This window comes from Sphingopyxis sp. (genome assembly GCF_035565275.1).
Lineage (GTDB): Bacteria > Pseudomonadota > Alphaproteobacteria > Sphingomonadales > Sphingomonadaceae > Sphingopyxis.
On record NZ_DATMST010000308.1, the window covers coordinates 1 to 51,741 of the forward strand.

Here is a 51,741-nt window from a genome sequence, read left to right on the forward strand (position 1 = left end):
TGACATAAGCAACAGTGTTTGAGATGAACTTGTAAAGTCGCTCCCTCTGCTCTCACGGCGCGCGGCCCATGCGCGGGCGGCGACTTCGGGGCCGACGCCGGCCGGGTCACCCATGGTAACCGCGATCGGACGTCGTTGGTCGTCAAAAGGCATCAGCTATATTCGATCACCGCGTCGCGGCGCAGGTCGCGCAGATAGCGCTGGGCGCGCTTGTTGACCTTTTCTTCGAGCAACCGCTGCTCGATCTGCTCGGGGTTCGGCGCGTTCGCCGCCGCCGGCATGTCGCGGCCGCACAGGACCAGGACGCTGACGCCTTCGTTGGGCGAGCCGAACGGCTGTGTCGTCTGGCCGACCTGCAGACTGGCCAGTGTGCTCTGCAAGGGGGCGGGCAGCGCGCGCATCTCGATATTGTCGCGCGAGACGACCGCGGCGCCCAGCCGGGCCGCAACCTCGTCGGCGGCGCCGCAGCCGGCGATGGTCCGCGTCGCTTCGGCGAACTGTCCCGCAAGTTCGGATGCCCGGGCCTGCGTAGTGCCGGCCGGGAACTCGAGCGAAAGCTGCTTCAGGCTGAGGATGGCGTCGCGCGGATCTGCGGTGAGCACCTGGCGGCGATCGATCATCAGCATGATCGACATGCCGCCGGGCACCTCGACCGGGCCGACGAGTTGTCCGGGCTGCATCTGCGTTGCCGCATCGGCCATCGACTGCGGCAGCAATCCGGGCCTCACCCAGCCCAGGTCACCACCGACGCTGGCGGTCGACGCCTCGGAAAACTGCCGCGCATAGGCGGCAAAGCTGCCGCCGGCCTGCAGCGCATCGATGATCTTCTTGGCGTTTTCCATAACCGCGGCGGCATTTTCGGGGGTCGCCGACAGGTAGATTTCGCCCAGATGGAACTCATCTTGCCCCTTGGCGTCGTTCATGCGCTTTTCGACCGCCTGAACTTCGTCCGACGAGACATTGGTCGTCGACTGGATGTTGCGCGAGAGCAGGCGATCCCAGGCGAATTCGCCGCGAATCTGCTGTTTCACTGCGGCCGCCGACGAGCCCTTGGACACGAGATAGGACGAAAACTGATCGGGCGACTGCTTGAAACGTGTTGCGAGCCGGGCAAACTGGTCGTTGACGAGATTCTCGTCGATCGTAATGTCAGCCGCCTTGGCTTCCTGAATCTGCAGTTTTTCGTCGATCAGGTTGCTGAACACTTGGCTGCGCAGCCGCTGGATTTCCTCAGGGGGCAGTTCGACATTGTTGTTGGCAATACGGATCAGCGCCATGCGCTGTTCGATATCGGTCGCCGTGATGATCTCGCCGTTCACCGTCGCGGAGGGACGATAGACATTGGGTTTCGCATCGCCGAAAATCTGGACGTTGCCAGGGATGTTGAGGCTGGTCGTCGGGACATCATTGTCGGTGACGGTCTGCGCCACCACCGGCGACACGCCCACGGCCGCCACGGCAATCAATCCGGTCATGGTCGAAAATCTGGTCATTGCTACCCTATTCGAGAAAGTCCGGACGCTCCGTATCAGCGGATGCGCCCGATGGTCCAGCGCAATCCGCTTTTGGAGCCATTTGATGCCCGCTCGTAGGTTGTCGACGCTGAACCTAGGCTGAGCGGAAGAGGTGCCTTGGGCTGTGATTTGCCGCTCCCCATTTTTCGTCATCCCCGCGAAAGCGGGGACCCGGAGCGACCGTCGGCCCGTCCTTCGCCGGGTTCCAGCTTTCGCGGGCATGACGAAGGGAGGAAAGTGCGCGGCTGCAACCGGTCGAAAACCGTCGCTCAGAACCCGAGGTTCCGGAACGCGACACGGAACGAGAAGCTGTTGCCGCGCCGCGCGTCGCCGGTGTCGGCGTAATCGCGTCGCCAGGTCAGCGCGATCGACAGGCAATCGTCGTCATAGGCGACGCCCAAACGGTGGCGAATCGGTTGAAATCCGTCGGCATCGTTCAGCGGATCGTCGCTGCGCTGGGTCAGATCGACGATCGCCGATCCGAAAACCGACCAGTGTTTTGCCACCGCGACGCGCCCGCCGACGCGGGCTTCCTCGCGATCCTGCAGGTCTTCGCCGAGGAGCAGGATGTCGCGGTTGAGCCGCGAATAGCCTAGCACGGCGTAGGTTGACCGGCTGCCGATCGTCGCGTCGAATTCGTTGCGGCGGACCGCCAGATTATCCTTGTCGAGCCGGAAGCGGTGCGTCAGGCGCAGAAAATCCCGATAGGCGATCGTCGTCCGTCCGACGATGTCCGACGTGCGGTCGGTCAGGCCGGTGCCGTCGGGAAACAGGCTGGGCTTGTCTGACAGGCGATAGCTCTGCCCGACGACGCTGCTGATGTTGAACCCCGGCCGGCTGTAATTCCATTCGACCCCATAGGTGATGCGCGCGCCGTCCTCGAACCGGTCGTGGCCGTTGAAGCGGTTGATCGCGAACAAATTGCTGTCTTCGAGATCGAAGGCGCGCGAATCCTCGTTCGGGATATCAAGGTTCCTGATCGGCGGCGTCGCGACGATCTGGACGCGCGGGGTCAGCGTCTGCGTTCCACCCATGAATTCGCCGATGAACGGCCAGCGCATGTCGGCCGCGATAGCCGCGATCCCGCGCGCCTGCCAGCCCGACTTGCCGCGGTAACCGGGGATCGCGGTCAGCAGATTTTCGTCGCTGTGATAGACGTCGCCGCGCACGAGTGCGGTAAGGGTGACTTCCTGTCCCAGCCCGGTCAGTCCGCGCAAATCCCAACGCGCGCCGGCGAACGCGCGCTGCGTGTCCTGTCCGGCAGTGCGCCCGATCGCCAGCGTGTTGAGTTGCAGCTCGAACTGGCCGCCAAGCAGCGGATCGTCGAGCCGCTGACGATAATCGATGATCGGCAGCGCGATCGGCTGCTGACCCTGGACGTCGTTGCGGCGCAGTGTCTGCGTCGCCCAGCCGGCAATCGAGAGGTACGATCTGCCGCCGATCCGCTCGAGTTCGAAGGTCGAGCGCAGCCGGTCGTCGCGGCTGATGTCGTAGCGCCGCATGAAGGTGCGGTCGGTCGCGACGCGGCCCGAATAGGTGAGGCTCCAATGCGGATCGAACTGGAACTTGCCCGCGCTCTCGAGATAGCCGCGAAAGCGCTTGCGGCTATCGGGGTCATCCCCCGTCAGCGGAACGAGCGATCCATAGGTTGCATAACCGTTGATGCGGAATGACCCGATATCGGTGAGCGCGCGAAACTCGCCCTCCATCATCGGCGCCGCGCTGGTGTAGAAGTGCGGTGTGATCGTGATGTCGCGATCGGGTGCGATGCGCAGATAATAGGGAACGGCGATTTCGAACCCGTTGCTGCGGTCGAGGCGGATTTCGGGCACCAGGATGCCGCTTCCTGCCTCGCTGTTCGCCGGGTGGCTGAGCCCGGGCAGCGGGATCAGCGGCAGGCCGAAAATCTCCACGCGCGCGCCCTTGTAACGGATCTTGTTTTTGGCGCGGTCGTACATGACCTTTACGGCGCGGATCTGCCAGCTCGGGTTCTTGGGGCACCCTTCGTCATCCTCGACCGGGCAGGGGGTGTAGGCGGCATTCTCCAGTTCGATATTGCCGTTGTCGAACCGCGTGCCCCTGATCGCCGCGAGCCGCGAGCCATTGTCGAGCACGACGAGCAGATTTTCGACGACCCCGTCGCGGAGCGTATCGGTCAGCTCGATCTTGTCGCCATAGGCGGTGTCGCCCTCGGGGTTCTTGATCTTGACATTGCCCTCGGCGAACACTTGCCCCGTCTTGCGGTTCCAGGTCACCTTGTCCGCGCGCATCTCGATCGCTTCGCGGTTCATCTGGACATTGCCCTCGGCAATCACGACCTCGCTGTCGCTGTCGTAATTGAGGTTGTCGGCAGCGAAGCCGATCTGCTCCTCCCCCTCGACATCAGGGGCGTCGGAGGTGGTTGGAACGATGTCAGGCGTTTGCAGGTCGGGCTCGCCCGCGACCTCCTCCGCCGGCCGGGCCGGATTAGCCTCGGTCTGGGCCAGCACCGGGCTGGCTGCCAATGCCAAGCCGCTGGCTGTCGCCAGCCAGAACGGCCGCGCACGCGCCGCTTGTTGGAACAAAGCCCAGCTCATTTAATCCCTTTGTCCCGAACCCACTATCGACATTCGCCGGCTTGGACCGGCCGCTTTGTTTTTGCAACTCGCAAGCGAAACCCCTATCGGTCCGCCACGTTCCAATCAATCATCGCATAAGAAAGTTAAGGCATGGACATTCAGTTTGTCGCGCAAATCGATGCGTCTGCCGACGTTGTCGCGTTTCCGGTCCGCAAGGGCGAAGCCGGGTCGCTCGGCGCTCTGCTTGGCGCTGCTGCGGCGCAGGCGCGCTTTGACGGCGCTGCGGGCGCGATCGCCGAGACTGCGGCAGTTGACGGCGGGCAGGCCAAGCGCCTGCTGCTCGTCGGTATCGGTGAAGGGTCGGAGCACGACCTCGAGCGCGGCGGTGCGGCGCTGACGGCGAAGCTGCAGACGAGCGGCGTCACCCATGTCCATGTCGACTTCGCCAGCGCAGGGCAGAGCGACGCCGACGACGTCCTTGCCTTCGCGATGGGTGCATTGCTTCGCAACTGGCGCCTCGACACCTATCGCACGCGCCTCGCCGACAAGGCGAAGCCAAGTCTCAAGACCGTGACGATCGCGTCGCCGCACGGCGATCTGTCGGCGCGCTGGTCCGAAAATGAAGCGATCGCCGACGGCGTCGCGCTGACCCAGACGCTCGTCGCCGAGCCGCCGAACATCCTCTATCCCGAAAGCTTCGTCGAACGCTGCCGGCATCTCGCGGACCTCGGCGTCGAGCTCGAAGTGCTCGACGAGCGCCAGATGAAGGCGCTCGGCATGGGCGCGCTGCTCGGCGTCGCGCAGGGTTCGACGCGTCCGCCGCGGCTGCTCGCGATGCGCTGGAACGGCGGCAATCCGGGCGAGGCGCCCGTCGTGTTCATCGGCAAGGGGGTGACCTTCGATACCGGTGGTATCAGCCTGAAGCCCGGGCCGGGCATGGACATGATGAAATGGGACATGGGCGGCGCGGGCGCGGTCGCGGGCGCGATCAAGGCGATCGCGGGGCGCAAGGCGAAGGCGAACGTCGTCGGCGTCGTCGGCCTCGTGGAGAATATGCCCGACGGCAATGCGATGCGCCCGGGCGACATCGTCACCACCATGTCGGGGCAGACGGTCGAGGTGCTCAACACCGACGCCGAAGGTCGCCTCGTCCTCTGCGACGCGATCAGCTGGGCGCAGAAGGTCTATGATCCCAAGGTGATCGTCGACCTCGCGACGTTGACCGGCGCGATGGTGATCTCGCTCGGCCACGAATATGCGGGCATGTTTGCCAACGACGACGGCCTCGCCGCCGACCTGCTTGCCGCGGGCGATGCGAGCAACAACAAGCTGTGGCGTTTTCCGCTGTCGCCCGCATACGACAAGCTGATCGACAGCCCCATTGCCGACATGAAGAATATCGGCCCGCGCGAAGGCGGTTCGATCACCGCGGCGCAGTTCCTGAAACGCTATGTGGAAGATGGCGTCGCCTGGGCGCATCTCGACATTGCGGGCACGGCGTGGGGCGACAAGGATGGCCCGGTCTATGCCAAGGGCGCAACCGGATACGGCGTGCGCCTGCTCGACCGCTATATCGCTGCCAACCACGAGCGCTGAACGGACGGGGACCGGTGGCGCGCGTCGATTTCTACCGGCTGACTCGCGATCCCGTCGAGCGGGTCTTGCCGGCGATCGCGACGCGAATCCTGGCAAACGGCGATCGTCTGCTGGTGGTCGCTGCACCGGCGATGCAGCGGCAGGCGATCGACGAAGCGCTCTGGACGCTTCAGCCCGCGAGCTTCCTGCCGCACGGCGCCGCGGGGTCGCCCGACGAGGAGATCGAACCGATCCTGATCTCCGGCGCGTTCGAAGCCTCGCCCCCAAATCGGGCGCGTCTCGTCGCGCTCGCCGATGGCGAATGGCGTGACGAGGCGCTTGGCTTCGAACGAACCTTCCTGCTGTTCGACAACAGTCGCATCGACGATGCGCGCGCGACCTGGCGTGCGCTTGCGGCGCGCGACGATGTCGACAACCGCTTCTGGAAACAGGATGATCGCGGCCGCTGGTCCGAGGGGCCATAGCGAGCAGGCTCTGTGACGCGCATCACCGACAGGCGCGGGGATTTCGCGCAAAGCGGCCGGGCTTTCATCCCAGCAGGAGCCTTCGATATGCCGATCCGATCTTCCCTCTGCGCCGCATTCGCCGCCGCGACATTGCTTCTCGCCGGCTGCGGCTCGAAATCGGAGACCGAGGTTGCGAGCGGCACTTATACCGATACCGAAACCGGCAAGACCGCCGACTACAGGATCAGCAGCAGCGACGACGGCGACAATGGCAAGGTGACGATCAAGACCGACGATGGCGAAGTCCAGTTCGGCGGCGAAGCGAAGCTGCCGGCCGGGCTCACGCCCTTTCCGGGATCGAAGATGACCGGCGGGTTCGCGGGGGCGTCGGAGGGCAAGCAGGGTGGCCTCGCAAGCTTCGAGGTGAAGGGCAAGGCGGCCGATGTGATCGGACATTACCGCCGCCAGATCGAAGCTGCCGGTCTCAAGGTGAAATCCGAAATGAATGCGGAGGACACGATGATCATCAGCGCCGAAAAGCCGGACGATGCCAACACCTCGATCCAGGTTACGACGACCCAGAACGGCGACATGGTGGAAGGTGCGGTGACCTATGGCTCGGGCCGCTGACCGCCCCGCTGCGCTCTGTCCTTGCGGTGCGGTGAAAGCGCGGCTAGAGGCGCGCGCATCACAGAACACACCAACGCAGGAGCTTTCCCATGGCGGTCACCCGCACCTTTTCGATCATCAAGCCTGACGCGACGCGTCGCAACATCACCGGCGCCGTCACCAAGATGCTCGAGGACGCCGGCCTCCGCGTCGTCGCGTCGAAGCGCATCCACATGACCCGCGAGCAGGCCGAAGGCTTCTATGCGGTTCACAAGGAGCGCCCCTTCTTCGGCGAACTCGTCGATTTCATGATCAGCGGCCCCGTCGTCGTCCAGGTTCTCGAAGGCGAGAATGCGATGCAGGCGAACCGCGACATCATGGGTGCGACCAACCCCAAGGACGCGGCACCCGGCACGATCCGCAAGGAACTGGCCGAGAGCATCGAGGCGAACACGGTTCACGGTTCGGACAGCGACGAAAATGCGGCGATCGAAATCGCCTATTTCTTCAAGCCCGAAGAAATTGTCGGCTAAGCCAGAAGGCATATCCGGATAGAAGAGGCCGCCGGAGCGATCCGGCGGCCTTTTTCTTTTTAGTCGAGCGTCTCGCGTACCCAGTGGAAACGGGGCAGGTCGAGGGTTTGCGGCGTGTGGCTGGCGGCGGCGGCATCGCGCAGTACGCGGATCGACGCCGGGCGGCACTTTTTGTCAAAACCGGGAAAGCGCACCAGTATTTTGCCCCCTTCATTGTCGGTGCCGCCCTCTTCATATTTTCCGCACATCACGATCCAGAAGCCAATCGACCGCAGCTTTGCGGTTGCCGCCGGCTTGTTGTGGAATGCGACAAAGGAGTAAGGCATCGAATCGATGACGCCGTCCTTCGCGGGGGATGTCTCCGATTCGATCTGGACGATCGCGATATCGCCGTTCGACACCACCAACGCGGCGCGTGGTACAGCCTTGGTCGCGATCCCGCTATTGCCCTCGCGCGCGAACCATTGCCCGTCCCGATGTACCGCCCAAGTCGCGCAATCGGGCCATCTGGAGACTGGCAGCGCGGTATTGACCACGCAATGGCTGGCGTCGTCGAAATCGGGCATCAGCCAGACGCCGTCCGCAAATTGCGGTGCCCCGGCGATATCGGCCGGTTCGAGCATGGGCTTGTCTGAAACGGCCATGCCACAACCGCCGAGGGCAAGAATCCACAGGCCGGTCATCCACCGCATGGTCAAAATTCCTCCGCAACTCCCATCAGCCCTGCCAGCTTCTTCGGTGCCACTGCCAGCCAGCTCTTGCGCAGCCATTCGCCGACGGCATCCCAGTCGGTATCGCCGAGGTCGAGCCGGATGCCGATCCAGCCGTCGCCGAAATAGGCCGGGCGATAATAGCGCTCGTCGTCGAGTTCGATCAGCGCGGCCTGCTCGTCGCCGCCGCTGATCTTGACGAGCAGTGCGACCTTGCCGTCGCCGTGATGATCCTCGGTGAAATAGGCGAATTTCTTGCCCTTCACGATCCCGAAGCAGGGCATGCCGTGCGAGGTCACCTCGTCGGCCTCGGGCAAGGCCATCGCCAGATCGCGCACGCGGCCGCGCAGATAGTCAGGCGACCGTTCGCGCACTACGAACGCGGCGAGCGTCGCGGGATAAAGCTGATGCTCGGCGTATTGCACCCGCCGCGCCAGGGTTTCAACCGTATCGCCGGGCAGGATCGCGACCGGCGTTTGGGCTAGCACCGGGCCCTCGTCGACGCCGGGCGTCACGATATGGACGCTGCATCCGCCGAACCTGTCGCCTGCCTCGATGGCTTGCTGGTGCGTATTCAGCCCCTTGTAAAGCGGCAGCAGGCTCGGGTGGATGTTGATCATCTTGCCCGCCCATCGTGTGACGAAATCGTCCGAGAGGATACGCATATAGCCCGCGAGTACGACGAATTCGGCGCCCGCGCCGCGCAATTGCGCGTCGACCAGCGCGTCGAACGCATCGCGGTTCATGCCCTTATGCGAGAGACCCCACGTCGCGATGCCTTCGGCCTCGGCAATTTCAAGTCCCGGCGCGTCGGGGTCGTTGCTGCCGACGAACACCAGTTCATAGGGGCAGTCGGCGGCCTTCGCCGCATAGAGCAGCGCCGCCATATTGGTGCCGGCGCCGGAGATCAGGACGGCGACGCGCGCCTTAGCCATTATGCGTTGCCGACCACGCGCCCATCGCGCTCCAGGTTTCGGCGCTACCGGTCACGGTGCAGCCCTTTTCACCCTCGGCGATATGGCCGATGCGGTGCACCGTCTCGCCCGCGGCGTCGAGTGCCGCCGTCACTTCGGCGACATCGCTCTCGGCGACCACCACCGCCATGCCAATGCCGCAGTTGAAGGTCCGCGCCATTTCCTCGGGCTCGATATTGCCCTGCGCCTGCAGGAACGCCATCAGTCGCGGCTGGGCCCAGGTATCGGCATCGACATGCGCGTGCAAGGTCTTCGGCAGGATGCGCGGGATATTCTCGAGCAGTCCGCCGCCCGTAATATGCGCGAGCGCATGGATCTTGCCCGTCTTCACGAGCGGGAGCAGGCTCTTCACATAGATGCGGGTCGGCGCCATCAGCGCGTCGATCAGCAGGATATTCTGGTCGAACAGGGCAGGGCGGTCGAGCTTCCAGCCCTTGTCCGCCGCAAGCCGGCGTACGAGCGAGAAACCGTTCGAGTGGACACCCGACGAAGCGAGGCCAAGGATTACGTCGCCTGCCGCGAGCTTGTCGGCGGTCAGAACCTGGTCGCGCTCGACCGCGCCGACGCAGAAACCCGCGAGGTCATAGTCGCCGTCCGAATACATACCCGGCATCTCGGCGGTCTCGCCGCCGATCAGCGCGCATCCGGCCTGCCTGCAACCCTCGGCGATGCTCGCGACGACTTCGGTCGCGACGTCATTGTCGAGCTTGCCCGTCGCGTAATAATCGAGGAAAAACAGCGGTTCGGCGCCCTGCACGATCAGATCGTTCGCGCACATCGCAACGAGGTCGATCCCGACCCCGTCATGCTTGCCCGATTCGATCGCGAGCTTGAGTTTGGTGCCCACCCCGTCGTTCGCGGCGACGAGCAGGGGATCGTCGAACCCCGCCGCCTTCAGGTCGAAGAATCCGCCAAAGCCGCCGAGGTCGGCATCGGCGCCGGGGCGGCGCGTCGCACGGGCGAGCGGGGCAATGGCACGGACCAGCGCGTTGCCGGTCTCGATCGATACGCCGGCCTGCGCGTAAGTGTAGGAGCCGGGTTGGTTGTGCTTGGAATCCATGGCACGCGCGACTAACGGTTCCAGCCGATAATTGCCATGATTTCCTTGTCGGGGCCCGCGCTTTTGGGCAAAGCATAGAGAAGATATGATTTCGGCTGCTTTCCCGCGCTTCGCGCCCCGCCTGACTCTCGATGCCATTCGCCCGCGCGACTGGCGCTGGGCCGCGCTTTTCGGTCTTTTCTTCGCGATTCTGCTCGTCGGCGTGGTCGAGGGGCAGATCAGCCGGGGCGATCGCGGTATCACCCCGATCAACAGCAGCGGCGATTTTCTCGCGAGCGGAATTCTGGTCGATGTGACAGGCGACAATGCCGACGATGCGCGTGAAAAGGGCTGGCGTGAAGCGCAGCGCCTCGGCTGGGCCCAGCTTTACCGCAAGCTCAATGGCAGCGATGGCCCCAAACTTGGCGACTCGGTGCTGGACGGCATCGTCACCGCTATCGTCGTCGAAGAAGAACAGATCGGCCCGCGCCGCTATGTCGCGAAGCTCGGCGTCCAGTTCGATCGCGTCCGTGCCGGCCAGATTCTCGGCGTCAGCGGTCGGACCTTGCGCTCGCCGCCCTTGCTCGTCATCCCGGTCTATTCGATCGACGGCATCGAGCAGGTGTTCGAGCAGCGCAGCGCTTGGCAGCGGGCGTGGGCCGAATATAATACGGGACAGAGCGCGATCGACTATGTCCGCACCGCGGGCACCGGCGCCGACACGCTGCTGATCAACGCGGGGCAGACCGGGCGTCGCGGCCGTGTCTGGTGGCGCGTGATCCTCGATCAATATGGAGCCGCCGACGTGCTGACCCCGATCGCGCGCGTCGAATATTCCTACCCCGGCGGTCCGATCAAAGGCTATTTTACCGCGCGCTTCGGGCCTGACAGCAAGCTGATATCCAGCTTCAGCATGACCGGCCCCAGCCCGGCTGCGTTACCCGATATGATGGAAAAGGCGGTCGCGCGCATGGACCGGATTTATATCGAGGCGCTGGCAGCAGGCGTCCTCAAGACCGACACCTATCTGGTCCTCGAAAAACCCGTTGAAAGGGAAGACTTGCCGGAAGATGCTGCGACGGCGGATCAAGATGTGCTGCCGAGCGAAACCGATGCCAGCGTGCCGACGGCCGTAGCTTCGGGCGTGCAGAGTTTCGCCGTCCAGTACAGTTCGCCCGACGTCGATTCGGTCACCGCGACCGAACGCGCCGTGGCGGGCGCTGCGGGCGTCCAGTCGGCCTCGACCACCAGCCTTGCGCTCGGCGGCACATCGGTAATGCGCGTCAGCTTCCGGGGCGACATCGCCGCGCTCAGCGCCGCGCTGGCCGCACGCGGGTTCAAGGTCCAGGAAGGCGGCGGCCAGCTCAGGATCAGCCGCTGATGGCGCGCGCATCCCAGATCGCGCTCCCGCTCGACTGGAGCGCGGGCGGATCGAATGACGGTCCGCTGATCGTCGGGACGAGCAACGCGGACGCCGTCCGTTATCTGCGCCATGTCGCGACCTGGCCCGTGCGCACCGCGGTGCTCGTCGGACCGCGCGGATCGGGCCGCAGCCTGATCGGCCGGCTTTTTGCGCGCGACACCGGCGGCCGGGTCATCGACGGCCATGGCAGCGTTTCGGAAGAAGCGATTTTCCATGCCTGGAATGCCGCGCAGGCCAGTGGCACGCCGCTGCTGATTATTGCCGATGTTCCTCCGGCCGAATGGAATGTCGCGCTTCCCGATCTCCGCTCGCGCCTGGCGGCGGTGCCGGTGCTGACGATCGGCGAGCCCGACGATTGTCTTGCGCGCGATCTGATCGAGGCGCTGTTCGCGCAGCGCGGCATGGCGCTCGCACCCGGCGTCGCCTCTTACATCGTCCCGCGGATGGAGCGCAGCTATGCGATGATCCACCGCATCGTCGCGGCGCTCGATGCGGCATCGCTCGAAAAGGGGCGTGGCATCAGCGTTCGTCTTACGCGTGAAACATTACTGTCACAGGGGCTGATCGATCCCGATCTCCTCGAAGGACAGGAAACGAGCACATGTCGATAGCTGGCGGGCCTCTTCGCGCTGACAATGACGCCGATGGCGCGTCACAAATTCCCTTTGGTCCCGAACGTTTCTTCAACCGCGAGCTGAGCTGGCTCGCGTTCAACCGCCGGGTGATGGAGGAAGCGCGCAACCCTGCGCATCCGCTGCTCGAACGGCTGCGTTTCCTGTCGATCTCGGGCAGCAATCTCGACGAATTCTTCATGGTCCGCGTCGCGGGCCTCAAGGGACAGCAGTTGCAGGGAATCGACGATCCCTCGGCCGACGGGCGCTCGCCGGGGCAACAGCTTGCCGAGATCGAGGCCGAGGTGAACCGCCTCGTCGACCAGCAGCAGAGCGAATGGCAGTTACTCCACCGCCAACTCGGCGAACAGGGTATCGTCGTTCACGGTTCGGGGTCGGACAAGGAAGCGCTCCGCACCGCACTGCGCCAATATTTCATCGACCAGATTTTCCCGATCCTGACCCCGCAGGTACTCGATCCCGCGCACCCCTTTCCATTCATTCCGAATCGCGGCTTGGGTGTCATCTTCGACCTTCAGCGAAAGGTGACGGGCGATACGGTGCGCGAACTGGTGATGATTCCGGCGTCGCTTGCGCGCTTCGTCCCGGTGCCGGGCGAGCCCGGCGCGTTCGTGCCCATCGAATATCTTATCGAACTGTTCGGCGATCTGCTGTTCCCGGGCTTCACGATCCGCTCGCTGGGCGTGTTCCGCATCATCCGCGACAGCGACATCGAGCTTGAGGAAGAAGCCGAAGATCTCGTTCGCCTGTTCCGCACCGCGATCCGCCGCCGCCGACGGGGCCGGGTGATTCTGCTCGAACTCGAAGCCGACATGCCGGGCGAAATCGCCGAGGTGCTCAACGCCGACATTCAGGGGCACGAAGCGATCGTCGCCAAGATCGGCGGCTTTATCGGGCTTGCCGCGCTGTCGGCGCTCGTCGACGTCGATCGTCCCGACCTCAAATTCCCCGCTTATTCGCCGCGCTTTCCCGAACGCATCCGCGAGCATGGCGGCGATTGCTTCGCGGCAATCCGCAGCAAGGACATCGTCGTCCACCATCCTTATGAAAGCTTCGAGGTCGTCCTTGCTTTCCTGCGTCAGGCGGCGGCCGATCCCGATGTCGTCGCGATCAAGCAGACGCTCTATCGCGCCGGCGACCAGTCGCCGGTGATCCGCGCGCTGATCGAGGCGGCAGAGGCAGGCAAGTCGGTGACCGCGGTGGTCGAACTCAAGGCACGCTTCGACGAGGAGCAGAATCTGCTCTGGGCGAACCAGCTCGAACGCGCCGGGGTGCAGGTCGTCTACGGCTTCATCGAGTGGAAGACGCACGCCAAGATTTCGATGGTCGTGCGCCGCGAGGGGCAGGGTTATCGTACTTACTGCCACTTCGGCACCGGCAATTACCATCCGGTGACCGCGCGCATCTATACCGACCTCAGCTTCTTCACCGCCGACCCGCGTGCCGGCCGCGATGCGGCGCAGCTCTTCAACTATATCACCGGCTATGTCGAACCCGAGCGGCTCGACCTGATCACCATGTCGCCGCTCAACATGCGCGCGCATCTTTCGCAGTTGATCGATGCCGAAACCGCTGCGGCAAAGGCAGGCCTGCCGTCGGGTGTGTGGGCGAAGATGAACAGCCTCGTCGACCCGGGCATCATTGACAAGCTTTACGAGGCGAGCGCTGCGGGGGTGCCGATCGAACTGATCGTGCGCGGTATCTGCTGCCTGCGCCCGGGAGTACCCGGCCTTTCCGAAACGATCCGCGTCAAGTCGGTGGTCGGCCGTTTCCTCGAACATAGTCGCGTCTGGGCGTTCGCGAACGGCGCGCCGCTGCCGCACCGGGGGGCAAAGCTCTATATCAGCAGCGCTGACTGGATGCCGCGCAACTTCGACCGCCGCGTCGAATATATGATCCCGATCGAAAATCCGACCGTGCACGACCAGATACTCGACCAGGTGCTCGTCGCGAACCTCATCGACAATGAACAAAGCTGGATTCTGCAACCCGATGGTACGTCAGTGCGCGTGAGGTCGGGAGACAAGCCCTTTAACTTGCACCATTATTTTATGAATAACCCGTCGCTGTCGGGTCGCGGGACCGCGCTCCACAAGCGCCATGACGTCCCGACGCTTGCCTTTGACATGCATGAAGATTGAGAAGCTGCACTTGGGTTTGCTGCGCACGAAACAGGCGGTCCACCGCTCTGCCGTCATCGACATCGGTTCCAACTCGGTCCGCATCGTCGTTTATGAAGGACCGGCGCGCGCGCCCGCGGTGATTTTCAACGAAAAGGTCGCCGCCGGCCTCGGTCGCGGCCTCGCGATCAATGGTCGTATCGCCGACGAGGATGCGACGCGCGGGCTGACGGCACTGCGGCGTTACGCATTGCTTGCTAAACATATGGAAGTGAAGGACCTGCAGTGCGTCGCGACTGCCGCGGTACGCGATGCCGAAAACGGTCCCGAATTCATCGCCGCCGCCGCCGAAGCCGGTCTGGAGATTCGCCTGCTCTCGGGCGAGGAGGAAGCCGAGGCGGCGGGCTATGGCGTGCTGGCGGCGATCCCCGAGGCGCGCGGGATAGCGGTCGACCTGGGCGGTGGTAGTCTGGAACTCGCTGAAGTCGCTGACGGGCAGGTCGGTCGCCGCGCTTCTTTCCCGCTCGGCGTGCTCCGCCTGCCGGCGTTGCGCGAGAGTGGACAGCAGTCGTTCGAGCGCGCAGTCCGCAAGATGCTCCGCGATGCGGGCTGGCCCGGTGGCCTCGCCGGCTATCCGCTTTATCTGGTCGGCGGATCGTGGCGCGCGCTTTCGCGCCTCGATCTCGAACTCACGCACGATCCGCTCGCTGTGCTCGACCAGCACACCTTGCCGCGTACGGCGTTACGGCGCCTTGTTCGTGCGACCAAAAGGCTGAGTTTCGAAGAGTTGCGCGCGATTCCCGGGATGGCTTCGAACCGCGCCGCGGCGTTGCCCGACGCGGCCGCCTTGCTCGCCGCGCTCGCGAACATCATCGACATCCCCGAAATGACAGTCTCGTCCTCGGGCCTTCGCGAAGGGCTGCTCTATCAGGTGCTCGATGCCGAAACGCGAGCGCAGGACCCGCTGATCGTTGCGGCCGAGTTCGAGGGTCGCCGTCTCGCGCGCTTCGCCCCGCATGGCCGTGCGATCACCGAATGGATTGCGCCCCTGTTCGCCGGCGAAGCGCCAGCCGACAGCCGGGTCCGCCTCGCGGCAAGCCTGCTCAGCGATGTCGCTTGGTCGGCCAATCCCGATTTCCGTGCCGAACGCGGTACCGAGATCGGGCTGCACGGCAATTGGCGCGGCATTGATATTCCGGGTCGCATCCTTCTGGCGCGCGCGCTTCATGCGGGTTTCGGCGGCGCCGACAGCGATTTCCCGGCAATGGGCGGTCTGGTCGGTCCGGACCGGTTGGCGCGGGCGCGGCAATGGGGCCTTGCGATCCGGCTGGCGCAGCGGTTGACGGGGGGCGTCGAAGCCCCGCTCAAGGCGAGCGGTATCGCACTTGCCGGGGGGCGGCTGCGATTGAGCCTCGATCACGGCTGGCATCACCTTGCCGGTGAATCGGTCGAACGCCGCCTGCGCTCGCTCGCGCAGGCGCTCGACGCCAAGCCGGAGCTGCTGCTGCTCTAGTCGGTGCTTGACGCCGCGGCGTCGATCTCGCTCATCACGAGCTTGCCATCCTTCACCGCGAAACCCATTCGCCCTTCAACAAGGTCGAGCGCGGCGTGGCCGAAAACGTCGTACCGCCAGCCGGTCATCATCGGGATGTCCTGGCGCCCACCCGCGGCGAGAGCCTCCAGATCGTCGCTGCGCGCGATCAGTCGCGCTGCGACGTTGAGTTCGCGCGCGCGAATCTTGAGAAGCAGCTTCAACAGGTCCGCGACCAGCACGCCTTCCTTGCCGAGCCCCGGGCCGCGCGGCGCGCGATCGGGCATGTCGTTCTTGTCCAGCGGTTTGGCGTTGGCGAGCGCGTCCATCAGCCGCGCACCGATGTCGTTCGACTTCCACGTCGCCGACAAGCCGCGGACCCGGCCGAGACCGTCTTGGTCCTTTGGGGGATGCGCGGCGAGGTCGGCAAGCGTCTCGTCCTTGACGATGCGGCCGCGCGGCAGATTCTTGGTTCGTGCTTCGCGTTCGCGCCATGCCGCCAGCGCGCGAAGCCGCCCGAGCACGTCGGGCTTGCGGGAGGGGATCTTGATCCGATGCCACGCCTTGTCGGGATCAACGCTGTAATTGGCGGGGTCAGCCAGCTTTTCCATTTCCTCGTCGAGCCAGTGGCCGCGCCCGGTCTTGATGAGCTTGTCGAGCATCATCGGGAAAATCTTCGCGAGGTGGGTGACATCGCCAACGGCATAATCGATCTGGCGCTTGTCGAGCGGGCGGCGGCTCCAGTCGGTGAACCGCGCGCCCTTGTCGAGCTGCAACCCGATCCACGCCTCGACGAGGTTCGAATAGCCGACCTGTTCGGCTTGACCGATCGCCATCTGGCCGATCTGGGTGTCGAAGATCGGATGCGGCGTCTTGCCGGTAAGGTTGAAGATGATTTCGACATCCTGCCCGCCCGCGTGGAAGACTTTCAGCATGTCCTCATTTTCGACGAGCAGGTCGAGTAGCGGCTTGAGATCGATGCCCGGAGCCATCGGATCGATTGCTGCGGCATGCTCGCGGTCGGCGACCTGGATCAGGCAAAGCTCTGGCCAGAAAGTATTTTCCCGCATGAACTCGGTATCGACTGCGATGAAATCGCTGCCCCCGATGAGGTTGCAGAATTCGACGAGCGCGGCGTTGGTTTCGATCAACGGATGGACTTGCATAGCGGGCCTATACAGCTAGTTGAGGGGAACGGGCAGGAAAAATTGCCTGTGCTCTTCGGGTCGCGGAGCCGGAACACCGGCCGGAGGTAAAGACGAAGGGATTTGGGGCATGATGTGGGTCGGTTGGGCGCTGGCCGCGCTCGGTTTTGCGTTGCTTTTCGGGCAATATGCTGTGGGGCAGGCGGATATCTTCCTCTCCGTCGCCAACCCGCGACCGCTCGATGAAGAATCGATGGTGGTCACGCTGAAGGGCTGGGGCTTCGCGAGCGAGGCGGCGCAGCCCTTTGTGACGCCCGAATCCGACCATGGCCTGTGCGACGTCCGCGTCTTTGCAACGCGCCGCCAAATGCTTGTTTCGATTGTAACTTTCGGTTTTCTGCGTCCGGTGACCCTGGCTTGGCGCGCGCATGCCGGCATCCTTCCGCTAGGGGACGCGTGATGCCTATCGTGCAACTTGCCGAGGAAGGGCGCTGGACCAATTATCACGGCACGGGCACCTGTGAGGCAGCGACGCGCTTCGCCTTGCGCAGCGGCGACGCTGAACGCGGCCGCGACGAACTCGCGATCGCTGCGAAAGCGGTGCAGCATTGGCTTGCCGCAGCGGCCGCGGCCGGGCGCCGCGTTCGTCCGCTCGGCGCGGGCTGGTCGCCGTCGAACGTCAACATCGCGTCCGACAGCTGGCTGCTCCACACGCGCCGTTTCAATCGCTGTTTTCGCATCAACCCTGATGATGTCTCCCCCGGCATCGATGCGCGCACACTGATGCTCGTCGAAGCGGGCGCGCTCGTCGACGAAGTGTCGGACAAGCTCGAGGCGCAAGGGCGCTCGCTCTGGACCAGCGGGGCGGGCAACGGCCAGACTTTTGCCGGCGCCTGCGCGACGGGCACGCACGGATCGATGGTGACCCGCGGCGGCATTCAGGACCATATTCGCGCGGTGCAAATCGTCACGCCGGAGGGCATTCACTGGATCGAACCCGCGACGGGGGTGATGAATGACGCCTTCGTCGCCACAACCGGCTCGACGCCGCTGCGCGACGACGATCTCTTCGCCGCGGCGCAGCTTCCCGTGGGGTCGCTTGGCGTGGTCACCGCGATGGTGGTCGACAGCGTGCCCAAATTCCTCGTCCGGCCGATCCAGAACTTGCGCAAGGTTGATCGCGCGGCGCTCGACTGGCTCGCTGCCGGTGATTTCCGACGCTTCTCGGCCGCCTATGCGCTCGATCAGGACCCCGATTTCGTCCAGATGATCGTCAATCCCTACAAGCCCCTCAAGCGGCCCGCGATGCTGCGCTTTCTTTATCGCGAGCCATGGCGCGACGATTATCAGCACGCAACGCCAGGGCAACTTGGCGCGGGCTACGATGCGCTCAGTTTGCTCGGCCGTTTGCTGAACGACTATCCATGGGCGCGCGGCGCGCTGCTCCAGTTCGCGATGAAGCAAGGCTATGCCGCCGGTCCCGATGTCGACGCGCCGCCCGTGTATGGCAGTTGGGGGGAGGGGCTCGATACGCACCGGCCGCTTGCCGACCTGTTCAACGCTTCGGTTACCATCGATCGCGCCGATCTGGCGCGGGCGTTCGAGCTGATCTGTGCCGTCTATGCGCGCCATGGCGGCTCGACCGTCGTCACCGTGCGCTTCATGGAGCGTGCGCAGGGATTGCTGGCGCCCGCGCGCTTTCCGCACAATTCGGTGATCGATTTCGACGGACCGCGCAGCCAGCGTACCGCCGACGCCTATGCGCGCGTCATCGAATGCCTCGATGCCGAGCGGATCGCCTTCACACGCCACTGGGCGAAAAGCTGCCGGCTCGACGCTGCGCGCGTCGCGGCTGACTATGGCGAGGATTTCCGGCGGTGGCGAGCCGCGCGGGATCGGTTGCTTCCCGATCCCGCCCATCGGGTATTGTTCGGCAGCGAGGTGCTCGACGGGCTGGGGCTGACCTGCTGAATCGACCGTCCACCCTTGACAAATGGCGCGCCGACCTGCCTTAGGCGCGGCCATAAATGTCAACTTTTTGTTGATTTCCCCAGCCATCGAAAGACGATCAAATGCACGCCTATCGCACCCATAATTGCGGCCAGCTTCGCGCCGAACAGGTCGGCCAGACCGTCCGTGTCTCCGGCTGGGTGCACAGGAAGCGCGACCACGGCGGGCTGCTGTTCGTCGACCTGCGCGATCATTATGGCCTGACCCAGATCGTCGCCGACAGCAGCGACGCGGTTTTCGCGACGCTCGACGGCCTCCGCGCCGAAAGCGTGGTGACGATCACCGGCGATGTTGTCGCGCGCTCCGCCGAAACGACCAACGCCAACCTGCCGACGGGCGAGATCGAAGTTCGCGCGCGTGAAGTTTCGGTGCAGTCGGCCGCCATCGAACTGCCGATGCCCGTGGCGGGCGAACAGGAATATCCCGAAGATATCCGCCTGAAGTACCGCTTCCTCGACCTCCGCCGCGATCGCCTGCACGCGAACATCCTGCTGCGTTCGAACGTGATCGCCAGCCTGCGCCGCCGTATGGTCGATCAGGGATTCACCGAATATCAGACGCCGATCCTGACGGCCTCGTCGCCCGAGGGCGCGCGCGACTATCTGGTGCCGAGCCGCGTCCACCCGGGCAAATTCTATGCGCTGCCGCAGGCGCCGCAGATGTTCAAGCAGCTGCTGATGGTCGCGGGCTTCGACCGCTATTTCCAGATCGCGCCCTGCTTCCGCGACGAAGACGCGCGCGCCGATCGTTCGCCGGGTGAATTCTACCAGCTCGACTTCGAAATGAGCTTCGTTACGCAGGACGACGTTTTCAACGCGATCGAGCCGGTGCTCGCGGGCGTGTTCGAGGAATTCGCCAACGGCAAGTCGGTAACGCCCGCCGGTTCGTTCCCGCGCATCCCGTACCGCGAATCGATGCTGAAGTATGGCAATGACAAGCCCGACCTCCGCAATCCGCTGATCATCACCGATGTCTCCTCGCACTTCACCGGCTCGGGCTTTGGGCGCTTCGCCGATATTGTCGCTGCGGGTGATGTCGTTCGGGCGATCCCGGCGCCGGCGACCGCCGAAAAGAGCCGCAAATTCTTCGACGACATGAACAGCTGGGCGCAGGGCGAAGGTTTTGCCGGCCTCGGCTACGCGACGCGCAAGGGCGGCGAATGGGGCGGTCCGATCGCGAAGAATCACGGCACCGACAAGATGGACGCGCTGGCCGCCGAGCTGGGCACCGGCCCCGACGACGGCCTGTTCTTTGCCGCGGGCAAGGAAGCTGTCGCGGCAAAGCTTGCGGGTTTTGCGCGCACGCGCGTGGCCGAGCAGCTCGAACTGATCGACGCCAACACGTTCGAAATGTGCTGGATCGTCGATTTCCCGATGTTCGAGGCCGATGAGGATACCGGCAAGATCGATTTCAGCCACAACCCGTTCAGCATGCCGCAGGGCGAACTCGAAGCGCTCGAAACCAAAGACCCGCTCGATATCCTCGCGTGGCAGTATGACATTGTCTGCAACGGCGTCGAACTGTCGTCGGGCGCAATCCGGAACCACCGCCCCGACATCATGTACAAGGCGTTCGAGATCGCGGGCTATTCGCAGGCCGATGTCGATGCGAACTTCAGCGGCATGATCAACGCGTTCAAGTTCGGCGCGCCGCCGCACGGCGGTTCGGCGCCGGGCGTCGACCGCATCGTGATGTTGCTCGCCGACGAGCCGAACATCCGCGAAGTTGTCGTCTTCCCGATGAACCAGAAGGCCGAAGACCTGATGATGAACGCACCGGCACCGGTCAGCGACAAGCAGCTCAAGGAACTCGGCATCCGGCTGGTCGACGGCCCTAAGGGCTAAGGCATGCGCGAACCCCTGGAGCACCGGCTGGAAACGCCGGAAGGCGACATCTGCTGGTTCGAGTGGGGAACGCGGGGGCAGCGAGCTTCGGTTCTGCTCCTCCATGCCACGGGCTTTCATGCGCGGTTATGGGATCAGGTGGTCGCGGCTTTGCCGTCGGGCACGCACGTCATCGCGCCCGATCACCGCGGCCACGGGCGCAGCTACCGCCCCGCAACGCTCGCCAACTGGGCGGCGACCGCCGATGCGCTGCTGCCACTGCTCGACCGCCTCGGTGGACATCCGCTCGTCGGCGCGGGGCACAGTATGGGCGCCTATGTACTGACGCGCCTCGCGGCGCAGCGGCCGGCGGCCTTTCGTCACCTCGTCCTGATCGACCCTGTGATCATGAACCCGGCCTCTTATGAGGGCGAGAGCGCCAGGCCGATCCCCGATCCTGCCGACCATCCCGTCGCCCGGCGGCGGAACGCCTGGGCCAGCGCCGAAGAAATGCAGGCGCGCTTCGCCGACCGGCCGCCCTATGCGAACTGGGATCCGCGCGTTCTGACCGATTATTGCACCTACGGGCTGCTTCCGGCGACAGACGGTGAAGGGCTGGAGCTTGCCTGTCCCCCCGCGCTTGAGGCGTCGGTCTATCAGAATGCGCTTCGCACCAGCCCGCATGAGTGGCTGCAATATCTGACCACGCCGTCGACCGTGATCCGCGCGCCCACTGGCGAGCGTGGCGGCCTGCTCGATTTCTCGCTCAGCCCGACCTGGACGGGTCTCGGGCCCGCAATCGGTGCCGAGCGCGACGAGCTATGGCCTGATCATAGCCATTTCATCCCGATGGAGAATCCGGCGCGCGTCGGGACGCTGCTTGCCGAACTTCTCTGACCGGCCGGCCGTAAGAAACACAGCCCAGGCTGTGCCATAAAATGACATGGCGTATCACTTGCTTGGTACGACAGGCTTGCTTGCGCTAGGGGTGGCGCATGAGCATTTCCCTTTCCGACCATGAAACCGGCGCTAAATATGACGGCGACTATTCCGATGACCTCTCGGCGCTGGAAGACCGTCTCGAACGGCTGCAGGCGGCGCACATCATCCATGGTCAGCGCAGCATCATCATGTTCGAGGGCTGGGACGCCGCAGGGAAGGGCGGAATCATCCAGCGGCTGACCGCGTCGCTCGACCCGCGCTATTTCGAAGTGTGGCCAATCAGCGCCCCGAATGAAGAGGAAAGGGCGCGCCATTTCCTGTGGCGTTTCTGGAAGCGTCTGCCCGGCAATCGCGAAATCTCGATCTTCGACAGGAGCTGGTACGGCCGCGTCCTCGTCGAGCGCGTCGCAGGCTATGCGAATGAAGCCGAGTGGCGCAAGGGTTATGACGAAATCAACGAGTTCGAGGCGCAGCTGACCGGCAGCCGCACGAACCTCGTCAAACTCTTCATCCACATCACGCAGGAAGAACAGGACAAGCGTTTCTCTGACCGGCTCGACGATCCGTGGAAGCGGTGGAAGACCGGAACCGAGGACTATCGCAACCGGTCGAAGCGCAAGGACTATCTTGCCGCGATGGACGAGATGTTCGCGCAGACGCACACCCGCTGGGCACCGTGGAAGGTGATCGACGGCAACAACAAGAAGGCCGCGCGCATCGCGGCGTTGACGCATATCATCGAAACGCTTGAGGCTGCGGTGCCGATGACCCCGCCCGATCTCGACCCCGCGGTCGTCAAACTCGCGGGAAAAGCATTCGGCTACAAGCCCAAAGACTAGGTTTTTCGGCCTTCTCGGCTAGCAATGTCGGCCCTCAGTCGCTACATGAGGGCGATGAGCCGCGCCAAAAGATCCGACGACTGGGGTTTCCCCCGCTGGCGCCCCTATGGCTCGTCGCGCGAGGCACAGAAGGTGCGCCTGTGCGATCGCCACGGCTGTACCGCGCCCGGAAATTGCCCTGCACCCAAATCGCCGAACAGTCCCGAGCGCTGGTATTTCTGCGAAACCCATGCGGCTGAATATAATCGTGGCTGGGATTATTTCGAGGGACTGAGCGCAGAGGATGCGGCCGCACGCGCCGCCGAAGAGAAGCGCGGCGCCAACAGCTATGCCCGTGCACAGCATTATGCGTGGGGCGGATCGGGTGACGGCAGCCGCAGCGCCGACGAAATGCGCGCGCTCGAAGTCCTCGACCTCGAACCCGACGCCGATTTCGAGGCGACGAAGAAGGCGTGGCGCAATCTCGCGAAGGAATGCCACCCCGACGTCAGACCCGGCGATGCCGAAGCCGCCAAGCGCTTTGCCGCAGGGCAGGCGGCGTTCGAAATCCTCAAGCAGGCCGAAGAGCGGAAGAGCTGGAAGCCGGCGTAGCTGCCCGGGTGCGTGACAGATACTGACTGGAAGCTGACATAGAGATGTGTGACCCGGCGAAAGCCGAGGTCCAGAACTCTAACGCGAACTTGGCGTGTTTGCGCGTTGGGTTTCGGCTTTCGCTGGCCTGCACAAAGGGCAGTCAACCCACACCCAAAGCGGACAAAACAGCTCAATTATATACGCACGCATCGAGCCCGTCGCGCCCGACCTGGCCGATGCGCGCGCGGATCGTGTTGCCATAGCGGCGCGTGAAACCCGACGGGCTCACCGCCTCGCGCTTTTTGGGAAGTGGCAGGATCGCAGCGATGCGGGCTGCCTCGGCCGGGGTCAATTTTGCCGCGCCATGCCTGAAATAGCGTTGCGCTCCCGCTTCGACGCCATAGGTGCCGAGCCCGGTCTCGGCGACGTTAAGGTAGACCTCCATGATCCGGCGTTTGCCCCAAGTCTTCTCGATCAGGAAGGTGAACCAAACTTCGGGTACCTTGCGGACATAGCGCGTCCAGCCGCTGCCCTGCCACAGGAAGACGTTCTTGGCGGTCTGCTGGCTGATCGTCGAGCCTCCGCGTATGCGTTTGCCCTTGGCGTTGCGTTCGATCGCCTGCTCGATCGCATCGCGGTCGAACCCGTCGTGGCTGCAGAATTTACCGTCCTCGGCCGCGATCGCGGCGCGGACCATGTTGCGGTCGATGCCCGGCAGGCTTTCCCAGTCCTTGGCGATCCCGTTGCTGTCGAGCAGCATCGTCAGCGTCACCGGCGGCGGCACGACGGCATAGACAAGCACCCAGAGCACCGAGGCGATGACGAACCACAGCAGCCATTTGAACGGACGGAGATACCAGGGGAGCTTGCGCTTCCTTGCGCGGGAGGGAGTTGCCATGCAGGGCAAATTAGTCGCTTGCGGCTTTGAGGCAAGCGGGCTTGATCGGTCTTTCGTCTTGCGGGACAAGAAGGCTTGGAGGAGTCAGGGGATGCCGTTTCGACTTCTGCTTTCGTTCGTCGCCCTCGTCGCTGCGATCCCGGCCCTTGCGAACGAGGATCGCCGGGACCTCTGTCCCGACCGTCCGGGGCTCGGAACGCCCGCCTGCACGATCGATGCCGGCAGCGCGATGCTCGAAATCGGGGGCGCCGACTGGACGCTCGACCAACGCGCGGACGGCCGTTCCGATAGCTGGACGTTCGGCGACGCGTTGCTGCGTGTCGGGTTGACGCCATCGCTCGAAGTGCAGCTGGGCTGGACGATGCTCGGCCATGTGCGCGACCGCGACCGGGCGACCGGCGAAGTGACAAAACGGACGCGGACCGGCGACGTCACGTTCGCGCTGCGGAAGAATTTGCGCAATCCCGACGGGTCGGGGGTTTCGGCCGCGTTGATGCCTTACGCTACGTTGCCGTCAGGCGGTGAAAATATTGGGGCGGGCGACTGGGGCGCAGGGCTGCTCGTGCCAGTCGGCTTCGAACTCGGCGCACTGTCGCTCGGGCTCTCGCCGCATGTCGACGCGGCGGTCGACAGCGATGGCGACGGGCGCCATCTTGCCTATGGCTCGGTTGTCGGTATCGGTTTCGATCTGTCGGACGATATCTCGATGACGGCCGAAATGTCGATTACCCGCGACCGCGACCCCGATGGCCATTTGACCGAGGCATTGGCGGGGCTTTCGGTGGGCTGGCAACCCGATGACGACAGCCAGTGGGACGTCGGCGCCAACGTCGGCCTCAATCGCGACAGCGCGGACGTCGAACTCTATTTCGGCTACGCCCGCCGCTTCTGAAGGCTGTATCCCTGCAGGGATGCCGCCAGCGTGTTTCGATCGCCCGCAAGTGGGAGCACGGTTTTACGCGCCCACCAGCCGCCGGTCGCCCGCGAGCTTCAGCATTGCCTTTTGCAGCTTTTCAAACGCGCGGACCTCGATCTGGCGCACGCGTTCGCGGCTGACGTCGTAAACCTGACTCAAATCCTCGAGCGTCTTGGGATCGTCGGTCAGCCGGCGTTCGGTCAGGATATGGCGTTCGCGCTCGTTGAGCGTTTCGAGCGCCTCGTTGAGCAGCGAATGCCGCACGTCGCGCTCCTGCGCCTCGGCGACGCGTTCGTCCTGCAACGGGCCCTCGTCGCCGAGCAGATCCTGCCACTGGCTGTCGCCATCCTCGCCCATCGGGACGTTCAGCGAAGTGTCGCCGCCCATCGCCATGCGGCGGTTCATGCTCACGACCTCGTCCTCGGTCACGCCGAGGTCGGTCGCGATCTTCGCGACATGTTCGGGGCTGAGGTCGCCGTCCTCGAACGCTTCGAGATTGTTCTTCATCCGGCGGAGGTTGAAGAACAGCTTCTTCTGCGCCGCCGTGGTGCCCATCTTGACGAGGCTCCACGACCGCAGGATGAATTCCTGGATCGAGGCGCGGATCCACCACATTGCATAGGTCGCGAGGCGGAAGCCGCGTTCGGGGTCGAACTTCTTCACCCCCTGCATCAGCCCGATATTGCCTTCGCTGATCAACTCGCTGACGGGCAGGCCATAGCCGCGATAGCCCATTGCGATCTTCGCGACGAGGCGGAGGTGCGAGGTCACGAGCTGCGCCGCAGCTTCATTGTCGCCATGCTCCTGAAAACGCCGTGCGAGCATATATTCCTGCTCGGGCGTCAGAAGCGGAAACTTCCGGATTTCGGCCAGATAGCGGTTCAGGCTCGCCTCACCGCCGAGCGCGGGCACCGTTGCCGGAACATTGCTTTTGTTAGCCATAGCGTCTTCCCTAAAATTCCAGAGGAGAGATATGCCGCGGTTGACATCCACGGTCAAAATAGATTTTTATTCGAAACCTAAACGCGCAGTTCATCGATCAGTTCCCGCATGTCGTCGGGGAGGGGGCTGTCGAGTGCGATCCTGTTACCGGTCACCGGATGAATAAAACCCAAATGGGCCGCATGCAACGCCTGACGCGCAAAATTACGTGCTTTTAATGTTTCCGACAGCGGCTTTTTGACGCGGCCATAGACGGGATCGCCGACCAGCGGGTGGCCGATATGCATCATGTGCACGCGCACCTGATGTGTACGTCCGGTTTCCAGCCGGCATTCGACCAGGGTCGCATTCTTCAGCGGCTCGATCGTCCGGTAATGGGTGATCGCGTGTTTGCCGCGCCCTTCGGCGACCACCGCCATTTTCTTGCGGTTTGTGCCCGACCGGCCGAGCGCCGCGTCGATCGTCCCGGTCGCGGGTATCGGCCGCCCTGTCACCAGGGCGAGATAGCGGCGGTCGATGCTGTGCGCGGCGAACTGCTTCGCGAGGCCCTCGTGCGCCTTGTCGTGCTTGGCCGCGACGATCAGCCCGCTCGTATCCTTGTCGATGCGGTGGACGATGCCGGGACGCGCGACGCCGCCGATCCCCGACAATTGCCCCGCGCAATGGTGGAGCAAGGCATTGACCATCGTTCCGTCAAGATTGCCCGCGGCGGGATGGACGACCATTCCGGCGGGCTTGTCTACGACGATAAGATGCTCGTCCTCGAACGCGATGACCAGATCCATGTCCTGAGCGACATTATGCGCCGGCAGGGCGGCGGGCAGGCGAATCTCGATCGTCGCGAGCGCTGCGGCCTTCGCCGAGGGGTCCCACAGAATGGCGCCGTTCGCATCCAGTACGCGGCCGCCCTTGATCAGGCTCTTCAGGCGTTCGCGCGAAAGATCGGGGAGAGCCTCGGCGAGCGCCCGGTCGAGCCGCAGCCCGGCCGCGCTGTCCGGAAGCGTCACGGCAAGTATTTCGTCGTCCCCCAACATTGATGGCGATATGATGCGAATGCACTGAAATTCAAGGGGGCGACCCGCCGCATCGCGCTTGCCCTGGCCCCCCCGCCTGCCGTAGGAGCGGCGCACGCCGGAAACATCCGGCCACTGCGCTGGGGAGCCTGTTCATTCATGACCGACGATCGCGTCGATTTCGCCTCGATGCTGGCTTCGCGCCTGTGTCACGATCTGCTCAGCCCTGTGGGGGCCTTCGCCAACGGCCTCGAGCTGCTCGCCGATGAAAAAGATCCCGAAATGCGGGCGCGCTGCATCGACCTGCTCGAACAAAGCGCGCGGACGTCGGCAAACAAGCTCAAATTCTTCCGCCTGGCGTTCGGATCGGCGGGCGGCTTTGGCGAACTCGTCCCCGCGGACGAGGCGAAGTCGGCGATCCATGGCATCATCGGCGACCGCGCGATCACCCTTAACTGGATGATAGGGAGCGAGCCGCTGCCGAAACCCGCGGTCAAGATCATCCTCAACCTCTCGCTGCTTCTCGTCGACGCATTGGTGCGCGGCGGCCGGCTCGACGTCGGCTGCGAGAAGCAGGGGGAGGGCATCGAAATTGCGCTGCATGTCGAGGCCGAGCGCATCTTCCTCGACGCCGACGTCGAGCGCATCCTCGCCGAGGGCGAAGGCGCCAGCCCGATGACCTCGCGCACCGCGCCCGCAGTGCTGGTGCAGGCCGTGGCGCGGCAGAATGGCGGCACCGTGATGCTGGCGCGCGAAACGTCGACCTCGTTGCTCGTCGGGGCCGTTCTTCGCGGCCGCGGGTAAAGTCTCCCTTAACCATTCTCGGCCATGGTGGAGCCTCATTTTTGGGGCGCACCGGTACGGCGATGGACGATCTGCTCAACGACTTTCTGGCCGAAACGGCGGAAATCCTCGCCGATGCCGGCGGGGCGATCGTCGCGTGGGAGGCAGATCCGGCCGACCGCGCCCAGCTTGACGCCATTTTCCGCCTCGTCCACACGATCAAGGGCAGCTCGGGCTTTCTCGCATTGCCGCGCGTTACCGCGCTGTCGCACGCCGCCGAGGACGCACTCGATCAGGTGCGCCGCGGGAACCGGCAGGCCGACGCAGCGCTCGTTACGGGCGTGCTGGGCATTCTTGACCGGCTGACCGACCTTTGCGCGGTGCTCGGCCAGGGCGGAGTCGAACCGGCCGGCGACGACCGCGATGTCATCGACGCCCTTGCCGGGCAAGCGGCGTCCGGCGACGCGCCGTTCGAAGTCGCGGGTGTGCCGCTTCGCCGCGACGATGATTTCAGCGCCGAGCTGCAAAGCTGGCGGTCGATCCGCGTGCCACTGCCGTTGCTCGACAGCGTGATGACAGGGGTCACCGACATCGTGCTCGCCCGCAACGAGTTCGCCCGGATGCTGCGCGAATCGGGCGCCAGCCCGTCGGTCATCGCATCGTTCGACCGTCTTTCGGACTCGATCGCGGGCATGCGCCAGTCGGTCAGCCAGATGCGCATGCAGCGGATTGACAAGCTGTTCGCGCCGCTTCCGCGCATCGTCCGCGACCTCGCGCAGGACCTGGGCAAGAAGATCGCGTTCCAGACCAGCGGCGGCGAAGTGGAGCTCGATCGCGAGATGATGGAAAATATCCGCGATCCATTGATCCACATCGTTCGCAACGCGATCGACCACGGCATCGAACCACTCGAAGATCGTGTCGCCGCAGGCAAGGACATCACCGCGACGATCTCGGTTTCGGCGCGCCAGTCGGGCAATCAGATCGAAATCGAGATTCGCGATGATGGCCGCGGACTTGCTCCCGACGCGCTGGTCGCGAAGGCGATTGCGTCGCGCGTGGTGACCGCGACCGAGGCGCGTGCGCTGGGCTCGAAGGAAAAGCTGGGGCTCATCTTCCGCCCCGGTTTTTCGACTGCGGCGAAGGTCACGTCGGTTTCGGGCCGCGGCGTCGGCATGGATATCGTCAAGGCGAATGTCGAAAAGATCGGCGGGGTTGTCGAACTGCGCAACGATGAAGGGCGCGGGCTGACGATCCTGCTCCGCGTGCCGATGACGCTGACGATCATTTCGGGGCTGATGGTGCGGGCGGCGGGGCAGTATTTCGCGATCCCTCGCGGCGCGGTGCGCGAAATCCTGCTCGAAAGCGGCGATACGGTGCGGATCGACAGCCTCGGTGGCGGCGAACTCGCAACGGTACGCGGCGAACAATATCCGCTCCTGAGGCTCGAAGACGTGCTTGGTCGCGAACGCGACGAGAGCGACGACAGCGACGACCGCGCACTCGTGATCGTGCGCCCGGGGCAGGGCCAAAGCTATGCACTGAGCGTCGCGGCGATCCACGATCATGAGGAACTGGTGATCAAGCCCGCCGCGCCGATGATCATGGCAACCGGTCTCTATGCCGGGACGACGCTGCCCGACAACGGCCGTCCCGTGCTGCTGCTCGACGTGCAGGGACTGCTCGCGGCGGCAGCAATCGATGCGAGCGAGGCGGGCCGCAGCCTCGATCGCACCGCCGAAGCCGAAGCGCATGCGACGGCCGAGCGCGACGCCGTGCAATTGCTGCTCTTCCGCGACATGAACGACCGTACCCGCGGCGTGCGCCTGTCGGTGATCGAGCGGGTCGAGGAAGTCCCCATGTCGGCGCTGTTCGAAAGCGCGGGCAGGGTGCAGGCCCAGATCGGCGACGATATCTTCGCTGTTCACGCTGCCAGCGTGCCCGAGGGGAACGGAACGCTGAAGCTGCTCCGGCTTTTCGATGGCTGCGCGGTGCTCTGTTATCCGATCGCCGAGGTGGTCGACATCGTCCGCCTGCCGAACGCGATCCAGCCGTCGGCCGCGCCGGGCCTGATCGCAGGGGTCGCGCTTGTCGGCGGCGCGCCGGTCGAACTGATCGATCCCTTCTGGCTGATGGAACAATATGCCGTGACGACGGCTGCTTCTGCGCTGCGGCAGCCGCTTTGCAGACTTGCCGACGATCACGACGGCTGGGGCGACAATTTTCTCGCGCCGATCCTGCGAAGTGCCGGATACCGGGTCCTGTCGGGCAAGGATGTTTCGGACGAGACTCCCGACGTGCTGCTGTGCCTGACCGAAGACGGCGTGACCGGCGAATATGATGGGCCGGTAATCCGCCTTCGTACGTCGGCGGCCGCGGCGGGTCCGGGGGACGAAACCGTCTATCGCTACGACCGTCAGGCGCTCCTCGAAGCGCTGCGCCGCCGGGTTGGAGGAGAGGGCGCGTGATGGACAAACTCTATCTGATCGCGCGCATCGCCGACACGCGCATCGCGCTGCGCAGCCGCGCGATCCATTCGGTCGTCACCGTCGGCACCCCGGTCGAAATACCCGGTGCGCCGTCGCATGTCGCGGGCCTCTTCGCGCTGCGCAGCCGTGTCTTTACCCTGATCGACCCGCATGTCGTGATCGGGCTCCCCGCCGTGCCGGTTGCGCCGGGGCAGCGGGTGATCATCGTCGATGTCGCCGAACATGGCTATGCGCTGCTCGCGGACGAGATCGAGGATGTCTGTTTCATCGATGCGCCCGAAACGCGCATTGCCGGAAAACTGCTTCCCGGCTGGGCGCGCGTTGCCGACGCGATGATCGAGCACCGGGGCACCTCGCTGCTCGTCGTCGACCCGTCGCATTTCATCACGTTGCCGGCCTTAAAGGCGGCATGAGTTTGGCCGTTATTAACTCGCTGAATACATCTTGGCCGTAAGCATGGCCAAATCCCCGGGGGTCGGAGTTAATTTGATGTCGAAATCTTGTCTGGTGGTCGATGACAGCAAAGTCATTCGCAAGGTCGCGCGCCATATCCTTGAAAGCATGTCCTTTGCTGTCGAAGAAGCGGCCGACGGACAGGAAGCGCTGACCTTTTGCCGCGCCCATCGCCCCGACGTCATTCTGCTCGACTGGAATATGCCGGTTATGAGCGGGATGGAGTTTCTGGGGGCGTTCAACGATCTCGATTACGGGCATGAGGAACGGCCGCGGGTCGTCTTCTGCACCACCGAAAACAGCATCGACCATATCCGCGCTGCGATCGAGGCGGGGGCCGACGAATATGTGATGAAGCCGTTCGACCGCGAAACGCTGGAAGGTAAATTGCAGCTCGTCGGCATCGCCTAAGTTTTATTTGAGGTTTTTCGGTGGCTCGACCGCAACCCCTGATACCCGACCCTGAGCCGACCGCGCGCACCGTGCGCGTGATGCTCGTCGACGACAGCCTCGTGGTTCGCAGCATCCTCGAGCGGATCGTCGATCAGCGGCCGGGGCTTGAAATCTGCGCGTCGGTCGCGTCGGCGCACGAAGCGCTCGCCTATCTGGTGCGTGAACCCGTTGATGTCGTCGTGCTCGACATCGAGATGCCCGGAATGAACGGCATCGACGCGTTGCCGCATATCCTCGAGCGCGCGGCGAGGGCGCGCGTCCTCATCCTGTCATCGAACTGCGTCGAGGGCGGGCCGGCCGCGGTCGAGGCGCTTGCGCTCGGTGCCAGCGATACGCTGGCCAAACCCGGGCGCGGCAGCTTTTCAGGCCGTTTCGCCGAAGTGCTGACCGACCGTATCATGACCTTGGGTCATCAGCAGGAATTTCCGGCGCCCGTGCCGGTCGCGCAGCGCCGCGCGCCCGAACCGGCAGCGCTGGCGATCCACACCGGTCAGCCGATCGAATGCATCGCGGTGGCGGCTTCAACGGGCGGCATCCCTGCCTTTACGAACTTCCTCGCGAACCTCGATCCCCGTATCACGGCGCCGATCCTGCTGACCCAGCACCTACCCGATGCCTTCATGGAATTTTACGCAAAGCAGATCGCGACGATGACCCCGCGCCGCGTGCGTGTCGCCACGGCCGGAATGGCGATCGAGCGCGGCCATATCTATCTTGCTCCCGGTGACGCGCATTTGCTGGTCGTTGCGAACGGACGCCGCCGCGAAATCGCGCTCGATCGCCGGGTTGTCGACAATGGTTGTTGCCCGTCGGCCGACCCGATGCTCGATTCGGTCGCGGAGGTGTACGGCAAGGGCGGCGTGGCGGTCATCCTCAGCGGTATGGGCCGCGATGGCGTGCTGGGCGCGGCGCGGCTCAAGGACGCGGGGGGCACCATCTTCGCGCAGGCACCCGAAAGCTGTGTGATCTGGGGCATGCCAGGCGCGGTCGCCAAGGCGGGTATCGCCGCTGCGACGCTGAACCCCGACGCGATCGCGCTGATGCTCGGCAGCTTTCTTCCGGGGCGCCGCAAGTCATGATGGACGCCAGCGCGAGTGAATCGGCCTACCGCGTCCTGATGGGCGTGCTCGAATCGCGGACCGGGCAGACCCTGTCGCCGAACCGCATCTGGCGGATCGAAATGTCGCTCAAGCCCGTCATGCAGCGCCACGGTATTGCCGACCTCGATGCGCTGGTCGCGGCGCTCGTCACCTCGAACAGCCGGCAATTGCTCGACGACACCGTCGATGCGATGCTCAACAATGAAACCTATTTTTATCGTGAATACAGTGTATTCGACGAGATAGCTTCGACTGCGCTTGAAAAGATTCGCGAGATCAACGCCCAGCGCCGGCGGATGACGATCTGGCATTGCGGCGTGTCGACAGGGCAGGAAGCCTATTCGATGGCGATGCTGATCGCAGAGCAGGGCGAAAAATGGGCGGGCTGGCAGGTCGACATCGTCGGCACCGACGTCAGCTATCACGCGATTTCGCGCGCCCGCATCGGTCTTTACAGCCAGTTCGAAATCCAGCGCGGGCTGCCGGTCCAGCGCATGGTGCGCTGGTTCGACCAGACCGAAGGCGGCTGGCTGGCCAAGGCGGATATCAGGCGCCGGATCGATTTTTCGGTGCAGAATATGCTCACCGACCGGCCGCCGCTCAGCTGCCCCGCCGATCTCGTCTTCTGCCGTAACCTTCTGCTCTATTTCTCTGCGCCGATGCGCCAGAAAGCTTTTGCGCGGCTCCGCGCGATGGCGGCGCCGCAAAGTTTCCTCGTGCTGGGCGCAGGCGAGACGGTGCTTGGCCAGACCGACCAGTTCGTCGCGAGTCCGCGCCTGCGCGGGCTCTACGAACCCGTCGATCAGCAGGTTCGCCGGCCACCGATCGCGTCTACGCTCGCCGCCTGACCTTGCTTTTTGCGCGCCACTGGCGCAATCGGCGGCTTGGCAAGGACAGGACGGGCCCACAAAGCGCATGAGCGATTTTATCGAACGCTGGTCACCCAATTTCGACGAGCGCTCGCTGCCCATTTCGATGATCGTGCTGCATTATACCGGCATGAAGAGCGGTGCCGAAGCCATTGATCGGCTTGCCGATCCCGACGCGAAGGTGTCGGCGCACTACGTCGTCAGCGAGGATGGGCAGATCACCCATATGGTGGCCGAAGACAAGCGCGCCTGGCACGCCGGAAAGTCGCACTGGCGCGGCATCAGCGATATCAATTCGGCCAGCGTCGGGATCGAGATCGTTAACCCGGGGCACGAATGGGGCTATGTTCCCTTTCCCGATCCGCAGGTCGCTTCGGTCGTCCGGCTTGTTCACATGATCAAGGATCGCCACGCGATCACGCGCGGCAACGTCGTCGGCCATTCGGACATCGCGCCGGCGCGCAAGCAGGATCCGGGCGAACTTTTCCCGTGGGATGAACTGGCCCGCCGTCGCCTCGCGCTGCCGCGCCCGACAAAAAAGCTCACCGACCCCTTGTGGACCGACGCCGGCTTCCTGCTCGCCCTCGAACGTTTCGGCTATGACGTGACCGATGGTTTCGCCGCCACGGTGGCCTTTCAGCGGCGGTTCCGCCCTGAACTGATCGACGGGACGATCGACGGCGAATGCCGCGCGATCCTGCTCGCGCTGCTGCTTCCCCAGCCCGAGGGCAATTGACTCGTCAAACCGGCCCTCAGGGCTTATAATGAAAGTGCCAGAGGGTCGGGCGATCGCCGCTTCGCGCAAGCGAGGGGGAGGAAAGTCCGGGCTCCACGGAAACCACGGTGCCGGATAACGTCCGGCGGACCGGTCTTCGGACCGGTTCAGGGAAAGTGCCACAGAGAAAAGACCGCCAACGGCTTCGGCCCGGCGAAAGGTGAAAGGGTGCGGTAAGAGCGCACCGCGCGGACGGTAACGGACGCGGCACGGCAAACCCCACCGGGAGCAAGGTCGAATAGGGATGGCACGGATTTATCCAGGGTCGGTTCCGGCCCCGCCGTCCGGGTTGACTGCTTGAGCGTTCGGGTAACCGTACGCCTAGAGGAATGATCGCCCAGTCCCTGCGAGGGGATGGACAGAACCCGGCTTACAGACCCTCTGGCAACTCTCTCCCGCAGGCGGCGCGGAACCGCGCCGGGCCGGGCCGCGTATTAGGCGGACCAGAAAAGGAGACGAACCATGAAAGTCGTCGATGAGCATGTCGAGGTGACCGAAACCGAGGCGAGCAGCGGGGTCAAAGGACATAATGTCCGGTACGTTCTGGCCATTTCGCTGATCGCCGTGATCATTGTGCTGTCCGCGATCTGGATCATTCCCGCGCTGTTGCAGCCCTGATCGGCGGGATGGTTATTTCGCCTTGGCCACGCTGACGAGTTCTTCCTCTGCGCCCGGCGTATCTTCCATGTAGATCGTTCGCACCGGCCGTTTGAACTTGCGCGTATAGAGCTTGTCGTAACTCCGGTCGCCATCGGTCGCGACCTTGAGCAGGCTGGTTATCGTATCGCCGGTCACCACGTTCCAGCTCATTTCATCGCCGTCATGCGCAAAGGTGCGGCTGTACACCGTCGCGTCGAGCCCGATCAGCCGCATGCGCGGCGGATCCTTCGCCTTGTCGGCGCGATATCGGTAGATTGCAGACAAGGCGGTGGTGCCGCCGGTCAGGTCGCGGATGGTGAGAACCCCCTTGTCGATCGACAGCCCGGCGGAACCCAGCCGATCAGGTGCGAGCGAGAGGGTTCCCGCAGGCTCGTGTCCGAGATCGAATTCGGCGCGATAGCTCAGCATGACATGAAGCGTCCGCGCATCGGGGCTCGCGACAACATAGGCGGTATCGGGGTCTCCGTCGCCGTTCAGGTCGCCATCGACCCGCACCTCGATCTCGTCGCCCATTTCCAGCCCGTCGTTCAATATCGCGTCGGAAACCGGCTGCATCGGTTCGCGTGCCGGCGCGGCGTGTGCGGCGCTTCCGAATAAAAATGCGGCGACTAACCCCAGGCTTCGCATCGTCCATCCTCCCACCGGTCGCGGCCAGATTATCAGTTGGTAGGGCGGCGTCCAGCGGGTGTCGGTGATGACGCGCACAATATTGCCGGAGCAATGGCGGGGGGGAGCTGCCAATGTTTCCTTCACCGTTCGTCATCCCTGGCTTGACCCCGGATCAAGTCCGGGGCGACGAGACAGGAGATGATGGCTTCCGGTTGTTATCTACCGTTCCTCGGCGAACGGCGCGGGCGAACGCAGAGGAAGGGCGGAAAGTCAGGTTGCGGGATAGCTGACCGCCATCACTTCCCATTCCTTGGGTCCGGCGGGCAGTTGCACCGTGCGCAGATCGCCGATTGCCGCGCCGCGCAGCGCGCGGGCGAGCGGGCTGTTCCAGCCGATCCGGCCTTCGCCGGCTTCGGCTTCGTCGTCGCCGACGAGCGTGACGATGCGCCGCGTGTCGTCGTCGTCGGCAAGCTCGACGGTCGCGCCGAACCAGATGCGGCTCGTGTCGGGCTGCTGTGCGGGATCGACGACGCGCGCCGCTTTCATCCGGCGCGCAAGAAAACCGAGCCGGCGGTCGATTTCGCGCAGCCGTTTGCGGCCGTAGATATAGTCGCCATTCTCGCTGCGGTCGCCGTTGCCCGCAGCCCAGCTGATCACCTCGACCAGCCTGGGCCGCTCGCCCCCGAGCAGCGCGTCATATTCGGCGCGCAGCGCGGCGAAGCCCGCCGGACTGATGATGTTGGCCTTGTCCCCCGCCACGGATTTCAGCCGGGGGTCGATTTGCCGAGGTAAAAGCTCAGCGGTGCCTGCGTCCGCGCGCCGCCGCCATCGCGCAGCGTGTCGTAGACGACGGCATTTTCGAGCACGCGCTGGACATAGTTGCGCGTTTCGAAAATCGGGATCGCCTCGATCCAGTCGACCATTTCGATCCCGCCGCCGCGCGGATCGCCATTGGCGCGCAGCCATTTGTTCACATTGCCCGGCCCCGCGTTATACGCGGCGACCGCGAGCGGATAGCTGCCGCCGAAATAGCGCAGCATCTGCTGGAAATAGGTCGATCCCAGCATCATGTTGTAATTGGTGTCGGTGGTCAGCGATCCGGCGTCGTAGCTCATCCCCAGCTTGCCCGCGACTTCGCGCGCGGTGCCCGGCATCAGCTGCATCATGCCGCGCGCGCCCGCATGGCTGATCGCGGCACGGTCGAACTGGCTTTCCTGCCGCGTGATTGCGTGGATGAAGGTCCAGTTGCTTTCGTGGCCCGCCGGCACGCGAACGGTGGGAAAGCCCGACACTTCGACCGCATCGAGGCTGTTCGCCTGCGCGCTGCGACCGATCATCACGCCGAGGTCGGGGCGCCCGATCTGCGATGCCAGCTGTCCGGCAAGGACATGGTCGGCGGGCGAAGTCGCCTTTTGAGCGAGCGCGCGCAGAAAGAGCGACTGTTCGCGCCACGCACCGATTTCACCGAGCGCGCGTGCCGCGCGGACCAGCCGGTCGTCGTTGAAGGCGCGCTTGTCGTCGCCGCTGACCTGGATCGTGGGGTTGGGCGCCGGTTTCGGTTGCGGACGGCGGAGTCGTTCGAGCGACAATTGGCCGTAGAATTGATCATAATGCTGCGCGGCGTCGGCGAAATGGGCGTTGGCAGTCGCCGAATCCCCGGCGGCCAGCGCCGCGCGACCGGCCCAGTAAAAGCCCTTGGTGCGCGTCTGCGCCGACCGCGCGGCCTCGCCATAGGCGCGATAGAGGCGCACGGCTTCGGCCGGGCGACGAAGGTCCTTGAAGGCGAGCTGTCCCGCCAGCCAAGCGAGCGACGTATAATCGTCACGGACGCCGAGCGGGGTCTCGCGGATCACCGTGCCTGCAGGAAAAGCGTCATCGAGCTGGCGCGCGATATTATAGGCGGTCGACTTGTCGCCCGCGTCCGAAGCCTGACGCGCGTTGGTCAGCAGCGTTTCGAGCCATTCCTCGGTATCGGTCGGCGCCTTGGCGAGCGAACGCGGTCCGGCGAGCAGCGCGCGCGCTTCGCCGACGCGGCCGGCCTTGCGGAGCCAGGTTGCCTTGTCGGTGATGTAGCCGGCATCGGTGCGGGTCAGCGACGGGTTTGCGCTTTCGGCCGCCGATGCCTGAAAAGCGGCATCGACCGCGCCGCTACGCATCGCAAGACGTGCGGCGAAGACGTTGCGCCGTTCGGGCGAGGTATAGGCGAGCTGGCGGCCGGCGGCCGCGGTGGCGCCGAGCCAGAGCAGGCGGTCCATCCGCGCGTCATGGTCGGCGGGCGTAAGTGCGCCGGGGAAAAAACTGAGCGCCCGGCTCGTCTCGAAATCGTCGAGCGTACCGGTCGTCCACGCGCGGCGCACCGCGGCAGTGGCCTCGTCGCGGCGCCCGCTCGCATTGAGCGCGAGCGCCATGCGCAACTGGCCGCTTGCGGTCTGGGGCGGATAGGCCGCGAAATAGGCGAGGGTGCGGGCCGGGTCGAAACTGTCGAGCGCGATCGCCTTTTCGGCACGGACGCGCATCTTGTCGGCGTCGGGCCAGCCCTTGTTCGCCATCAGAAAGCGCGAAAGCTGATCGAACGAGGCGCCCGTATTGGCCGTCAGACGCCGCCATTCCATCACCGCATCGCCGACCGAACTCGTCGCGGGTGGTGACCCCGATGCCGAGGCGAGGCCCATCTGGGCGCGGTACCACGCCATTTGTTCGGGGGTCAGTTCGCTGGCATGGGCAGCGGTCGGGATTAGAAGGGCCGCGGCGAGCGCGAGGCGGGAAATGCGGGACAGCGAGATCATACCGGCCATGCTAATGCCAAACTCCTTGCGGGGCGCTGAATAGACGTCCAATAGCGGCGCGCTGGCCGGATTCTATCGGTCATAGCGGGTTCTTGTAAAGGAGCGGAGCATGTTTTCGGGTTCGATTCCCGCCTTGGTGACGCCATTCCGCGACGGGGCGTTCGACGCGCCGGTCTTCGCACGCCTTGTCGACTGGCAGATCAAAGAGGGGACCAGCGCGCTGGTTCCGTGCGGAACGACCGGAGAAAGCCCGACGCTCGGCTTCGACGAACATTATCAGGTCATCGATACGTGCATCCAGGCCGCCGCCGGCCGCGTGCCGGTGATCGCCGGCTGCGGGTCGAACGACACCGCGACCGCGATCCGCCATATGCGTCACGCGCAGGCGGCGGGCGCGGCTGCGGCGCTGGTGGTCGCTCCCTATTACAACCGGCCGAGCCAGGACGGGATGATCGCCCATTTCAAGGCACTTGCCGACGCGTGCGATCTGCCGATCGTGGTCTACAACGTTCCTAGCCGCACCGTCGCCGATGTGAGCGCGGAGACGATGTGCAGGCTCGCCGAAATCCCGACGGTCGTCGCGGTCAAGGATGCGAGCGGCGACCTCGCGCGCGTGACGATGCACCGGGCGGGCGCCGGCGCGGATTTCTGTCAGCTTTCGGGCAATGATGACCTGTGGCTGCCGCATGCCGTGATGGGCGGTGCCGGTTGCATTTCGGTCACCGCGAACATCGCGCCGCGCCTGTGCGCCGATTTTGCGGCGGCCTGCGCAAGCGGCGACTGGGCAGGGGCGCTGGTGCTGCACGACCGGCTGTTCGACCTGCACAAGGCGATGTTCTCCGACACCTCGCCGGGGCCGGTCAAATATGCGCTGTCGCGTATCCATGACTGGTTTTCGCCGGAAGTGCGCCTACCTATCATCCCGGCGAACGACGCATCGCGCGCCGCCGTCGATGCCGCGCTGTCAGCGGCGGGAGTAATCTAGGTTTCAAAATGGCTCGTCCCCAGTCCGCCGCCGAATTCGACAAGAAGAAGGTCGTCGCCGAGAACCGGCGCGCGCGCTTCGACTATGCCATCGAACAGGTGTTCGAGGCGGGGATAGCGCTGCAAGGCACCGAGGTGAAATCGCTTCGCTTCGGCGAAGGGACGATTGCGGAAAGCTATGCCGAGGTCACCGGCGGTGAAGTCTGGCTGATCAACGCCAATATCCCCGAATTCAGCCACGGCAACCGTTTCAACCACGAGCCGCGGCGGCCGCGCAAATTGCTGCTCAAGGGGCGCGAGATCAACAAGATGCACGCGGGCGTGATGCGGCAGGGCATGACGCTCGTTCCCTTGAGTGTCTATTTCAACAGCCGCGGCCGCGCGAAGGTCGAACTCGCGCTCGCCAAGGGCAAGAAGGCGCACGACAAGCGGGAGTCGATCAAGGAACGCGACTGGAAGCGCGACAAAGAGCGGCTGATGAAGGACCGCGGATGAGCGGCGGGAAGCCTCGCGACCCGAAAACCCGGGACAAGGCGGCGGTGATGAACTGGATTCGCCGCAACTCGCCGACGCGCGAGGAACTGCTCGCGAGCCGCTTCGTCAAACCCTTCGCGCACCGGGTTGCGCATAGCCATTTGTGGCGCTTCACCCGCACCTCGGTGCCGCGCGGCACCGCGCTCGGGCTGTTCGTCGGCATCTTTTTCCTTATCCCCGGGGTGCAGATTCTGGGCGTCGCGCTCCTCGCGCTGCCGTTCCGCGCGAACATTCCGATCGGTGCGGCGATGACCTTCCTCTCCAATCCGGTGACGACGCCGTTCATCATCCTCGCCTCGGTATGGCTCGGCGACTGGCTGTTCGGCCTGCACGCCAACAGCGCGACCTTTTCGGCGATGATCGAGCATGGCGCGTCAGCGGGCGAATGGGTGCGCTGGGTGTTTTCGGACGCCGCGCCCGCGATGCTTGCGGGGCTGTTCGTGATTTCGGTCGTTTCGGCGATCGTCGGCTATGTGCTCGCGTCGATCTTCTGGGACAACTGGATCCGCCTGCGCTGGCGGCGCAAACTGATGCGCGCCCGCGACCAACGACATGAGGTATCGACCAGCGACACCGCGGCCGGTTGAACCCCCGGCAAGCAGGCGTATAGCTGTCGCATCGCCAATCTGCGCCGCCGATCCGCGGCGCGGCTTTTCGCATCATATCGACTACTGGGGAATATCATGATCCGTTCGAATATTTCTGGGCGCCTGATGGCGACCGCGGCGCTGGGCGCCATGCTGATGGGCGCTGTGCCCGCCTTTGCCGAGGAAGAAACGGCGACCGCATCGACCGCCACGGCGGCCGCAAAGCCCGAAATCGGCGATTTCGGCTTTGACCTTTCGGGCATGGACAAGAGCGTCCAGCCGGGCGACGACTTCTATGCCTATGCCAACGGCACCTGGGCGAAGAACACCCCGATTCCTGCCGACAAGTCGAACTATGGCATGTTCGTCGCGCTTGCCGACCTGTCGCAGGTGCGCACGCGCGAGATTCTCGACGTCGCGAAGGGGGATCCGGACAGCATGATCGGCCGCGCTTATGCGTCCTATCTCGACTCGGCGGCGGTCGAAGCGAAGGGGCTTGCCCCGATCCAGCCCTGGCTTGCCAAGATTCGCGCCGTCGACAAGCCGGGCCTTGCGAAGCTGCTTGCCGAGGCAGACCGCAGCGGCGTCCAGCATTTCTTCGGCGGTTATGTCGGGCAGGACGACAAGAATCCCGACGTCTATATCTACACCCTGTTCCAGGGCGGTCTCGGCATGCCCGACCGCGACTTCTACCTGAAGGAGAGTGAGCGGAACACGAAGCTGCAGGCGGCCTATCAGACGCACCTCGCAAATGTCCTGACGCTCGCGGGCGAACGGGATGCCGCAGCGCGCGCCAAGGCGATCTACGACTTCGAAAAGCAGGTCGCGACAGTCCACTGGGACAAGAACGACAGCAGCGACGCGACCAAAGTCTATAACAAGATGACGGTTGCACAGCTCGCTCAGGCCGCGCCCGGTTTCGACTGGCAGGCCTTCATTCGCGGCATCGGCGTCAACGAGGATTCGGTCCTTGTGTCACAGCCGAGCGCTTTCACGGGCGAGGCCAGGCTGCTTGCCGATGCGCCAATCGCGGTGATCCGCGACATGCTGATCGTGCGCAGCCTAGACGGCTTTTCGGGCGTGCTGCCCGATGCGGTCGCGCAGGAATCCTTCTCCTTCTACGGCACCGCGCTGTCGGGAACGCCGCAGATGCAGGAGCGCTGGAAGCGCGCGGTCGACTTCACCACGAACAATATGGGTGAGGCCGTCGGTCAGGATTATGTCGCGAAATATTTCCCTCCCGAAACCAAGGCGGCGATGGACGTCCTCGTCAAGAATGTGCTCGCCGCGCTCGACACGCGTATCGGCGGGCTGACCTGGATGCAGCCCGCCACCAAGGTGAAGGCGAAGAAGAAGCTTGCCAATTTCACCACGAAGATCGGCTACCCCGACCGCTGGAAGGATTACAGCAAGCTGGAAATTCGCGGCGACGATCTGTTCGGCAATGCGCTGCGCTCGAACCAGTTCGCCCACGACGACAATATCAGCCGCCTTGGCGGCCCGATCCGCCGCTGGGAGTGGGGGATGACCCCGATGGAAGTGAACGCCTATGCCAATTTCGGGATGAACGAGATCGTCTTCCCCGCTGCGATCCTGCAGCCGCCCTTCTTCGACCCGCACGCCGACGCGGCGATCAACTATGGCGGCATCGGCGCCGTGATCGGTCACGAAATCAGCCATCATTTCGACGATCAGGGTGCAAAGTACGATGAAACCGGCAAGCTCGCCGACTGGTGGACCCCCGCCGACGTCGCAGCGTTCGAGGCTGCGGGCAAGGCGTTGATCGCGCAATATGACGCGTATGAAGTGCTCCCCGGCGAAAAGCTCGACGGGACCTTCACGCTGGGTGAGAATATCGGCGATCTTGCCGGCCTGACCATCGCCTACGATGCGTACAAGAAATCGCTCGGCGGCAAGGAAGCGCCGGTGATCGACGGGCTGACCGGTGACCAGCGCTTCTTCCTCGGCTGGGCGCAGGTGTGGCGGCGCAACTATCGCGAGCAGAATCTGTCGCAGCGAATCACGACCGATCCGCATTCGCCGTCGATTCAGCGGTCTTGGGTCTCGCGCAACCTTGACCCTTGGTATAAGGCCTATCAGATCAAGGAAGGCCAGAAACTATATCTGGCACCCAAGGATCGTGTCCGCATCTGGTGATGCGCCAACCGGAAAGATAATCGTTGACCGTGCAAAGCCTGCCCTCCGCTGATGGTGATTTCATCAGGGGGGCGGGTCCTGCCGGACCGCTCGGAGCGCCTCCGGGTCTGTCGCGCTTCGACATGACCTTGCTGGGCGGGCTCGCGCTGTTGTCGGCCGCGCTGCTTTTCTGGGCGACGGACAACGCGATTCTGGCGGCGGGCTTCCTTGCCGGGCTTGCCGTCGCGGCGGGCGCCGTGCTGCTGGCGCGGCGGCTGTTTCCCGCGGCGGTCAGCGGCGAGGCGCCGCTTCCAGACTGGACGATGCTTCGCCAGGCGGTCAATCATGATGATATCGCTATCGCAGTGACCGACCGGGCCGGCCGGATGGTCTGTGCCAACGACCTGTTCGGCACATGGTTCAATGGTTTTGCCACCCCGCCGGGCCTGCCGCTCGAAGGGCGCGGTCCCGAATTGCTGAAGAACGCGGGGCGCGTCGCCTGGCGCGACGGCGAGGGATATGCGGAGGACATCGCGATCGGCCCGCTGACCTTGCGGGCGCAGGTCACGCGCACCGGGCAGGCGGAGGATTATCTCGTCTGGCGCTTTTCGGCGCTCGAGCGGCTCGACCTTGCGTCCGAAATCGTTCGCCATCTCGATGGGCCGGCCGGCCGTACATTGGGCAACGCCGGCATCATGGCGGCGCTCGTCAGCGCCGAAGGACGGTTGCGCGTCGCAAACCAGGCCTTCCTGCTTCGCGCGCTCGGCGAGGATGACGCCAGCCATTATGCCGGCCGTGACGCCGCGGCGATGCTGCGGCTCGACGACGGCGGGGCGCTCTATTTCGCGCGCGAAGGCGATCACGGGACTCCGGTGCGCATGCTGCAGATTCCGCTGGCGCCCGCCGACAGCAACGCCCCGGTGCTGCTCGCGATGCTCGACGAGGATATCGGCCCCGCCGATCGCGGCACCGCGCAGACCTATGTCGAAACGCTGTTGTCGCTGTTGCCCTTTGGCTTGGCGATGGTCGATCGCGACGGCCGGTTCCTGTATATGAATCGCGCTTTCGTGCGGGCCGCGAGCCTGCCCGAGGGCAAGATGCCGCGCTATCCCGGCGACATCGTCGTGGGCGAGGACAAGGGGCCGCTCGCCGACATGATCCGCCGCCACAGCAGCGGACAGCAGGTCGGCGGCGACCTGTCGATCCGCCTTGCGGGTCAAAGCGGCGATCCGGTGTCGATGCGCGTCGTCGGCGTGCGCGGGCTGGGCGAAGCGGCGGTGCTTTTGAGCCTCAAGGATTCGAGTGAGGAATCGCGGCTGAAGCGGCAGGTCGCGCAGGCGTCGAAGATGCAGGCGGTTGGCCAGCTCGCCGGCGGCGTCGCGCATGATTTCAACAACATCCTGACCGCTGTGCTCGGCGCATGCGATCTGATGCTGATGCGCCACACGCCGGGCGACAGCGATTATGACGATATCCAGCAGATCCGCAGCAACGCCAATCGCGCCGCCAGCCTGACGCGGCAGCTGCTCGCCTTTTCGCGCCAGCAGACCTTGCGGCCGCAGATCCTGCAGCTGCCCGACGTGATTTCGGAAGTGTCGCACCTTTTGAAGCGGCTGATCGGCGAGACGGTCCAGTTGACGGTGCATCATGGCCGCGGGCTGGGCGCAGTGCGCGCCGACCCGGGCCAGCTCGAACAGGTGATCATCAACCTCGCCGTCAACGCGCGCGACGCGATGCCCGGCGGGGGGACGCTGACGATCGAGACCTATCCGGTATCGGCGGCCGACGTGCGCCAGATGGGCAACGAGTTCATGCCGCCCGCCGACTATTGCGCGCTGAAGGTGAGCGACACGGGGACCGGGATCGCTGCCGACGTGCTTCCCAAGATTTTCGAGCCTTTCTTCACGACCAAGGATGTCGGCAAGGGCACCGGGCTCGGGCTCTCGACCGTCTACGGGATCATCAAGCAGTCGGCGGGTTTCATTTTTGCCGACAGCAAGCCGGGGCAGGGGACGAGTTTCTCGATCTATCTGCCTGTCCACCGCGCCGATGGCGACGCGCCCGCCGTGGTTCCGCCGCCGGCGAAACCCCGCAAGAGCCAGTGGGGCAGCGGCACGATATTGCTGGTGGAGGATGAGGATATGGTGCGCGCGGTGGCGGAACGCGCGCTGACGCGGGCGGGTTATACGGTCGTCACTGCATCGCAGGGCGAAGAGGGGCTCGAACGTTTTGCCCAGATGGAGAAGGTCGATTTGATCATCAGCGACGTCGTGATGCCGACGATGGACGGGCCCGCGATGGTGCGTGCGATGCGCGCCAAGCGCCCGGACCTGCCCATATTGTTCATGTCGGGTTATGCCGAGGAGCAGCTCCGCCAGTCGATCAACATCGACGACGTCGCTTTCCTGCCCAAGCCCTTTTCGGTGGCACAGCTGGCCGAGGCAACCTCGGCGGCGCTGGACGACGCTGCGCACCGGGTGCCTGATGGCCAGTAATCATCGCATCCTGCTCGTCGAGGACGATGTGCTGATCGGCATGATGCTTGCCGATATGTTCGATGCGCTCGACCTGCCCGAACCTGCGCAGGCGACCAGCAAGGACGAGGCGCTTGCGCTCATCGCAGCCGAGCCGCTCGGCGGTGCTCTCGTCGATATCAACCTGGGCGATGAAAAGGGCTGGCCCGTCGCCGACGCGCTGGCCGAGCGCGGCATTCCCTTTGCCTTCACCTCGGGCGGCGGCGATGTCATTCCGCCGGCGCATGCACACCGCAAACTGATCACCAAACCGTTCCGGATCAGCGATATCGAGGCTGCGCTGGAAGAATTTTCGACGAAATAGCTGGCTTTTTTGCCATCCGGATTTTATTTTGTTCCTGACTTGTTCTATGAGAACAAATGCCGTACACAGGTTCGGCGTTGCGATGCTTCTGCCGTCGCTCTAGAGCTGGAAAGGGTCGGTCATGGCCGGACAATTGTCACTCGTCGAATCGGGGAAATCAGTGAACGGAACGGATAGACAGAAGGCGCTCGATGCCGCGCTCGCGCAGATCGATCGCGCGTTCGGCAAGGGCTCGGTGATGAAACTGGGCTCGAAGGAAGCCATGCAGGTCGAGGCGATCTCGACCGGCTCGCTAGGGCTCGACATCGCACTCGGCGTCGGCGGCCTGCCGCGCGGACGCGTCATCGAAATCTACGGCCCCGAAAGCTCGGGCAAGACGACGCTCGCGTTGCACACGCTTGCCGAAGCGCAAAAGACCGGCGGCACGGTCGCCTTTGTCGACGCCGAACATGCGCTCGACCCCGTCTATGCCCGCAAGCTCGGCGTCAACATCGACGAACTCATCGTGTCGCAGCCTGATACCGGCGAGCAGGCGCTCGAGATCGTCGACACGCTCGTGCGCTCGAACGCGATCGACGTGCTGGTGGTCGACTCGGTCGCCGCGCTTGTCCCGCGCGCTGAAATCGAGGGTGAGATGGGCGACAGCCATGTCGGTCTGCAGGCGCGTCTGATGTCGCAGTCGCTGCGCAAGCTCACCGGCTCGATCAGCCGCTCGCGCTGCATGGTGATCTTCATCAACCAGCTGCGCATGAAGATCGGCGTGATGTACGGCAACCCCGAAACCACGACCGGCGGCAACGCGCTCAAATTCTACGCTTCGGTCCGTCTCGACATTCGCCGTACCGGCCAGATCAAGAATGGCGACGAGATCGTCGGCAACACCACGCGCGTGAAGGTCGTGAAGAACAAGGTCGCGCCGCCTTTCAAGCAGGTCGAATTCGACATCATGTACGGACAGGGCATTTCGAAGATCGGCGAAATTCTTGATATCGGCGTCAAGGCCGGACTTGTCGAGAAATCGGGCGCCTGGTTCAGCTATGATTCGATCCGCATTGGACAGGGCCGCGAAAACGCGAAGAATTTCCTGACCGAAAATCCCGAGCTCAAGGAACGGCTCGAAGCTGCGATCCGCGGCCGTACCGACGAAGTGGCCGAGGAAATGATGGCCGGCCCTGACGACGAGGGCGACGACGACAATTGATGACGATTGCCATCCGGCCGGTTCGCCTTGCTCGAATCGGCCGGCCGACGGCGGCGGGCCCTCAGCCCCCTCTTTGCCCAAGGGCGACCTGCGCTCCCCTCTCCCAGGCAGGTCGGCCCGCCCGCCGTTGATCCTTGCGAAGCCCTTGCCAGTGGCTACAAGCAGCCAATGCCTGCTATCCGCCTTTTCGGCCTCCCGACCGATATCAACAGCAGCTTCGAACGCGGCGCAGCCGGCGGATCTGCGGCGATCCGGAAGGCATTGTGGAGCGACCGCGGCAATATGGCGAGCGAGTTCGGCCGCGAAATCGGCACCGACATTGCGCTCACCGATGACGGTGACCTGCCGCTGACCGAAAATACGGCGCAAGATGACGCGGCAATCCGCCGCCACATCGCCTATATACACGAAGATGGCGACGTTCCGATTGCGCTCGGCGGCGATCATGCGGTGACATTTCCGCTGGTCGAGGCGGCGGCCGCCTGTTTTGGGCCGGTCAGTATTCTTCACTTCGATGCACATCCCGATCTTTACGATGACTTTGCCGGCAATCCGCGCAGCCATGCCTCGCCTTTCGCGCGGATCTGCGAGGCGGGGCATGCAAAGCGGCTGGTGCAGGTCGGCATCCGCACGCTGACCAATCATTGCCGCGAGCAAGCTGCGCGCTTCGGTGTCGAAATTGTCCCGATGGCCGGTTTTACGCCCGACGCGGTGCCGGTGCTCGACGGACCACTCTATATTTCGATCGATCTCGATGGCCTCGATCCGTCGGCGGCGCCCGGCGTCGCACATCCCGAACCCGGCGGGCTGACGGTACGCGAGGTGCTCGCGGTGCTGCACAAACAGACCGCGCCGATCGTCGGCGCCGATATCGTCGAGCTTCACCCGGGCCGCGATATCGGCGATGTGACCGCTATCCTTGGCGCCAAGCTGGCGCGGGAACTCGCAGCGCTGGTCGATCGTAACGGCCCCGCCAAAGTTGACCGCATATGGAGAGCCACATGAGCCTGATCGTCCACCACCTGAACAACAGCCGTTCGCAGCGCATCCTCTGGTTGCTCGAGGAAATCGGCGCGTCCTACGAGATCAGATATTACGACCGCGACCCTGTCACCAATCTGGCGCCGCCCGAACTGATCGCCGTCCATCCGCTCGGCAAATCGCCGGTGATCGAGGCGTTTGACGAGTCCACCTCCGGCGGAAAGGGCCGCGTTATCATCGAGTCCGGAGCCATCACCGAATATCTGTGCGAACGCCACGGCGGCGCCCATCTGGTCCCCGAGCGGGGCAGCGACGATCATATCAGCCACCTCGAATGGCTGCATTTCGCCGAAGGGTCGGCGATGACGCCGATCCTGCTGCGTATCTATACCGCGCGCCTTGGCGAAGCCGCGGCGCCGATCGAGCCGCGCATCGCGCAGCAACTGGGCGCGCATTTCGCCTATATGGAGAGCCGGGTCGGCGACAATGGTCATTTCATCGGCGACAGCCTCTCGGCGGCCGACATCATGCTGAGCTTTCCGGCCGAGATCGCAATCATGCAGGGTATGGCGCCGCGCTATCCGAAACTCGCGGCCTTTGTGAACGCCTGCCACGATCGCCCGGCGTGGCGCCGCGCGCGGGAAAAGGGCGGCGCCTATTATGGCTATTGATCTTTTGGCGCGCGGTCCCTTGCTGCTGGCCGCCGCCGCCCTGCTTTTCGGTGCTCCCGTGGCATTTGCCGCGCCGCCGGTGGTTGCGCCGGACGTCGAGCGCCAAGTCGTTGCGCCTGAGGGCGTGAGCTTCAAGCCGGCCCCGGTCGACGAGGAGGGCGCGATCGATCGCCTCGCTGCCTATACGATGGCGCTCTCGAAACGCGATTTCGGGAGCGCCTACGCGATGTTGCGCCTGTCCTTCCAGGCATCGAATCCCCGGCTCGAATGGGAAACGAACCAGCGCAAGCGTTCGGTGCTCTGGGCAGACGGGACGATCCGCATCCTGCGCCTCAGCTGGTATCTCGACCCGGCTGGACAGCCCGCCGGCCTCTACGCGGCCTTCGATTTCCGCGGTGACCGCAAGGACGGGACGATGGATTGCGGCTATGTTGTCGTCCACCGCGCTGCACCCGATACCGGCTGGACGGTCGTCCGCACCGATACGTCGGAAGTGCCCGCCGATCTGATCGAAGACGGCGTGCCCAAGGCCGACGTCCTGCGCCAGCTGCCCTGCTATCTGGGCAAGGGCATCGCGACGGCGTTCTAGTCTCCGGACGCCGAGGCGCGAAAAATCGGGCTTGCGGCACTGCGTTCGTTTACGCAGTACAGAGCTGTCGCCGGGTGGGGCGATGGCGGGGGACAGACAGTATGGCATTCATGGCATTGGCGCTGCTTCTGGCGGCGCCGGCAGATGCGGCGATCCGCATCGAAGCGGTTCCGGGAAAAGGCTATACCGCTTCGGTCGCCACATTCGACGCGCCCGACATGACCAAGGTCATGGCGCGGGTCGCGGCGGAGGCAAAGCGGCGTTGCGGCGCGCAGAGCGTGCGATTTGGCCGCTATTATTTCGACAACCGTATCGACACCGCACGCAACATGATGCTGATCGAAAATATGCGGCAGGGCTTCTTCTGCTTCGATCCGGCAACCGACCCTTACAAGCCGGTGCCCGCTGACTGGGCCGCGAGCCCCGCCGAAACGGCGAGCGCCACGGTCTTCGTCACCCGCTTTCTCGACCGCTTCGACCGGGGCGACGTCGCGGGCATGGCGATGATGGACCCCCTGATCGAGATTACCAAGGCGGAGTGGGACGGCCTGCGCAAGGCGGCGACGCAGCATCGCACCGGAAGCAACGGTACGCTGACCGCGAAGTTCGTGACATGGGCCAATAATCCCGAAGGCATGGCCTATCCCGGCGCCTATGCCTTTTTCTCGGTCATCGACGACCATCCCGGCATCATCGGAACATGCGGCGGAATCGCGGTTCAGCGCGTCCGCACGGACGAGTTCCGGATTGCGCAATATGACGTGCAGTATATCGCCGAAGCGCTGGCGAAGCAGCAAGGGCTTTCCGGCGACGATCTCGACCGTTTGTGCCAACGATGATCCCTGGCGCGCGTAATGCTTGAGAAACGCGCAATCCCGCACTAGATCGCGCGCATGACATCGACCAACGACATTCGCCGCTCCTTCCTCGACTATTTCGGGGGAACGGGGCATCATATCGAGCCGTCGGCGCCGCTGGTGCCGTATAACGACCCGACGCTGATGTTCGTCAACGCGGGCATGGTGCCGTTCAAGAATGTCTTCACGGGGCTGGAGAAGCGTCCGTACAGCACGGCCGTCTCGGCGCAGAAGTGCGTTCGCGCCGGCGGCAAGCACAATGACCTCGACAATGTCGGCTATACCGCGCGCCATCACACCTTCTTTGAAATGCTGGGGAATTTTTCCTTTGGCGATTATTTCAAGGAGCAGGCGATCCATCACGCGTGGACGCTGATCACCAAGACCTGGGGTCTTAGCCCCGAGAAGCTGACCGCGACCGTCTATCACACCGACGACGAGGCGTTCGACCTGTGGCGCAAGATCGCCGGCCTGCCCGAAGAGCGGATCATCCGTATCGCGACGAGCGACAATTTCTGGTCGATGGGCGACACGGGGCCGTGCGGGCCCTGCAGCGAAATCTTCTACGACCATGGCGACCATATATGGGGCGGTCCTCCCGGATCGGCCGAGGAAGATGGCGACCGTTTCGTCGAGATCTGGAACCTCGTGTTCATGCAATATGAACAACAGCCGGGCGGCGAGCGTGTCGACCTGCCGCGGCCGAGCATCGACACCGGCATGGGCCTGGAACGCGTCGCGGCGGTGCTGCAGGGCGTTCATGACAATTACGATACCGACACCTTCAAGGCGCTGATCGCGGCGTCGGTCGACCTGACCGGTGTGCCGGCCGAGGGGGCAACGCAGGCAAGCCACCGGGTAATCGCTGATCACCTTCGCGCGTCGAGCTTCCTCGTCGCCGACGGGGTGCTGCCGTCCAACGAGGGGCGCGGCTATGTGCTGCGCCGGATCATGCGCCGCGCGATGCGCCACGCGCACCTGCTCGGCGCGAAAGACCCGCTCATGCACCGGCTGTTGCCGTCGCTGACCGCCGAGATGGGCGCCGCCTATCCCGAGCTGATCCGCGCGCAGCCGCTGATCGCCGAGACGCTGGAGCGCGAGGAGACGAGGTTCCGCCAGACGCTGCAGAACGGCCTGCGCCTGCTCGACGAGGCCACCGTTGGCATGGGCAAGGGCGACACCCTGCCCGGCGAGGTCGCCTTCAAGCTTTATGACACATATGGCTTTCCTTATGATTTGACCGAAGACGCGCTGCGCGCCGCCGATATTTCGGTCGATCGCGCAGGCTTCGACGCGGCGATGGCGCAGCAGAAAGCGGCGGCGCGCGCGGCGTGGAAGGGCAGCGGCGAGAAGGCATCGGACGAAATCTGGTTCGACCTTGCCGAGACCAACGGCAGCACCGAATTCACAGGTTATACCTCGACCGCGGGTGAGGCGACCGTCATCGGTCTGGTCCGGGACGGCGAACCGATCGACGAAGCCCGGGCGGGCGACGAGGTCGTCGTGCTGACCAATCAGACGCCCTTCTATGGCGAGAGCGGCGGCCAGATGGGCGACGCGGGCACGATCGCGACGCTGGAAGGTGCGAGGGCGTCGGTCAGCGATACGGGCAAGCCGCTCGGCCGCCTGCACGCGCATCATGCGAAGCTGGAAGCAGGCAGCCTGAAGATCGGCGATACCGTCCAGCTGACAGTTGATGCCGAACGCCGTGACCGCATTCGCGCCAATCACAGCGCAACGCACCTGCTGCACGCGGCGCTGCGCAACCGGCTGGGCGGGCATGTGACGCAGAAGGGCAGCCTCGTTGCTGCCGATCGCTTCCGCTTCGACTTTTCGCATCCCAAGGCGCTGTCGGCGGAGGAAATTGCCGATGTCGAGGCCGACGTGAACGCGCAGATTCGCGGTAACGAGGCGGTGACGACGCGGCTGATGACGCCCGATGATGCCGTCGCAGCGGGCGCGTTGGCGTTGTTCGGCGAAAAATATGGCGACGAGGTGCGCGTGCTCAGCATGGGTGCGGCGGACAATCATCATTATTCGGTCGAATTGTGCGGCGGTACCCACGTCCGCGCGCTCGGCGATATTGCCCTCTTCAAGATCATCAGCGAATCTGCGGTGTCGTCGGGCGTCCGGCGCATCGAGGCGCTGACCGGCGATGCGGCGCGCGTCTGGCTCAATGGTCGCGACGAGGTGTTGAAGGCGGCCGCCGCGGCGCTCAAGACGTCGCCCGACGATGTGCCGATGCGGGTCGCGCAACTCGCCGAAGCGCTGAAGAAGGCCGAACGCGAACTCGCCGACGCGAAGAAGGCGCTGGCAATGGGAGGCGGCGGCGGTGCGGCTGCAGGGCCGGCGGTCGAGCAGGTCGGCGATACGGCTTTCATCGCGCAGGTCGTCGACGGGCTCGATCCCAAGGAATTGCGCGGCACGGTCGACGGACTGAAGAAGCAGGTCGGCAGCGGCGTTGCGATGCTCGTCGCGGTCAACGACGGGCGCGCCTCGGTCGCGGTCGGGGTGACCAACGACAAGACGGGCAGCCTGAGCGCGGTCGACCTTGTGAAGGCTGCGGTTGCGGCGCTGGGCGGGCAGGGCGGCGGCGGGCG

Annotated in this window: 47 protein-coding genes and 1 other RNA gene; 36 read left to right on the forward strand and 12 right to left on the reverse strand. The window is 64.5% G+C overall.

The annotated features are described in order from the left end of the window. Nucleotides 1-152: 152 nt before the first annotated feature. Both VN047_RS20185 and VN047_RS20190 read right to left on the reverse strand, forming a co-directional pair. Complete coding sequence (locus VN047_RS20185; RefSeq protein ID WP_325545871.1) at nt 153-1,493, reverse strand: peptidylprolyl isomerase; 1,341 nt, start codon at nt 1,491-1,493, stop codon at nt 153-155. A 290-nt stretch (nt 1,494-1,783) separates the two neighbouring features. Beyond that, nucleotides 1,784-4,090: an LPS-assembly protein LptD gene (locus VN047_RS20190; RefSeq protein WP_325545873.1), complete on the reverse strand. Its 2,307-nt coding sequence runs from the start codon at nt 4,088-4,090 to the stop codon at nt 1,784-1,786. Nucleotides 4,091-4,222: 132 nt separating this feature from the next. Here VN047_RS20190 and VN047_RS20195 point away from each other — a divergent pair, with 132 nt between their 5' ends. The 4 genes from VN047_RS20195 (at nt 4,223) to ndk (ending at nt 7,256) form a co-directional block, all read left to right on the forward strand. After that, nucleotides 4,223-5,668: a leucyl aminopeptidase gene (locus VN047_RS20195; protein ID WP_325545875.1), complete on the forward strand. Its 1,446-nt coding sequence runs from the start codon at nt 4,223-4,225 to the stop codon at nt 5,666-5,668. Nucleotides 5,669-5,682: 14 nt separating this feature from the next. Continuing rightward, the gene (locus VN047_RS20200) at nt 5,683-6,132 is read left to right on the forward strand and encodes a DNA polymerase III subunit chi (RefSeq protein ID WP_325545877.1); all 450 of its coding nucleotides are present in this window, start codon (nt 5,683-5,685) and stop codon (nt 6,130-6,132) included. Between the two features lie 87 nt (nt 6,133-6,219). Continuing rightward, nucleotides 6,220-6,744 carry a hypothetical protein gene (locus VN047_RS20205; protein WP_325545879.1) on the forward strand — a complete coding sequence of 175 codons (525 nt, stop codon included), beginning with the start codon at nt 6,220-6,222 and terminating at the stop codon, nt 6,742-6,744. Nucleotides 6,745-6,833: 89 nt separating this feature from the next. Next, the gene (gene ndk / locus VN047_RS20210) at nt 6,834-7,256 is read left to right on the forward strand and encodes a nucleoside-diphosphate kinase (RefSeq protein ID WP_325545881.1); all 423 of its coding nucleotides are present in this window, start codon (nt 6,834-6,836) and stop codon (nt 7,254-7,256) included. 59 nt (nt 7,257-7,315) lie between these two features. Here ndk and VN047_RS20215 read toward each other — a convergent pair whose 3' ends face one another. The 3 genes from VN047_RS20215 to purM are packed head-to-tail and all read right to left on the reverse strand — an operon-like array spanning nt 7,316 to nt 10,000. Then, nucleotides 7,316-8,026, reverse strand: a complete 711-nt coding sequence (locus tag VN047_RS20215; RefSeq protein WP_325545883.1) for a hypothetical protein — start codon at nt 8,024-8,026, stop codon at nt 7,316-7,318. Further along, nucleotides 7,951-8,901, reverse strand: a complete 951-nt coding sequence (purN, locus tag VN047_RS20220) for a phosphoribosylglycinamide formyltransferase (RefSeq protein ID WP_325545885.1) — start codon at nt 8,899-8,901, stop codon at nt 7,951-7,953. Before purN ends, VN047_RS20215 begins: the two co-directional genes overlap by 76 nt. Then, nucleotides 8,894-10,000, reverse strand: a complete 1,107-nt coding sequence (purM, locus tag VN047_RS20225; protein ID WP_325545887.1) for a phosphoribosylformylglycinamidine cyclo-ligase — start codon at nt 9,998-10,000, stop codon at nt 8,894-8,896. The genes purN and purM overlap by 8 nt, the downstream gene beginning before the upstream one ends. An 85-nt stretch (nt 10,001-10,085) precedes the next feature. Between purM and VN047_RS20230 the strand changes: the two genes are divergently transcribed. Genes VN047_RS20230 through VN047_RS20245 form a run of 4 tightly spaced genes read left to right on the forward strand, consistent with a single transcriptional unit; the run spans nt 10,086 to nt 15,667 of the window. Further along, complete coding sequence (locus tag VN047_RS20230; RefSeq protein WP_325545889.1) at nt 10,086-11,360, forward strand: heavy-metal-associated domain-containing protein; 1,275 nt, start codon at nt 10,086-10,088, stop codon at nt 11,358-11,360. Next, nucleotides 11,360-12,013 carry an HdaA/DnaA family protein gene (locus tag VN047_RS20235; RefSeq protein WP_325545890.1) on the forward strand — a complete coding sequence of 218 codons (654 nt, stop codon included), beginning with the start codon at nt 11,360-11,362 and terminating at the stop codon, nt 12,011-12,013. The genes VN047_RS20230 and VN047_RS20235 overlap by 1 nt, the downstream gene beginning before the upstream one ends. Then, entirely contained in the window at nt 12,004-14,175 is a 2,172-nt protein-coding gene (locus VN047_RS20240; RefSeq protein WP_325545891.1) for an RNA degradosome polyphosphate kinase, read from the forward strand. The genes VN047_RS20235 and VN047_RS20240 overlap by 10 nt, the downstream gene beginning before the upstream one ends. Beyond that, nucleotides 14,165-15,667, forward strand: a complete 1,503-nt coding sequence (locus tag VN047_RS20245) for a Ppx/GppA family phosphatase (RefSeq protein ID WP_325545892.1) — start codon at nt 14,165-14,167, stop codon at nt 15,665-15,667. Before VN047_RS20240 ends, VN047_RS20245 begins: the two co-directional genes overlap by 11 nt. On the opposite strand, the gene rnd is transcribed toward VN047_RS20245, so the two are convergent. Further along, nucleotides 15,664-16,851: a ribonuclease D gene (rnd, locus tag VN047_RS20250; protein WP_325545893.1), complete on the reverse strand. Its 1,188-nt coding sequence runs from the start codon at nt 16,849-16,851 to the stop codon at nt 15,664-15,666. The two genes, VN047_RS20245 and rnd, sit on opposite strands and share 4 nt — an antisense overlap. Nucleotides 16,852-16,960: 109 nt before the next feature. Here rnd and VN047_RS20255 point away from each other — a divergent pair, with 109 nt between their 5' ends. The 6 genes from VN047_RS20255 (at nt 16,961) to VN047_RS20280 (ending at nt 23,035) form a co-directional block, all read left to right on the forward strand. Then, entirely contained in the window at nt 16,961-17,290 is a 330-nt protein-coding gene (locus VN047_RS20255) for a hypothetical protein (RefSeq protein ID WP_325545894.1), read from the forward strand. Further along, nucleotides 17,290-18,801, forward strand: a complete 1,512-nt coding sequence (locus VN047_RS20260) for an FAD-binding protein (RefSeq protein ID WP_325545895.1) — start codon at nt 17,290-17,292, stop codon at nt 18,799-18,801. The genes VN047_RS20255 and VN047_RS20260 overlap by 1 nt, the downstream gene beginning before the upstream one ends. 101 nt (nt 18,802-18,902) lie before the next feature. Beyond that, nucleotides 18,903-20,684, forward strand: a complete 1,782-nt coding sequence (gene aspS, locus VN047_RS20265) for an aspartate--tRNA ligase (RefSeq protein ID WP_325545896.1) — start codon at nt 18,903-18,905, stop codon at nt 20,682-20,684. A gap of 3 nt (nt 20,685-20,687) precedes the next feature. Continuing rightward, a complete protein-coding gene (locus VN047_RS20270; protein ID WP_325545897.1) occupies nt 20,688-21,560 on the forward strand; it encodes an alpha/beta hydrolase in 873 nt (290 codons plus the stop codon). A gap of 98 nt (nt 21,561-21,658) precedes the next feature. Beyond that, entirely contained in the window at nt 21,659-22,444 is a 786-nt protein-coding gene (locus VN047_RS20275; protein WP_325545898.1) for a polyphosphate kinase, read from the forward strand. Between the two features lie 54 nt (nt 22,445-22,498). Next, complete coding sequence (locus VN047_RS20280; protein WP_325545899.1) at nt 22,499-23,035, forward strand: J domain-containing protein; 537 nt, start codon at nt 22,499-22,501, stop codon at nt 23,033-23,035. A 172-nt stretch (nt 23,036-23,207) separates the two neighbouring features. Here the strand turns inward: VN047_RS20280 and mtgA are convergent, their stop codons facing one another. Continuing rightward, complete coding sequence (gene mtgA / locus VN047_RS20285) at nt 23,208-23,915, reverse strand: monofunctional biosynthetic peptidoglycan transglycosylase (protein WP_325545900.1); 708 nt, start codon at nt 23,913-23,915, stop codon at nt 23,208-23,210. A gap of 91 nt (nt 23,916-24,006) precedes the next feature. On the opposite strand from mtgA, the gene VN047_RS20290 reads away from it, so the two are divergent. Then, complete coding sequence (locus VN047_RS20290) at nt 24,007-24,807, forward strand: transporter (RefSeq protein WP_325545901.1); 801 nt, start codon at nt 24,007-24,009, stop codon at nt 24,805-24,807. A gap of 63 nt (nt 24,808-24,870) precedes the next feature. On the opposite strand, the gene rpoH is transcribed toward VN047_RS20290, so the two are convergent. Both rpoH and VN047_RS20300 read right to left on the reverse strand, forming a co-directional pair. Next, the gene (rpoH, locus tag VN047_RS20295) at nt 24,871-25,773 is read right to left on the reverse strand and encodes an RNA polymerase sigma factor RpoH (RefSeq protein WP_325545902.1); all 903 of its coding nucleotides are present in this window, start codon (nt 25,771-25,773) and stop codon (nt 24,871-24,873) included. 77 nt (nt 25,774-25,850) lie between these two features. Next, a complete protein-coding gene (locus VN047_RS20300; protein WP_325545904.1) occupies nt 25,851-26,807 on the reverse strand; it encodes an RluA family pseudouridine synthase in 957 nt (318 codons plus the stop codon). A gap of 138 nt (nt 26,808-26,945) precedes the next feature. On the opposite strand from VN047_RS20300, the gene VN047_RS20305 reads away from it, so the two are divergent. From VN047_RS20305 to VN047_RS20345, 9 genes are all read left to right on the forward strand, one after another. Further along, entirely contained in the window at nt 26,946-27,590 is a 645-nt protein-coding gene (locus tag VN047_RS20305; RefSeq protein WP_325545906.1) for a histidine phosphotransferase family protein, read from the forward strand. Between the two features lie 41 nt (nt 27,591-27,631). Next, a complete protein-coding gene (locus VN047_RS20310; RefSeq protein WP_325545908.1) occupies nt 27,632-30,037 on the forward strand; it encodes a chemotaxis protein CheA in 2,406 nt (801 codons plus the stop codon). Beyond that, entirely contained in the window at nt 30,037-30,471 is a 435-nt protein-coding gene (locus VN047_RS20315) for a chemotaxis protein CheW (RefSeq protein ID WP_325545945.1), read from the forward strand. Before VN047_RS20310 ends, VN047_RS20315 begins: the two co-directional genes overlap by 1 nt. A 76-nt stretch (nt 30,472-30,547) precedes the next feature. Then, nucleotides 30,548-30,922 (forward strand): response regulator, encoded by a 375-nt coding sequence (locus VN047_RS20320; RefSeq protein ID WP_325545910.1) that lies wholly within the window; start codon nt 30,548-30,550, stop codon nt 30,920-30,922. Between the two features lie 20 nt (nt 30,923-30,942). Continuing rightward, nucleotides 30,943-32,043 carry a chemotaxis-specific protein-glutamate methyltransferase CheB gene (cheB, locus tag VN047_RS20325; protein ID WP_325545913.1) on the forward strand — a complete coding sequence of 367 codons (1,101 nt, stop codon included), beginning with the start codon at nt 30,943-30,945 and terminating at the stop codon, nt 32,041-32,043. Continuing rightward, nucleotides 32,040-32,912 (forward strand): CheR family methyltransferase, encoded by an 873-nt coding sequence (locus tag VN047_RS20330; RefSeq protein WP_325545915.1) that lies wholly within the window; start codon nt 32,040-32,042, stop codon nt 32,910-32,912. The genes cheB and VN047_RS20330 overlap by 4 nt, the downstream gene beginning before the upstream one ends. A 67-nt stretch (nt 32,913-32,979) precedes the next feature. Next, complete coding sequence (locus VN047_RS20335) at nt 32,980-33,669, forward strand: N-acetylmuramoyl-L-alanine amidase (RefSeq protein WP_325545917.1); 690 nt, start codon at nt 32,980-32,982, stop codon at nt 33,667-33,669. 37 nt (nt 33,670-33,706) lie between these two features. Continuing rightward, nucleotides 33,707-34,097, forward strand: an RNA gene (gene rnpB / locus VN047_RS20340) — RNase P RNA component class A. 73 nt (nt 34,098-34,170) lie between these two features. After that, entirely contained in the window at nt 34,171-34,326 is a 156-nt protein-coding gene (locus tag VN047_RS20345) for a hypothetical protein (protein WP_325545919.1), read from the forward strand. 12 nt (nt 34,327-34,338) lie between these two features. Here the strand turns inward: VN047_RS20345 and VN047_RS20350 are convergent, their stop codons facing one another. The 3 genes from VN047_RS20350 to VN047_RS20360 form a co-directional block, all read right to left on the reverse strand. After that, nucleotides 34,339-34,923, reverse strand: a complete 585-nt coding sequence (locus VN047_RS20350; RefSeq protein ID WP_325545921.1) for a hypothetical protein — start codon at nt 34,921-34,923, stop codon at nt 34,339-34,341. Nucleotides 34,924-35,247: 324 nt separating this feature from the next. Then, nucleotides 35,248-35,736 carry a transcription elongation factor GreB gene (greB, locus tag VN047_RS20355; RefSeq protein WP_325545922.1) on the reverse strand — a complete coding sequence of 163 codons (489 nt, stop codon included), beginning with the start codon at nt 35,734-35,736 and terminating at the stop codon, nt 35,248-35,250. A 5-nt stretch (nt 35,737-35,741) separates the two neighbouring features. After that, entirely contained in the window at nt 35,742-37,772 is a 2,031-nt protein-coding gene (locus VN047_RS20360) for a lytic transglycosylase domain-containing protein (protein WP_325545924.1), read from the reverse strand. A 100-nt stretch (nt 37,773-37,872) separates the two neighbouring features. On the opposite strand from VN047_RS20360, the gene dapA reads away from it, so the two are divergent. The 12 genes from dapA to alaS all read left to right on the forward strand — a co-directional run. Beyond that, on the forward strand, nt 37,873-38,748 hold the full coding sequence (gene dapA, locus VN047_RS20365; protein WP_325545926.1) for a 4-hydroxy-tetrahydrodipicolinate synthase: 876 nt from the start codon (nt 37,873-37,875) through the stop codon (nt 38,746-38,748). Nucleotides 38,749-38,756: 8 nt separating this feature from the next. Next, nucleotides 38,757-39,242 (forward strand): SsrA-binding protein SmpB, encoded by a 486-nt coding sequence (gene smpB, locus VN047_RS20370; RefSeq protein WP_325545928.1) that lies wholly within the window; start codon nt 38,757-38,759, stop codon nt 39,240-39,242. Between the two features lie 47 nt (nt 39,243-39,289). Then, on the forward strand, nt 39,290-39,868 hold the full coding sequence (locus tag VN047_RS20375; RefSeq protein WP_325545930.1) for a DUF2062 domain-containing protein: 579 nt from the start codon (nt 39,290-39,292) through the stop codon (nt 39,866-39,868). 96 nt (nt 39,869-39,964) lie between these two features. Continuing rightward, nucleotides 39,965-42,025, forward strand: a complete 2,061-nt coding sequence (locus tag VN047_RS20380) for a M13 family metallopeptidase (protein WP_325545931.1) — start codon at nt 39,965-39,967, stop codon at nt 42,023-42,025. Between the two features lie 122 nt (nt 42,026-42,147). Further along, complete coding sequence (locus VN047_RS20385; protein ID WP_325545947.1) at nt 42,148-44,499, forward strand: hybrid sensor histidine kinase/response regulator; 2,352 nt, start codon at nt 42,148-42,150, stop codon at nt 44,497-44,499. Beyond that, nucleotides 44,489-44,842 carry a response regulator gene (locus VN047_RS20390; RefSeq protein ID WP_325545933.1) on the forward strand — a complete coding sequence of 118 codons (354 nt, stop codon included), beginning with the start codon at nt 44,489-44,491 and terminating at the stop codon, nt 44,840-44,842. Before VN047_RS20385 ends, VN047_RS20390 begins: the two co-directional genes overlap by 11 nt. 121 nt (nt 44,843-44,963) lie before the next feature. After that, the gene (gene recA / locus VN047_RS20395; protein ID WP_325545934.1) at nt 44,964-46,043 is read left to right on the forward strand and encodes a recombinase RecA; all 1,080 of its coding nucleotides are present in this window, start codon (nt 44,964-44,966) and stop codon (nt 46,041-46,043) included. Between the two features lie 168 nt (nt 46,044-46,211). Next, nucleotides 46,212-47,048 (forward strand): agmatinase, encoded by an 837-nt coding sequence (gene speB, locus VN047_RS20400; RefSeq protein ID WP_325545936.1) that lies wholly within the window; start codon nt 46,212-46,214, stop codon nt 47,046-47,048. After that, nucleotides 47,045-47,695: a glutathione S-transferase family protein gene (locus VN047_RS20405; RefSeq protein WP_325545938.1), complete on the forward strand. Its 651-nt coding sequence runs from the start codon at nt 47,045-47,047 to the stop codon at nt 47,693-47,695. The genes speB and VN047_RS20405 overlap by 4 nt, the downstream gene beginning before the upstream one ends. Next, the gene (locus tag VN047_RS20410; protein WP_325545939.1) at nt 47,685-48,284 is read left to right on the forward strand and encodes a hypothetical protein; all 600 of its coding nucleotides are present in this window, start codon (nt 47,685-47,687) and stop codon (nt 48,282-48,284) included. Before VN047_RS20405 ends, VN047_RS20410 begins: the two co-directional genes overlap by 11 nt. Before the next feature lie 101 nt (nt 48,285-48,385). Beyond that, a complete protein-coding gene (locus VN047_RS20415) occupies nt 48,386-49,123 on the forward strand; it encodes a hypothetical protein (protein WP_325545941.1) in 738 nt (245 codons plus the stop codon). A 54-nt stretch (nt 49,124-49,177) separates the two neighbouring features. Next, nucleotides 49,178-51,741, forward strand: a 2,564-nt coding sequence (alaS, locus tag VN047_RS20420) for an alanine--tRNA ligase (RefSeq protein WP_325545943.1), incomplete at its 3' end; no start/stop codon positions are given.

Coding starts and splice junctions, on each gene's coding strand:
- VN047_RS20245 (WP_325545892.1), top strand. CDS start 14,165: ATGAAGATTGAGAAGCTGCACTTGGGTTTGCTGCGCACGAAACAGGCG.
- VN047_RS20300 (WP_325545904.1), bottom strand. CDS start 26,807: ATGTTGGGGGACGACGAAATACTTGCCGTGACGCTTCCGGACAGCGCG.
- purN (WP_325545885.1), bottom strand. CDS start 8,901: ATGGCTAAGGCGCGCGTCGCCGTCCTGATCTCCGGCGCCGGCACCAAT.
- aspS (WP_325545896.1), top strand. CDS start 18,903: ATGCACGCCTATCGCACCCATAATTGCGGCCAGCTTCGCGCCGAACAG.
- VN047_RS20290 (WP_325545901.1), top strand. CDS start 24,007: ATGCCGTTTCGACTTCTGCTTTCGTTCGTCGCCCTCGTCGCTGCGATC.
- speB (WP_325545936.1), top strand. CDS start 46,212: ATGCCTGCTATCCGCCTTTTCGGCCTCCCGACCGATATCAACAGCAGC.
- VN047_RS20205 (WP_325545879.1), top strand. CDS start 6,220: ATGCCGATCCGATCTTCCCTCTGCGCCGCATTCGCCGCCGCGACATTG.
- VN047_RS20195 (WP_325545875.1), top strand. CDS start 4,223: ATGGACATTCAGTTTGTCGCGCAAATCGATGCGTCTGCCGACGTTGTC.
- smpB (WP_325545928.1), top strand. CDS start 38,757: ATGGCTCGTCCCCAGTCCGCCGCCGAATTCGACAAGAAGAAGGTCGTC.
- VN047_RS20240 (WP_325545891.1), top strand. CDS start 12,004: ATGTCGATAGCTGGCGGGCCTCTTCGCGCTGACAATGACGCCGATGGC.
- VN047_RS20390 (WP_325545933.1), top strand. CDS start 44,489: ATGGCCAGTAATCATCGCATCCTGCTCGTCGAGGACGATGTGCTGATC.
- ndk (WP_325545881.1), top strand. CDS start 6,834: ATGGCGGTCACCCGCACCTTTTCGATCATCAAGCCTGACGCGACGCGT.
- VN047_RS20415 (WP_325545941.1), top strand. CDS start 48,386: ATGGCATTCATGGCATTGGCGCTGCTTCTGGCGGCGCCGGCAGATGCG.
- VN047_RS20410 (WP_325545939.1), top strand. CDS start 47,685: ATGGCTATTGATCTTTTGGCGCGCGGTCCCTTGCTGCTGGCCGCCGCC.
- VN047_RS20315 (WP_325545945.1), top strand. CDS start 30,037: ATGGACAAACTCTATCTGATCGCGCGCATCGCCGACACGCGCATCGCG.
- VN047_RS20375 (WP_325545930.1), top strand. CDS start 39,290: ATGAACTGGATTCGCCGCAACTCGCCGACGCGCGAGGAACTGCTCGCG.
- VN047_RS20335 (WP_325545917.1), top strand. CDS start 32,980: ATGAGCGATTTTATCGAACGCTGGTCACCCAATTTCGACGAGCGCTCG.
- VN047_RS20360 (WP_325545924.1), bottom strand. CDS start 37,772: ATGGCCGGTATGATCTCGCTGTCCCGCATTTCCCGCCTCGCGCTCGCC.
- VN047_RS20385 (WP_325545947.1), top strand. CDS start 42,148: ATGACCTTGCTGGGCGGGCTCGCGCTGTTGTCGGCCGCGCTGCTTTTC.
- VN047_RS20380 (WP_325545931.1), top strand. CDS start 39,965: ATGATCCGTTCGAATATTTCTGGGCGCCTGATGGCGACCGCGGCGCTG.
- VN047_RS20255 (WP_325545894.1), top strand. CDS start 16,961: ATGATGTGGGTCGGTTGGGCGCTGGCCGCGCTCGGTTTTGCGTTGCTT.
- dapA (WP_325545926.1), top strand. CDS start 37,873: ATGTTTTCGGGTTCGATTCCCGCCTTGGTGACGCCATTCCGCGACGGG.
- VN047_RS20280 (WP_325545899.1), top strand. CDS start 22,499: ATGAGCCGCGCCAAAAGATCCGACGACTGGGGTTTCCCCCGCTGGCGC.
- recA (WP_325545934.1), top strand. CDS start 44,964: ATGGCCGGACAATTGTCACTCGTCGAATCGGGGAAATCAGTGAACGGA.
- VN047_RS20235 (WP_325545890.1), top strand. CDS start 11,360: ATGGCGCGCGCATCCCAGATCGCGCTCCCGCTCGACTGGAGCGCGGGC.
- VN047_RS20270 (WP_325545897.1), top strand. CDS start 20,688: ATGCGCGAACCCCTGGAGCACCGGCTGGAAACGCCGGAAGGCGACATC.
- VN047_RS20275 (WP_325545898.1), top strand. CDS start 21,659: ATGAGCATTTCCCTTTCCGACCATGAAACCGGCGCTAAATATGACGGC.
- VN047_RS20330 (WP_325545915.1), top strand. CDS start 32,040: ATGATGGACGCCAGCGCGAGTGAATCGGCCTACCGCGTCCTGATGGGC.
- purM (WP_325545887.1), bottom strand. CDS start 10,000: ATGGATTCCAAGCACAACCAACCCGGCTCCTACACTTACGCGCAGGCC.
- VN047_RS20215 (WP_325545883.1), bottom strand. CDS start 8,026: ATGGCTGCGCAAGAGCTGGCTGGCAGTGGCACCGAAGAAGCTGGCAGG.
- mtgA (WP_325545900.1), bottom strand. CDS start 23,915: ATGGCAACTCCCTCCCGCGCAAGGAAGCGCAAGCTCCCCTGGTATCTC.
- VN047_RS20260 (WP_325545895.1), top strand. CDS start 17,290: ATGCCTATCGTGCAACTTGCCGAGGAAGGGCGCTGGACCAATTATCAC.
- rpoH (WP_325545902.1), bottom strand. CDS start 25,773: ATGGCTAACAAAAGCAATGTTCCGGCAACGGTGCCCGCGCTCGGCGGT.
- VN047_RS20345 (WP_325545919.1), top strand. CDS start 34,171: ATGAAAGTCGTCGATGAGCATGTCGAGGTGACCGAAACCGAGGCGAGC.
- VN047_RS20190 (WP_325545873.1), bottom strand. CDS start 4,090: ATGAGCTGGGCTTTGTTCCAACAAGCGGCGCGTGCGCGGCCGTTCTGG.
- VN047_RS20305 (WP_325545906.1), top strand. CDS start 26,946: ATGACCGACGATCGCGTCGATTTCGCCTCGATGCTGGCTTCGCGCCTG.
- VN047_RS20320 (WP_325545910.1), top strand. CDS start 30,548: ATGTCGAAATCTTGTCTGGTGGTCGATGACAGCAAAGTCATTCGCAAG.
- VN047_RS20185 (WP_325545871.1), bottom strand. CDS start 1,493: ATGACCAGATTTTCGACCATGACCGGATTGATTGCCGTGGCGGCCGTG.
- VN047_RS20405 (WP_325545938.1), top strand. CDS start 47,045: ATGAGCCTGATCGTCCACCACCTGAACAACAGCCGTTCGCAGCGCATC.
- VN047_RS20350 (WP_325545921.1), bottom strand. CDS start 34,923: ATGCAGCCGGTTTCCGACGCGATATTGAACGACGGGCTGGAAATGGGC.
- VN047_RS20230 (WP_325545889.1), top strand. CDS start 10,086: ATGATTTCGGCTGCTTTCCCGCGCTTCGCGCCCCGCCTGACTCTCGAT.
- rnd (WP_325545893.1), bottom strand. CDS start 16,851: ATGCAAGTCCATCCGTTGATCGAAACCAACGCCGCGCTCGTCGAATTC.